This is a genomic window from Paenibacillus lacisediminis (genome assembly GCF_046567315.2).
In genome coordinates this window covers 1-57,671 of record NZ_JBKIAX020000008.1, presented here as the reverse complement: position 1 = coordinate 57,671, position 57,671 = coordinate 1, and the positions used below count along the sequence as shown (strand labels likewise).

Below are 57,671 nucleotides of genomic sequence, written 5' to 3'. Positions count from 1 at the left end.
CCCCGCTTCGCGCATCGCCCGCGGGCTCCGGCGGATTTGTCCCGGATTCCGGCTTGTCCATGTGATGCAAGTCACACTTTAAACACAATATATTGTGCTAATCTTGTTTCAGCGAAACAAAATATAGTGTAAACCGCTAAAACCTGCGAGGAACTGGCATGATGTCCGTATGCAGCTTTTACATATGCCTTATTGGATCGACAGCCGTTGTAGAAGAAGCTTCACTAGGCAGCGCATTCGGGCATGTTCAACCTGGGCAGGTTGGAGATGCCTTTTTACTTAGTGTTAAATTAGCTTTTGGGGAGGAGCATTTTAATATGGCATTGCTAAACCAAACCTTCACCGGCCGGGACACCATGCTGGATGAAGTCATTCAAATGGGCGAGGAAATCATTCAAAGCCGCAACCTGGAGGTGCTGCGCGAGAACGCGAATTTGAACGGCGAAAGCTTCTCGGGCAAAATGAGTAAATTCGGCAGCGAGTACGCCAGATGGTATGCGACTTATTTCATCCTGCCCAAACGGGTGGAACAGGCGATTAAAGACAACATCGTCTACGTGCATGATCTCGACCAATATGCGATCGGGACAACGAACTGCATTTTCATCCCGTTCGAAAAGCTGCTGCGCGAAGGGTTCAACACCGGCAACGGCAGCGTCAGACCGCCGAATTCGATCATGACCGCGATGGCGCTGGTGGCGATCATTTTCCAATCCCAGCAAAACTCCCAGTATGGCGGCGTATCGGCCAACAAGCTGGACTTCGACCTCGCCCCTTATGTGGCCAAATCATTCGAGAAATATTTCCGCAAAGGCCTGGAATATTTCGAAGAAGGTGCCCGCGACGCCGAATTGGCCGGGAACGGGGACATCTCGATGAGCCGCAGTGACCTGCAAGAGCGTTATCCGAAGTCGTTTAAATTTGCCCTGAAGGAAACCGAAGCCGAAACGCTGCAGGCGGCCGAAAGCCTGATCCATAATCTCAACACGATGTCGAGCCGGGCCGGCGGGCAAATCCCGTTCACCAGCATCAACTACGGCACCTGCACCTCGCCCGAAGGGCAGATGGTGATTAGCTCCCTGCTGACGGCCACGATGCGGGGGCTGGGCAGCGGGGAAACGCCGATTTTCCCGATCCAGATTTTCAAATGCAAACAAGGCGTCAACCAGAACCCGGACGAACCGAATTACGGGCTGTTCCTGAAAGCGGTGGAATGCTCGGCCAAACGGTTGTATCCGAACTTCGCCAACCTGGACGCCCCACTTAACCTTATGCATTACGACCCAAGCGATCCGGATACGGAATTCGCCACGATGGGCTGCCGCACCCGGGTGCTGGCCGACCGCTTCGGCCGGAACCATCTTTCCGGCAAAGGCAACCTGTCGTTCAACACGCTGAACCTGGTCAAGCTCGGCCTGGAGCACGGCATTGCGCTGGGACGGCGGGCAGAGGCGGACGAGCGCGGCTTCTACCGCGAGCTTACGCATTACATGGACATCGCCCTGGAAGGGCTGCTGCATCGGTTTAAAATTCAAGCGGCCCAAAAAGCCAAGGCATCCGACTTTATGATGCGCGAAGGCGTGTGGGAAGGCGGCGAACACCTCGGGCCGGAGGACGCAGTCGGCGAATTGCTCAAGCACGGCAGCTTGTCAATCGGGTTCATCGGGCTGGCGGAATGCATGAAGGCGATGTACGGCAAGCACCATGGCGAGGATGAAGCTGTCTATCAAAAAGCGTACGAACTCATCTCCTACATGCGCGATTATTGCGACCGCCAAAGCGATATTCATAATTTGAACATTACCCTGTTCGCCACGCCGGCGGAAGGCTTGTCCGGAAAGTTCACGAAACGTGACCACGCGGTTTATGGCCCGATTCCGGGCGTAGTGGACAGAGAGTACTACACCAATTCGTTCCACATCCCGGTGTATTACAACATCAGCGCGGCAAAAAAAATCGAGCTGGAAGCCAAGTTCCATGGGCTTTGCAACGCGGGGGCCATTTCATACATCGAGCTCAACGGCAATGCCCGGAACAACCAGGCCGCTTTTCTGAAAATCGTTCAATACGCCCTGCAGCAGCAGGTCAGCTATTTCAGCATCAACCATCCGATCGACCGCTGCTCGGCTTGCGGCTTCGAAGGCATTATCGGGGCAACCTGCCCTTCCTGCGGCAGCCATGAGAACGACGTGCACATCCGCCGCCTGCGCCGGGTCACCGGATACCTGACGGGAGATTACCAAACGCGGTTCAACGCTGCTAAACAAGCGGAAGTCCGCGACCGGGTCAAACACGACGCATGAATATTTGCGGCTATTACCCGGAATCCATCAATGAAGGCGAAGGCCTGCGGGCCGCGATCTTCATCAGCGGCTGCCGCCATTACTGCAAAGGCTGCTTCAGCCCGGAGACGTGGAATTTCAATTACGGCGAGCCATTCACAGCGGAACGGGAAGCCGGAATCATTCATGACATTAAAAACAACCCCCTGCTGAGCGGCTTGACGATCCTTGGCGGAGACCCCTTCTTCTCCGCCGCCGAGGTCAGCGGGTTTATCGACCGGCTTGTGGCGGAGACCGGGCCGATTTCGATTTGGATTTACAGCGGATATACGTATGAGGAGCTGACAGAGCATCCCGGGTCCCCCGAATACGAACTGCTGCGGCGCTGCGAGGTGCTGGTGGACGGGCGTTTCGTCGAAGCGCTTCGCGACCCTGCCCTGCTTTACTGCGGCAGTTCGAATCAACGGTTGATCGATATCCGGCAAAGCCTGGACAGCGGACAAGCGGTTCTTTGGGAGCCAAGCCTCCCGTTCATGCGATAAATTGAATCCTCGAAGAGCGCAGATGGCTGCGCTCTTTTTTTTCGGACGCTTCCCCCAACGCTTTGTTTATCTTCAGTTTAAAAAGTGGGATATAATAGAATAATGTCGACTTGCAAAGCAATCCGTTCGGGAAGGAAGATTGATACATGGATTTATTGATTACGGTTATTTTACTGCTTATCTGTCTGGTCGTTTCCAACATCATCAGCCACTACATCCCGTTTATCCCCACCGCGCTCACCCAAATTGTGTTTGGCATCGCCATCGCGCTGGCGTTTGACGGGATTCATCTGGAAATCGAAACGGAATGGTTTTTGCTGTTGTTCGTAGCCCCGCTGCTGTACAACGACGGAAGGCATTTCCCCCGCGAAGAGCTGTGGAAACTGCGGGGGCCGATCTTAGGCAACGCCATCGTCCTCGTTTTGCTGACGACGATCGGCGGCGGTTATTTCATCCACGCCATCATTCCGGAAATCCCGCTCGTCGCCGCCTTCGCGTTAGCGGCCATTCTCTCGCCAACCGACCCCGTCGCCGTGAACGGCATCGCCAAGCGGATTCACATTCCGGACAAAGTGCTGAATCTCGTCCGGGGCGAGTCGCTGATCAACGACGCTTCCGGCCTGGTTGCCTTCAACTATGCGGTCGCGGCGGTCGTGACCGGCTATTTTTCGCTGCGAGAAGCTGTTTACGACTTTACATACATGTTTATCATTGGCGCCGTTTTGGGCCTCGTGCTCAGCCTGGTCATGACCTGGCTGCGGTTTTCGCTCCGCAAACAGGGCATTCAGGACGCCACCCTGCATTCGCTTCTGCAGATCCTGACCCCGTTTATTATTTTTATCGTCACCGAAAACCTCCTGCACGCTTCCGGCGTCATTGCGGTCGTCGTGGGCGGCATCGTGCATTCCCTGCTGCGGGAACGAACGGAAACGATGCTCGCCGAGGAGCAGGTCTTGACGGAAAATATATGGCAAACCGTGCTGTTCATCCTGAACGGAGTCGTCTTCCTGCTGCTGGGGCTGATCATCCCGTCATCCATGCGCGCCACGGTGGAAAACCCCAACATCGGCAATACGCTGGCGATCGGCTACGTTTTGGCCATCGGGGTTGCCATTTTAGCGATCCGTTTCGTCTGGTCTTATTTCTTTTCCCTGTACGAATATAAAGCCGCCAAATCACCTGAGACCGCGGCAAAACCGAGCGTTAAAAACAGCCTTCTGGTCAGCCTGACGGGCGTCCGCGGCGCCGTTACGATGGCCGGGGTGTTGTCCATTCCCTATGTGGTCGCCAGCGGACAGGCTTTTCCCGAGCGTTCGCTCATCCTGTTTTTGGCCGCGGGCGTCATATTGTTCACCCTGATCGCCGCCACCCTTTTGCTGCCGCTGTTCAGCAAAGGAGCAGCCGAAGGCGAAGCGACGGACGAATACATCGACATGGCCGAGGCCCGAAGCAGGCTGCTGCGGGTTGCGGTGCAGAAGATTAAAGCTGAAATGAACGAGCACAACAAAGCCGCCGCCTATCAATTGATGGACGAATACAAAAGGCTGTTCCGCCCCGTGTATCTTCAGCAGAACGCCCACAGGCTGGAGCGGTCGGAAGCTTTGGGGAAAATGACCGAAATCCAGCTTGCCGCGCTAAAAGCCGAACGGAATTACATCCACGAAACGATGCAAAGCGGCGGAATGAGCAAGGAGATGTTCGAAACCTTCGAGAAGGCGCTGGACCTTCGCGAAGAAGGGCTCTGCCGAACCGCCCGCGCCCGCATTTCATTCCTGGTCGGCAGCGCCGTCCGCGACTGGCGGCGGGCCACCCGCAAGTACCGGCAATTTGCCGGGCTGCGCCACGGCCAGGAAATCCAGCTTCAAGCGCTGCAAGCGGCACTCGAGTACTTGAAGGGCCTACCCCGGGAAAAAGAGCAGGACCTCGCCCTGCAAAGGGTGATGCTCCAATACAAGCGGGTGATCGCCCACTTGACCAGTCCCGGGCCGCAATTCAGCGAACAGATGGAAGCGCAGAAAGAAGAGCTGCGCATCCAGGTGATGGATGCCGAACGCGCGGAAATCCACAACATGTACGAAGCCGGCAGCATCAATTGGGAACAGGCCCGGGAGCTCAGAAGAATGGTCAACCAGGTCGAAAGCGTCACGCTGATCGAGCACGCGGAATAAAACGAATTTCAAACAAGGGTTGTTCCGGTTGGTTTTCCAACCTTTGGAGCGGCCCTTTTTTTCGGCGCAAGGAACCTTTTCCCCCGCTCGTTCGTCAAGTAAACAAGATAAATTACGGGAGGAAGTGTACCTGCAAATGCCGCGATCAACTGTAAACATCATGCTGTCGCTGTCGCTAACCGCGATGTTGGCGGGGGCTTTATTAACGGGATGCGCCGATAAAGAGGGGGCTGCTGGCCCGGGACCCGGGCAAACCGGTATGGAACAAAACGCGCCGGGACAAGCAAACAACGTTGGCGGAAGTAAAAATAGCAGCGGAAATGGCGCTGCGGCGGAGTCCGGCTCCGAACGGAAGCAAATCCTTGAACAGTTTGAGCGTCTGCAAACCGGTGATCCCGAAGCCAAGGATTATTGGGTCTTTTTCGATGAACATTTGGCGGCCCTGCCTCAAGATGACGCCGGCCTGCTGATGCAAAAGCTGCTCGCTTTTTACGAGGAAGACCTGCTCAAAACGCAGGATAAATTTGCTGAAGAACCCGTTACCCAGGCGCTCTCCGAACTCGGCTGGCCCATTCCGGACGAACAGCTGAAGCAGATCAAAGACGATGCCGTCCGCCAAACCGTCCTGGGCGCCCTGGCCGGCGGCTACAAGCTGGAAACGGCCGAAGGCATGGTGTTTCCCGTGGTCAACTACGGAGCGCTAAAAAAATACAGTTCGGCGCTAAGCGAAAAAATGCAGGACTTCATTGCGCTGCTTGCCATGGATTCGGACGCCAAAATGGCCAGCGACGGCGGGCTCGTCATCACTTGGGATGAATTGGCCGAGCGAGCCGTCGCCGCTGAAAAATATTTTACGCAATATGCAGGAACGCCTGAGGCACAGCAAGCCAAAAAGCTGTTTTATACCCGCTACTTGACAACCTATCTGTACGGGCTGGACAATACGCCGATTTTCGATTTCGATACCTTCAAATTAACCGACGAGGTTAAGGCCAGTTACGAACACACGGTCAAAACGTACCCGGGCACAAAAACGGCCGCGGCCGTGCAAGGCTTTCTGGACGTGCTGAAAAATGCGGATTGGCAGGTGTTCACCAAAGAAAACGGCAAGCAAACCGATGTTCCCGCGGTAAAACAATACCGCGACCGCGTTCTCGCCGGAAATGCGGATTAAGCCTTAGATACCGCAGGCGCCGCGCTTGCCGTTCAAGGCGGAAACCCGCAGCTCCGCCCATGGCAGGGCCAGCCCATCCGGATGGCTTATGTGCGCCGTCCGGCTTTCGCCGGGAAGCAGATCAAAGTAGTTGTCGCTATAGCGGACGCGGCCCAGCGGCAGCTCCAGCTTCACGAAGCGCGCGGCCCCCGGACCCGCCGCGGTCACCGTCACCGCTTGCGCGGCCTCGTCGACCTGTACGTCCAGCCGGGTTTCCGGCAGGCGCAAATCCTTCGGGTCACGCAAATAGTAGCGGTTCGCCGGGGCGGCAAAACCGGAGGCGGACAGCCCGGCCATCACCTCCTCCGGCGCGGCCCCTTGCAAGGCTGCCGCTTCCTCCACCGCGCCGATCCGCACCGCGGACTGCGGCGGAATGTCCGCCGCAAAAGCGGCCCGGTACAAGACGGCACCGCCGTTTAAGGCGTGCACCGTCAGCTCCACCGTCCCCCGCAGCGGCTCCAGCGTATCATTGACCACCCACACTTGCAGCGGTTCGTCCGGCTCATGCTCGAGCGAAAGCAGCACGGGGTTATAGAACGTTTTGGCATAATAAAAAGAAGCCTTTGGCAGCAGCTCGTAGTCGATCATCGACCAGCTCGTGCCCGGCCAGCTGTCGTTAAGCTGCCAGACGAGCGCGCCGCTGTTGCGCTGCCGGTTCCGCCGGAAATGCTCGATCCCGTACTTCAATCCCTCCGCCTGCGTCAACATCGAAAAATCCATGTATTCCTCGATATCGCGCGGAATCCCTGTATAGCCCTCCATCAGCAAAATGCCCTTGCGGTGGTTCGTATCCTTGTTGCGGTAAGCCATCTCCGCGCTCCCCCAGACAAACTGGCCGGCGGGGATGTTTTTTTCCAGCGTGTAGCGGTTCGCCGCAGCGTGCATGCCAAATTCGCTGCTGAACAAGGCCAAATCCCGCTTGTAATTTTTGAACGTCACGCCTTCGATGCTGTAGTCGAGCTGCGGCTTCTCCCCCTGCATCCGCGGGTACACCGAACCGTGCCAAACCTGCCAGTTGTGGCGGTCTCCGGTGTGCGGGTCGTTGGCGTCGTAGCCGCCGTTTGCCCCGTAAGGCGAAGAAGGCCAATACGGGCGCGCCGGGTCCAGTTCCGCCAGCACTTCCGGAATCAGATCATGATAAATGCGCTCCCCGAAAAAAGGCCCGGTAATATCCCCGGCGGCGCTTTTCATATCGTACAGCCAGTCGATTTCGTTATTGCCGCACCAGAGCGCGAGGGACGCGCGGTTGCGTAATCTTTTGACGTTATCGATGACCTCGTGCCGCACGTTGTCCATAAAGTCCCGGTTGAAATCGGGGAACAAGGCGTTGGCGAAAGCAAAATCCTGCCACACCAGCACGCCCCGCCGGTCACATTCATCGTAAAAAACCTCTTTTTCGTAGATACCGCCCGCCCAGACGCGCAGCATGTTCATCCGGCCCTCCACGGTGAGGTCAATCAGCCCGCGGTAGGTCGGCTCCGGGATCGAGCCGATCAGGTTGTCGGCCGGGATCCAGTTGGCGCCTTTGGCATAAACCTTAACCCCATTAAGGATAAAAGCAAACGCATTGCTGCCATCGTCGTTACGTAGGGCAAGCTCCAACGTGCGGATGCCAAACGGCTGTATGCAGCGGTCGACTTCCTCCCCTTCGGCGCGCAGCACGACCTCCAACGTGTACAAATACGGCTCGCCCAAGTCGTGCGTCCACCACAGCCGGGGATCGCGGACCCGCAGCTCGGCTTCGACCCGGCCGAAAGCTTTGCCTGCGTGGGTGTAGCCGGTGCCGATGCTGGTGTCGGCTCTGTTAGCACCGGCGCTACTTACGCCACTACCGCCGTCTTCACCTCCACCAACGAAACTACCTACGCCCCCGGCAGCGCCGCCTTTTCCCGCCCCTTGCTCCCCAAGGATCGGAAGAACAATGCACGCCGCCTCCCTCCCTTCGGCATCAAGCAAGCGGACCGCGGCCTCGGCCAACGTCCCTTTCCGGAAAACCTCGGCTTCCGTGCTAAAATGAAGCACCGCTTCCCCCGCCTCCACGGACCGCGTGCAGGCGTACACGCCGGTCAGCTTGGCCAGCTTGCGGCGCGTGAGGTGCACCTTGCCCCAGATGCCCACGGTCACGATTCTCGGCCCCCAGTCCCAGCCGAAATTCATTGCCGCCTTGCGGATCCAGGGCCGTTCTTTTGTATAGGAGGACCATTCGAACTGTTCCTTGTCCTGGTGATGCAAATGCAGCGGATCGAACCTTATGGCCAACACATTCCAGCCCTCGCGCACAACCCGTGTCACGTCGAAAACATACTCCCGGAACATGTTGGCCGTCCTGCCGATTTCATGCCCGTTGACATAAACCGCCGCAAACGTATCCAGCCCCTCGAACTTAAGCTCGATTCTCTCCCCTTTCTCGGGCGCGGCGTCCAGCGTAAACGGCGTGCGGTACCACCATTCCTTGCCCTCGATCCAGCGGCATTTGGCGTCGTTATGCCCGAAATACGGAGGGTCGATGATGCTCCGTTCCAGCAGCGCCGAATGCACGTCCCCCGGCACGGCGGCGTCAATCCAAAAGCGGTCGTCCAAACCGGGCGCCGCCAGTTCATGGGCAGGTTTTTCCCCTACTTCAAAATGCTGCAGTTTCCAAGGACCCGACAATTCCATGCTGCTTCCCTACTTCCCGAAAAAATTTGGTTTATGCTTCCCCATACAGCAAACCGCCGTCCAGCGCCTCCTCGCGGAACTCGCTGGGCGTTTTTCCCGTGTGCTTTCTGAACAGGCGGCTGAAATATTTCACGTCCTCATACCCGGTCATCGCGGCGATTTCGCTCACCTTGGCCGGGGTCACCGCCAGCAGATTCATCGCCCGGCGCATCCGTATCCCGGTCACGAAGTCGCCGAACGTGCTCCCGGTTTCTTTTTTGAACAGCTCGCTGAGATGGCCGGGGTGTAGGTGTACGTACGCGGCCACCTGCTGCAAGCTAAGCGCCTCCGCCGGGCAGGATGCCATATACGCCTTGGCCCGCTGAACGTGGGAAATCTGGCTTGCCCCGGGTGACGTGTGATACATGTTCATAATGCCAAGCAGATGCCGGAACAGCTCATCCTTCAGCCTCCCGGCTTCCGGCTGCTCCTGCGGCCAAGGCTCGATGCGTACCTTCTCCTCGCGGCCGACGGCACGGAGCGTCCGTTCCAGCCAGCGGTGCCCGATGGCCGCTGCCGAATGAAGGCAGGCCCGGAACGATTCAGGCGTGCATTCCGGGTCCGCCGTCAGCGTATCGGCCAACTCCTGCGTCCACGCTTTTAAGGCCATCCGGTCATGATCCAGCAAAATCATCCCCAGGGCGTTTTCCTCCTCTTGGGTCAGCACCGTTTTTCCGCCTTTTCGCCCCGCCAAATCGGCATAATCGAACATCGTCCCCGCCAGCAAATCATGGTATTTGAACGCGGCAGCGGCCGTGGCGTAACTCCGGTGCACCTGCTCCGCGCCTACCACCGCCTCTCCGGCGGCTATCCGCAGCCGGCACTTGAGCAAGCCTTCGATCCGCTCGAAGGCGCCTTTAAACCGCTTGGCCCCGGCAGGTTCAGCGGCGGCGAGCGGGACGGCGCAGACGATGAATTCCCGGTGGATCAGCACTGCGGCGCTGGGGATCAAATCCTCCAGCATGTTCTGCACGGCAAACCGGAGCAGCCCGCCGGCCGCTCCATCCGCCCCCCAGCCGCCGGCGCACAGAAGCAGCGCCTGCCAGCGGTCCGCTTGCTTCACCGTCCCGCTTCCTCCGGCTTCCGCCAAGCCGGCGGCAAACGCGTCTCCGGCTAACGGCTCGCCCTCGACGATCCACTTGAGCAGCAGCCGCTGCCGCTCCTCGCGCGCCAGCCGCATTGCCCGCGAATCTTCGGCGCGGCGCTCCGCAATCCGCTGCTTGGCCTGCAGCACCGTCTTGATAATCTCTTCCGGCTTGCTCGTTTTGAGCAAATAGTCGCCTACCCCTTGGCGGATCGCTTGCTGGGTATAGGCAAAATCCCCGTAACCGGACAATATGATAACCTCCAGCGCGGGCAGCATCCGTTTCGCTTCTTCGGCCAGTTGGAGTCCGTTTTTGCCGCTCATGCGGATATCCGTCATTAAAATCTCCGGCTTCTCCTCACGAATGCGCCGCAGCGCTTCTTCGGCCGATGCCGCCGGAGCCAGCAGCGTCAGCCCCAGCTCGTTCCAGGCGATAACGCTCGCCAGTCCGGTCCGGATAATGACCTCGTCATCGACGATCAACAGTTTCATGGCGATACCTCCATGATCGGAATCGAGAAAGCAACCTCCGTCCCTTCACCTTCCCTGCTATCCACTTCCAGCCCCGAGTCCCGGCCGTAATGCAGCAGCAGCCTTTCGTGCACATTGCCAAGCCCGTATCCGGCATGGGGGACGGCCTCTCCTGGGGTCTCACGCACGGCAGCGGGACCAACCCCTCCATGGGTCTCCCGGACCCCATCGGCATCAACTCCTCGAACCCCATCGGCAGCAGTTCCTCCACAAGCCTCCCCAACCGCAGCAGGAACAGCTTCCCCCCGTGTCCGCCGCTCCAGCATCCGGCGCACCTCGGCCAGCCGCTCCGGGGTCATGCCGGGCCCGTCATCCAGGACCGCCACCTTCATCCGCCTTCCTTCCGGCTGGATCAGAATGGTGATCGTTCCGGGGCCTTCGCGTTTCTGAATGCCGTGGATCAGTGCGTTTTCCACCAAAGGCTGGAGCAGCAGCTTCAGCATCCATTTATCCAACAGCCCTTCGTCCACGATATAGTCGACGGTAAATTTGTCTGGAAAACGGATCGACTGCACCCGCGCGTAATTCCGGATATGCGCCAGCTCCTGCTCCACCGGGCAGTATTCCTTGCCTTGATTCAGGCTGATCCGCAAAAAATCGCTAAGCCCCTCGACCATGTTGGCTATCCGCTTCTCGTCCGCCATCAGGGCGATCCAATGGATCGAAGACAAGGTGTTGTACAGAAAATGCGGGTTGATCTGCGCCTGTAGCGCCCGCAGATCGGCCTCTTTTTTGCGCGCCTCGCCGCGGATGACCTCCTGCTTGAGCCGTTCGATGTGTGCGCCGAGCATGTTGTAGCTCCGCCCGAGCCGGCCGATCTCATCGTCCGTGGTGGCCGGAAAACGCGGCAGCGGCCGCTCCGGATCGATCCGCGACAGATGGCGGGTCAAAACACGCAGCGGCAGCGTGATCCGGCGCACCGTCAGCCAAATCAGCGCGGCGCAGACCACGACGGATACCCCCACAACGGCGGCTGTCAGCGTCAGGATGTAGCGGTTTTCGGCGCGGTATTGCTCATACGGCACCGTCCCGAGCAAAATCCAGCCGGTAAGCGGCTCCCGGCGGTAGAGGACGGTCGACTTCCCGCCGCCTTCGCCGTATATGACGCTGCCGCTCCCGGTCTGCTGCCGGCCGGCGTCTTCCGTCAGCAGCGCGAGCAGGCCGGGCGCATAGGCAGCCAACGGCCGGCTCAGCCGCGACTTGTCGGCGGAGGAGAGAATCGTTCCCTCCGCACTGATCAGTTCAATCCTGCCCGCCCCCTGGCCGAAATCCGGCGCATTCCAATTCCGCGATACTTCCCGCTCATCCAGGCTGATCGCCAGCCAGCCGAGATGGCGGAAATCGTAGATGCTGCGGATCGGCCGAAACAAGGTGATGACCTGCGTATCCCCAGCATAATCGCGAATCCGGTAAACGTCCGACCACCTTTTTCCCCCGGCGGCGATAGCTTCCTTGGCAGCCGCCGGAAGCTCGCTTTCGTACCACGTCGCCGTGGACAAACCAGCGTCAAACCGCTCCGGGTAAACGGCGATATTGGCGATATAATGCTTGGAAGCGGCCAGATTGGTCATACGCCCGACGAGCGCCGTCCGCTCGGCTTCCACATCCTCGTCTCTGCTGAGGTAAACCTGCAAATCGCGCTCCCCGATCAGGAAGATCGACAGCGTTTCGATGTCCTCCAGCATAAACCGCAGGTTGGCGTCCATTTGCTTTAGCATGTCGCTGCCCGTCAGCTTGGTTTTTTCCTCGGTGATGTTGGAGGAGATCAGAAAGGCAAACAGGCCCAGCGCCAGCATCGGCACGATCATGGACCCCGCGATCACCACCGACAGCCGCCGCTGCAGCGATGAAGTCAGCCAGCCGCGCATAATGCCCTCTCCTCTCTCTAAGGTGATATGAAAAACATTCTAACGGTTGCCACAATCGCTATTTGCTCCAGCAACGCCGATTTCAATTTCTAACGGATGCCATAGCGCTTATTTCGCTTAAATCCGGCTATTTGAGCCCAAATTAAGGAAAATAACGGCGCTGGCAACCGTTAGAATTTAGAACATGCCTTTTTTCGCCAAATAGCGGCTGTCACAACCGTTACATTTCCGGCGGGCGCATGATCCACTCGAAAACCAACGTTTTGCGGAAAATCTCAATAGTACCAGGACCACTAATCGTCTTGTGCAAGAGTTAATGCAACGCTGGTTCCCGCAACTTTCAGCATCAGCCACCCGTACACACCTTCCCGCACCAAGCCCCTCGCTCCCCCGCCTCCTATCCTTTCACCGCGCCGGCGGTCATCCCCTTCATCATCTGCTCCTGGAACAGCAAATAAAGCGCGATCGTCGGCAGGACGGAAAGCGTCATTGCCGCCAGCGTCAGGCCGTAATCGGTCTGGTAGCCGTCCGCGAAGTTGGCGATGGCGAGCGGCAGCGTTTTGAGCGCCGTTTTGTTGATAAACACGAGGGCGAACGAGAAATCGTTCCAGGCGTGCAAAAAGCTAATGATCGTAACCGTGGCCAGCGCCGGAGCCGACATCGGCAGCATGATGCGGAAAAACAAGCCCCACAGCCCGGTCCCGTCGATAAATGCCGCCTCCTCCAGCTCGCGCGGCACGCTTGTCAAATACGCCGTCAACACGAAAATCGCCGTCGGCAGCGCAAAAGCGGTATAGGGCAATATCAACGCCCAATACGTGTTCAGCAACGACATTTGCTTCATCAGGATAAACAGCGGCACCAGCGTGCTGTGAATCGGAATAAGCATGCCGACCACGAAAAAGGCGAACACCCCGCCCTTCCAGCGAAACTGAAAGCGGGCCAGCACAAAGGAAGTCAACGCCGCGATAAACAGCGTAAGCGCTAACGACCCGGCCGACACCACCAGCGAATTGCCGAAGGCCGCTCCCAGCCGCGAACTTTCCCACGCCCGGACGAAATTGTCCCCGCGCCACACCTCAGGCAGCCCGAAGGGACGGGCATAAAAATCCGCATTTGTTTTAAAGGCGCTGATCACCAGCCAAAAAAAAGGGTACAACGTTAAAATGCCATAGATCGTCAGCCCCGTCCATAAAATTCCATTGCTTATTTTTCGCAGAACGCTACTTCCCTCTCTTGGCGGCGTCACTACGGATATCGGCGTCGTCGTGTTCATTCTTGAATCCCCCCTCCTTTCACGCCGTGCTTTTCTTGCGGCTCGTCAGCCATTGGCTCGTTCCGATCAGCAGCAAACTGATCACCATAATCGTCGTCGAAATCGCGCTGCCGAAGCCGTAGCGGTAGGTCGAAAACGTCGAGTTGTACATATACGTCGCCAGCAGTTCGGTAGCGTGAGCCGGCCCGCCCTTGGTCATAATGTACACGAGGTCAAACGACTTGAGGCTCCCGGAAATGCACAGGACGACCGCGACCTGAACCGTGTTTTTGATCATCGGCAGCGAGATCGCCACCAACTTGCGCACCCCGGACACCCCGTCGATTTTGGCCGCGTCGTGGATTTCTCCGGGGATGTTTTGCAGCGCGGATATGAAAATGATCAAATACAGGCCCACATAACTCCAGACCAGCGGCGGCAGCAGCGAATAGATGGCGATATTTCCGTCCGACAGCCACTGCAGCTTCCATCTCTCCAGCCCAAGCGCATCCAGCAAAAAATTAAGAATCCCGATTTGCGGATGGTAAATGTACTGCCAGATCATCCCGATCACCACCGTCGAAAGCACCATCGGCAAAAAAACAGCCGAGCGCAGGAACCGCTGCCCCCCGCTCTCCTTATGCAGCAGCACCGCCAACGCCAGCGCTAACGGAATCTGCCCAAACACTGAAGCAAGCACGAAAATAATGTTGTTTTTCAGCGCCCGCCAAAACACGGGGTCCCGTAAAATTTCCGCATAATTACTCAGCCCGTTGTACTTCGCCTCACCGATGCCCGACCAGTTAAAAAAGCCGTAATACGCCGACCAGACGACCGGCACAAACACGAACAGCGCATAGAGAATCACGGCGGGCGCCAGGCCCGTGAAGATAAAACGCCTGCTGCGCAGCGCATTCATAAGCTCTCACTTCCCCTGATTAAAATAACCCCTCCCCCCTCAAGGGGAAGGGGCGTCATATTAGTTCGCCGCTACAGCAGCCTGCGTGTCCTGGATTTTACGCCCGATGTCCTCTGGTTTGCCACCCATCAGCAGCTCCTGCAGCCCGTTGTTGACCACTTCGACCGTGGCCGAGCCAAGCTTGGAATCATAGACCGGCACAATTTTGATGCCCTGCACCAAGTCGTACAGCTCCACGAACAGCGGATGTGCTTTGCTCTTGTCCAGCTCGATGTTGTAGCTGACCAGAGTGCTGCTGTCCAGCGTCGCCTTTTGCCCGTCCGGCCCGGCCAGCGCGTAAAACAGCTTCATCGCCGCTTCCTTTTTGCCGCCATCCAGCTTCTTGCTGACGCCAAGACCCGTTCCCACGACGCCGGAGGTCGTAGCCGGATCGCCTTTGCCGCCCGCAATCGCCGGAACGATCGTGATATGTGTGTTGTCCAGCACCTCCGGCGGCGCGTTGTTGACCAGATTGGCCAGCGCCCAGCCGCCGTTGACGACCATCGCCGCGTTGCCCTGGAAGTACAGCTGCATCATCTGCGTTTCGTCCAGGCTGTTGAAGCCTTCCTGGAACGCGTTGATTTCGCCGAGCTTCTGGAATGTTTTAAGCGCCTCAATAAATTCAGGGTCGGTGAACTTAGCCCCATCCTGCTCCACCGCTTTCAGGAACCAATCCGTCCCCGTAATCCGGTCCGCCACCGTGCTGAAAAACGTCGACTGCGCCACCCAGTTCGCTTTGTTGCCCAGCGCGATCGGGATCACGCCGTTGTCGTTGAACGTCTTGATCGCCGCCTCCAGTTCCTCCCACGTTTCCGGCACTTTGACGTTGTATTTTTTGAACAGTGCATCATTGTAAAAAATAAAGGAGCTCGGCGCCAGGTTCATCGGAACGGAGTAGGTCTTGCCGTCCACAGTGTAACCGTCCAAGGCGTTCGGGATGAAGCCGTTTTTCCAGTCAGGATTGGCGTTCAATTCGTCATCGATCGGTTGCAGCAGATCGCCTTTGACAAACTCCTTCGTCATCGCGTCCGGCCACATCACGAACAAGTCGGGCATTTCGTCGGCCGCCGCCACCGTGCGCAGCCGGGTTTTCAGCCCATCGGTCGGCAGCCCTTCGTCGACCACCTCGATATCCGGGTTTTGCGCCCGGAAATCTTCGATGATTTTCCGCATCGCCACCGCCTTGGCATCCTGCCCGGTCCAGTTATGCCAGATGGAGATGCTCACCTTCTCCCCGCCATTCCCGCCGCTGCTGCCGGCGGTTTCGCCCCCTCCGCCGCACCCGGCCAGCAGAAGCGCCAGCATGGCGGCGCCGCAAATCATAGCGATCCATTTCTGGGTCATTTTCTTTTTCATATCCGGTAATTCCCCCCTCGATTTATGGTCAATCCTATTGTAATGTTAGCGCTGTCAATTTAGTAAGGTGACGATTCGCGGCATGAGGGGTGAAAAATTTCGGATGTGGGACTCCCGCACCAACTAAGAGAAACGCCTGACGGCGTCCTTTAATGGCTCTGACTTCTACTTTGAAGCGATTGGAGGGATGAGTATGGGGGTTCCCCCATCCCCATTCCCTCTTCGGCTCTACTCCGGGAGCCTTCCCCTTCTTTCATGAACAGTATAGCGCCGGGTACCTCGACCCTTTCCAATCTGTAGTCTACATCCAGTGGACGTTGCTCTAACGGACACCAGCGACCTTATCCGCCCATTTCCCGGATATTTCCCAGCCTAACGGACACAGGCGACCCTATTTCGCTCTAAACCCGTTCATCCAGGCCGATTTGAGGTAAATAAGTGCATCTGTGTCCGTCTACATTTTGCAAACCTCTGTTTTTCCGAAGATAACGGCTCTGGTGTCCCTTAGCCCTCTACCTTGCCCGAAATTTTATTAATTCAATACGGTGAAAAAACGAGGCCGCCCAAACGCAGTTCAACACTGCGCCAGACTGCCCCGTACAGTGATCATTCCCGGGCTAGGCCACCCCCGAAATAGCGTACTTTTTGGGCGTTATTTCGGCATTGTTCCCCTTTGCGCGCAAAATAACGGTAAAAGATGTCTTTATTCCCCCCGCAGCCCCCGGTGATACCGCCTTTTTACCTCCCACGCCTAAAATAACGACATAAAACGGCCCTATTTGGCGAAAGGACCGACATATCGCGAAAATAACGCCCTTTTGTTCCGCTATTTCCGCCGCCCTGGTCTGCCAGGAAAACTAGTTTAACAAAAAAGGACCCGCCCTAAGGGCAGGTCCAGCAGTTCCAACTGAGTTCGCGTACCTGTATATCTATATATCACGTATCCATGCTAATGTCGTCCCACGCTTCATCCCGGTAGCCGATCATCCAGAACAGTGCCCGGCGCCGCTCCATCACGACGCTTTCGCTCAGGCCGCCCGCGGGCTCCCGGCCTTGAATCCGGTCGTTGACGCAGGCCCAGTGCAGCCGGTAGATTTTGTCGGCCTCGTCCAAAATCTCTTCCGGCCGGCGCAGCGACGTCCGCTCCAAAAACTCGGCAAAACCGCCGCAGCTTGAAACCGCCTGAATCGCAAAATCACAGTCACACGTATGGTCCGGAAAATCGAGCGAATCCACCACCCTAAGCGCCCACAAAAGCGCCCAATAGGCCTCGTATTGCCAGGTCAGGTTGATGGCGTCCTGACGGGCAGGCTCCGCTTGCTCCAGCAGGTCTCTCTCCGCTTCGGTCAATTCATCCGCCACCCCGAACTGGTCCAACAGGCCGGTCACAAAAGCTTTCGACTCCGCCTGATCGCTCTCCTGGGCAACGTCGCACGCATATTGGATTGCGATCAACAGGGCCGCCGCCCGCCGGGCAATCTCCTCCCTCGACTTGACCTTAAGCTCGCTTAACGGCGGGAGTTCGGGCAGATGCTCCAAATACGGGATTTGCTTTTCTTTGAGATAAGCCAAATTTCTTTGCTTTCTCTCCGCTCCCTCCGGGGTGGAGCGATCTTCACCCCGAATTTTTCGCGTGCAGGCCCGCGGACTGAAATCCGCGGCATCAGACCGGCCGTCCGGATACACGATCACCCGTCCATCCCGGTCCAGCAGCGTACCATCGGAAATAAACCCGATCCCGTCCACCTTTCCGGCAAGACGCACAAAGCGTTCGAGGTAGTCCTGGCCGTACTCTTTTTCCGTTTCGATCGCCAGCATCGTGTTGATCACGGAGATTTGGAGCAGCACGCGGCGTTTCAAATCCTCGTCTTCAAAGGGAATGCTGTCGTAAAATCCCATCATCCCCGGAATGTTGTTATCGAAATAATCCGGATCGGTATCCTCCGAAGCCACACGAATCGTAATTTTGTTGTTTTTAAACCAGCCTTTCGGCAAGACCGAAAACTCCGTTTCGCCCGAGCCTCCGCCAGTTACTTTAAAGCCATCCCCAAACGCCTCGTGAATCAGCCCGCCAATATCGCGGATATCGTTCCGGGACGCAAAAATCGTAAAATAAGCCAAAAAGCTTCCTCTCCTTTTATAAAAGCGACGGTATTGTTCATCCCATAAACGGTTTACGCGCTAAAATAAAAAAGCGATGTTCCCGGCTCGTTACATGCCCGTCCCGCTCAGCGGCTTCGTGCAGTTCAAGCAGCCGCTCAAAGCAGCGGTCCACGGAAAAGCCGGCAAATTCCCATTCGATGATTTTGGCGAAAAAGACAAGCGCGCCCACATCCTTAAAACGCAACTCCGGAAAACACTCCTGTCGGTCCAGCACCGTAAATCCCGCTTTCTCCAGCACTTCCGCCGTTTGAGCCAGTCCGAAATCCGCCGGCGTCGTCATCGCTCCCTCGCCCAGCAAAAGCCGCGACAGCTCCCGGTTGTTCATCCCGCCAACCTGCTGAGTGACGAACACGCCACCCGGCTTCAGGATGCGGCTGACCTCCCGGGGGGAAAACGATTCGTGCCGGTTGATCACCAGATCAAACAAGCCATCTTCAAACGGCAAAACGTCATCGTCCTCCACGAATTTGACTTCGATTCCGCAGGCGGGCAGCTTCGCCCGGCACAGCTCATAGTTGGGCGGATAGCTCTCCGTCGCGTACGTTCTGCCCGCCGGCGGCGAAAGCGACAGCAAAAACTCCCCACCGCCTGTGCCCATATCCAACATGACCGTATCTTCATTTATTCGCGTCCGAACGTTTGCTTTATAATCCCAAGGAAGCTCTTCTTCCGCCATCCGGCCGGCCAGATAAGAAAAATCCCAGCCCTGAAAGCCTTTCGCTTCTTCCGCTTGCCACCGTTTTCTTAATTCGTTTCGGTTTATCGCGTTCATCGCACAATTGCTCCTCTCGTTTATTGGTGTTCTAAAAAACGAGCTGCGCAGTTGCCTGATAACTCATTACTTAAGCCCAGTGAAGCCGGTTACCAGTTTATGCAACTGCACCGGGCAATTACCGCAGAGCTTACATCTCATCGCCAATTCACCATATGTATTGTTTTAATCATCATACCAGTGCCCACGATGGGGAGCAACAGCAAGGTCCGGGGCTGCTTGGATGGCTGTCGACTCAGATGTCTTCCCGCGGCTTTAACGCAGCGCTTTGGCGATGATCCATTCCAGCCACTTCCACGGCAGCAGCGCTTTGCCCCAGATCAGCAGACGGGAGCCCTGCCCCAGTGCGTACCGCAGGCGCGGAGCGCGCATGCCGGCGATTCGCGTGATCAGATCGGCCACCTCCTGCGGATCGGGCGCTGTCTCCGCCGCTTTGCGCGAATACCGGAGCACCGCCTCAAGCTGCGCCCGGTAAGGGGAAGCGGGATCGCTGCGGATCTCGCCAATTCCTTTGTTCCAGATCGGAGTGCGATAGGCTCCCGGCTCCACCAGCACGACTCGGACGCCAAACGGCCGCAGCTCATGCCGCAGGCTTTCCGAAAAGCCCTCGATAGCGAATTTGGAAGCGGCGTAAGGCGCATAACCGGGAAAACCGGCTAAGCCGCTGACGCTGGAGACGTTGATCACGAGTCCCCGCCGCTGCGCGCGCATCACCGGCAGCACCGCCTGCGTCACCGCAATGACTCCGAACAGATTGGTCTCCATCTGGCGCCGCCAGTCTTCCATCGGCACCTCTTCGACGAAGCCGCCGACGGCCAGACCCGCGTTGTTCACCAGCACGTCAAGCCGCCCGTACCTGCGGAAGATCTCGTCCACGGCCGATCCTATCGACGCATGCTCCGTCACATCAAGACGAACGCAGCGGATTCGATCCGCCACCCCTTCACGGACCGCCCGCTCCTCAAGCTCATGCCTGCGCTCCAGGTTTCGCATCGTGGCCACGACCTGGTATCCCCTGCTGGCGAGTGTCAGAGCCGTGAGCAGGCCAAATCCGCTGGACGTCCCCGTAATCAGGGCGACCGGCAGGCCGCCGCTTCCCAGAGCGGCACCGGCACCCCGCCCGGCTTGTTGCTCCGCCATAAATCTTTCCCCCTGTCTACCAGAAATCTAACGGTTGTCACAGCTGTTATTTTACGAAAAATGACCTTTTCTAATTTCTAACGGTTGTGAGCGCCGTTAATAGCCTCAATCTGGGTAAAACTAGCCGGGTTTCAGTGAAATAAGCGCGATGGCAACCGTTAGAGTTTGAAATCGGCGTTTTTGGAGCAAATAGTGGCAATGGCAACCGTTAGAAATAAACAATGTTGGTCAGAAAATTCGATGCAATGAAACGCTGTTGCTCTATTTCTCTCCAAATGGGCTATTCCGCCGCCGAAACAGCGCCATTTTTTTCACTAATGTTTTCGCTTATGCTGCTGTTTTCCTCCGTCCCAGCCCTCCGTTACTTCCCACGCTACTCCCTAACCGCCGCTTTACGCCGTTCGACCCGGCGCAGCTTGACCGCGCCCGGAACGAACATGTACGGGCTGAAGCGAACCTCGGGCAAGTCGCTCTCCAGCCTATGGCTCAGCTCCTGAAGCTGCCTGGTTACTTCGGCCTCCACGTCCGCGCGAGAACTGTCCGGGGGGAGTTGCAGCGAAATGTCCAGTTCCCCTCCGGCGAGCTGGACAACCCGGTAATGCTCGATCGCAGCCGAGGCGGCAATGACCGCCCGGGCCATAAAATCCGGAAACACCGCGACCGGTTCCCCCGTACGGCTATGAGGAAAATACAGGATATCGTCGCAACGCCCTTCGATCCGCTCAATGGCGGTAAAGGGGCAGCCGCAGGGGCAGGGCTCCGCCGCTTCGGTCAGCACATCGTCCAACCGATAACGCACAATCGGCTGAGTGGTGCGGGAGAAGTCGGTTATGATCGGCACGAAGCGCCGGGTGGCCGGGTCGAGGTATTCTTTTTCAATGTGGACGACATCCTCGTTCAAGTGCAGCGTCCCCAGCTCGCAGGTCGCCCCCAGAAAACCTTCGGTGCACTGGTAGGCCTGATGTACCGTTTGCCCGAACGTTTTTTCGATCACGTCCCGATCCAGCGGATCCAGCACCTCGGCAACCGAAATCAGCTTGGACGGCTGTGCCGTCAGCCTGCCCGCCGTGAATTCGCCCGCCAGCATTCTCAGCATGGAAGGCGGAGCGACCCACACCGTCGGCCGATAAGCCTCCATGCGTTCCACCAGTCTGTCGACCGGGTCCAGCAGGTCAAAATACCGGAATTCCAGCTTTCCGCGCCGCACCGATTCGTACAGATTGCTGTTCGCCCGCAGAAAAAAAGCGATCTTTGCCGGCTTCCACAGCCCTCCGGGCAGCAGCTTCGCCAGCACCGTTCCGGTCCAAGCATCCTGCTCCCGGCCGCTCACCAGAAACAGTCCGCGATTGCCCGAAGTTCCGGACGACAGGCCGACCGTTATCCCTTTGATCACAGGTCTGAAATTGCGGGTAACCTCCCCCTCGGCGGCTAACGCCAGCGCTTCCTCTTTCAGGATGCCAGCCGTGTTGAGCCGGTCGAAGTGCGCCATCATCAGCGTCTTGTCCATCAAGGGAAAACTCCTCCAAGCCGAATCCTCAAGACCGTTCCAATGCTCGCGAAAAAAAGAAGAGTTACCCCGAACCCAACGGATATGGCGAAGCACCCGGCGCTCCTGCCAACGCTCCAGACGGGCGCGGCTGCCCCATTTTCGTCTCCGCCGCGTCAGCCAGTAATGATATACGATCCGCAGCGTACCCAGAATGCTCAACGTTCCCTCGCCTCCGTTCCCCACAGCCTGAGCGCTTCGGTGCAGTGGCTGGGCACGATCCGGATGTCCGGATACTTCCGGTGCAGCTCCATCAGCCGGTCGAAGCTGCGTCCGTACTCTCGCCTGTCCGACATGATGATTCCCGCCGCCGGATGCGGCCTGCGCCCTTCGCGAAACGCCCGGCTGGACCACACCGTATCCGCGCAAAGAAAATAGTCGGCTTCCTCCGTACTCGCGAACAATCCGATCATGCCCTCCGCATGGCCGGATACTTCCACGGCGATCACGCTGCCGTCCCCAAAGACGTCGAATCCTTCCGCAAAAGGAAACTCCGGCCCGAAGCGGAATCGCTGCGCACCGGCGTCAATGGGCTCCGATCTTGCGGCGAACCGCTCGGGGGCCGGCAGCAGGCCGGGTAAGAACCCGGCTCTGACGGCGGCCAGGGGATGCAGCGAGCGTACGGCCTCGTAGGCTTTGGGCAAATAAATCAGCTTGGCCTGCGAAAAATCTTTGACGCCCGCGATATGGTCGGCATGAAAATGCGTCAAAATCACGTATTTGACCTGTTCCGGCTCCACGCCCAGCCTCTCCCGCAGCCAGCCCGCGGCGCTGTCGCGCTCCTCGTACACCACCGGCGTAATATACCTGTACAGCGCATTTGGGAGCTTGGCGGTCTCCGCAAAAAAGCGGGAGCTGTACCCCGTATCCACCATCACCGGCCCATGCCGGGGATGGACGATGCAGGCAAACCCCGCCGGGAACTGGACCGGGCGCAGCCGCCCGCCGCGCAGGGTCAAAAATTCCGGATGAGTGCAGTACCCGGCCGCGCCCAAATACAATTGCACCCTAACCTTAGTGGGGATGCTTGTTTGAGCCTTTGACACCCCAGGCGGGAGGTTCGTTTGAGCCTTTGACACCTCAGGCGGGATGCTTGTTTCACCCCCGGGCGCCCCAGACAGGAGGCTTGTTTGAGCTTTAGGCGCATCTGGTAGGATGCTTGTCAAGGCCCCGGCCGCCCTGGCCGGAACGCTCGTTTGGATGCTCTTCATCATGACCGTCCCCTCCACCATTCCGCGAAACGCCGCAGCCCTTCGTCCAGGCTGACGCGCGGAGCATAACCGAGCAGCGCGCGCGCATCCGTGATGTCAAGCGTTTGGCTCAAGGCGAGCGTCCCGGCGGTATAACGCGTAAGCAGCGGCTCGCCCAGCGCCGGGATCAGCCGGTGCAGCCCTTCCAGCACCGTGGCCGCTCCGTAGGCTTTCCGGTAGGAGATGACGCGGGCCTTTAATGGCAGGTCCAGCATACGGAACAGCGCTTCCACCAGCCCGGCGAATTCCCGCGGCTCGCCGTTCGTAATATTATAGGCCCGGCCCGCCGCATCTTCGGGGGCATTCCAGGCGTCCAGCAGCGCGTCCACCGCATTGTCCACGTAGGTCGCGTCGATCAGCGCCTTCCCGCCGCCGATCAGCGGTACACCGGACTTGCCGCTCGCAGCGACGATACGCGGGAACAGCGCCTGGTCATAGGGGCCGAATACCGCTCTTGGCCGGATAATGACCGATGGCAGCCCCTTGGCGTGATACCGCTCCACAACCTGCTCCGCCAGCCGTTTTGTGGCGGCATAATGATTCGCTCCTTTTACAGGCAGCGGCTCGGACTCACGGATACCCAGACGGGGGACGAAATCGAAATATACGCTAGGAGTCGATACATGAATGAAGCGGCGCACTCCCTCTCGCAGGCTGGCCTCCGCGAGTATCCGGGTCGCCTCCATATTGCAGCCGTAAAAATCGCGGTATCTGCCCCATGGCGAGGATAATGCCGCACAATGAAAGACCGCATCCTGCCCGGAGCAGGCTGCGGCGGTGCCGCTCTCGTCGCGTAAATCCTGACTGCGGAACCGGATGCCCTCCGCCTCGAGCCGCCTGCCCTGCTCGGGGCTGCGCCCGAGACCGGTTACGTCCCAGCCCTCCCGGACCAGCCGCCTCGCCAGGTGTCCTCCCAAAAACCCCGTCGCCCCAGTTACCAATGCTTTCATGATGGTTCACCGTTCCATTCTATGTCGTAAGTTAACGCTTCGGTCAGCGTAATCCCCAATCTGCGGGCGGTGCGGAAGGCATCGTATACGACCTGCGCCTGCTCCAGCCATGGCCTAAAGTCATCCGCCCGAAAAATGACGTCACGGGTCCCTCTGAGCGCCCCCAGCCAGGAGCCTAGCTCTCCGCGCAACAACTCCCGCCAACCGCAGCCGAGCATCGGCATGGCCAGCATCGCCTTGCTCCCCGGACGGGGGCGGACGATGACGCCTTCGGCCGCCAGCTCCTCTGGGCTTAGCAACGCCCGTTCCAGACCGATGCCGGGCTCGAACAGATGAACGCCGCTGGTCGTCCGGGGATTGCATTCGATCCCGTACAACTCCCCGCCGTTTTGCTCGATCAAATCAAAGCCGATCTGTCCGCAGAACCTCGTTCCGTCCAGGAAGCGGCGAACCCATTCCAAAGCCCCTTCATGCTCCATGTATTCAAAATGAACGCTCGCCCCCGTTTTTCCGGTCCGGTAACGGCTGCCGTAAGCAGCATGAGCCACGATGTGCCCATCGTGCACGACGCTGTAAGTACATACCGCCCGGCCGGCAATGTAACCCTGCGCCACCCAGGGCGATGTCTCCGACAGCTCGCTTCCTTCCGGAGGCGGCGGCTGTACGCTCCTTGGCGGTACAGCCCTATCGTTCCTCATCGGCATTGCCCTGTCGCTCCTTGGCGGCATTGCTCTGTCGCTCCTTAGCGGTATACTCCCGCCACTCCGTGATGGTATAGCCCCGCCGCTCGTGAGCGGCATTGCCCCGCCAGACCTGCCGAGGCGCTCCCCGGGCGGTTCCGCCGCTGCGCCTATCCTCAGCTCTGCCACCGCTGAGCCCCTACCTGGGCCCGCCCCCGCCGTCACCGGCATGATGACGCGGGAAGCAAAACGCGAATAGGCCGGCTTCAGCACCACCTGCCTACCTTCCGAAGCCGCAAGGCTCATCGTCTCCTGCCATGCCTCGCGGCCGTTCAGCAGCGTTGTAGGCGGGACGGGCAAGCCCAGCGAAACGGCGCGCTGAACGAAACGGTATTTATGATGCCATTCGTGAAGCAGCTCCAGCGGCGACACCAACACGCGGCAGCGGCGCTTCAGTCGCTCCGCTCCGCCAGCGATGACGAAGATCTCTTCGCACAGCGGAATCAACAGGTCGATGTCCCACTGCTCGATCACCGTCTCCAACGCGGCCAAATAATCCTGCGGCTGCTGCCGCGGAGGCGGAACACGGAAGCTTTGCTCCACCGCCGCGGACCGCCGGCACAGGTGATGCGGCGCGCTCTCGGCCGCGTATACCCGGTGCCCGGCGCGATGCAGCAGGCGAGCAAACTCCAGCGCAACCGGAGCCCGTCCTCCCGTGAGCAAAATGCGCAGCGGCTTAGTAGTCAAGCAGCAGCCCTCCCAGCGACAGGCCCGCCGCCGTCCCCAGCATCAGCACCCGGTCACCGCGCCGGATGCGCCGCTGCGCGATCGCTACATGCAGCCCCATCGGAATGGAGGCGGCGATCGTATTCCCGTGGTTCCGCGTATTATCGAAGAAGCGGTCCTCAGCGATGCCGAGCTTCTTGCGCAGCAGGCGCATCGCCACCGCGCTGCCCTGATGCGGAATCACGAGCCGGATATCCTCCAAGCGGGTCCCCGACGGGGCCAGCAAACCGTCGAGAAATTCCGGAAGCAGCTTGGAGGCCATGCGGAAGATCGCCTGTCCGTTCATCCTGAACAGGAACGGCTCGGGGCGCTCCGCCGAATATTGCGAGGCATGGCGGCGGGTTCCGCCACCGGCGATCTCCGAGTACCGGGCGCCGCGGCTGTATGTTTTCATGGAGGCGTAAACGATCCGCGAAGCCTCCTCGGGTTCAGCCTGGCCGATCACCACAGCGGCCGCCCCGTCGCCGAACAGCGCCGCGCTCTCTTTATCGGCCCAATTCAGCCCGGCCGAAGCGATCTCCGTCGCTACCAGCAGCACCCGCCGGTACCGGCCCGCCTCGACCAGGTATGACATCACGTCGAGCCCGTTCAGGAAGCTCAGGCAGGTGGCGTCCATATCAAAGGCCGGTACCCCCGAGTCTTCCTGGCCCATGGCTTGCTGAATGAAAACGGCCGTGCTGGGCAGCGGCTGTTCCTTCGTGCCGCTCGTGCACACCAGGCAGTCGATATCGGCAAAGCTAAGTCCGGCGCTTTCCAAGGCCATTTCCGCCGCCCTTGCTCCCATATAGGACGACGTCTCCCCTTCGGCCGCATAGCGGCGTTCGCCGACCCCCGTGATTTTGCCCGTCCATCCGGCCGGAACGCCAAGCAGGCGGTCCATCTCCTCGTCCGTGACGCGCCGTGAAGGCATGTATTTTCCCGTGCCGAGTATTTTTACTTTTCTAAGCTGCATTTCCCCATCTCCACTTCTTGGTTGTCGATAGTTGTGACAATTCATCCCCATAATGAAAATATAAAGTCCTCGCAGGCGTGAATTCTCAGGAATCCCTGAATCTAAGGCGTGGGTTTGGTAGTTGTGACTGGAAAAAATCCAATAGATTGCCGGAAAACAAATACCATTTTGAGCTCTCATTGGAAAATATCCAATAGATTTCGTTCGAATCGCCCAATTTGCGCCCTTCCGTGCCTAATCTATTGGAAATATCCAATCAAGTCGCCGTATTTGCCACTAAATTTCCAATTCTATTGGATATTTCCAATCAGCCCATTGAGTTTATCCCAACTTTTAACAACGGCAGGGACAGACACCGGTCTGCCCCTGCCAACGGCCATATCTTCCACAGTCTTAACCCCGCATGCCAAAATAGTTCGGCCCTAAAGCCGTTGTTAGTTCCGCCCAAGTGCGAGCGAATACGTTCAAGCACGTAACTAAAACCGCTATCGCGATACGATCTCCTTTAGTGCCCCATCCAGTGTTTCGTACCTAAACGTGAATCCTTCCCGCAGCAGCCGTTCCGGCAGAACCCAGCGGCTCTTCAGCACCAGCTCCGTCTCGGTGCGGATGAGCCGCGCCCCGAGCTCCAGCATCCAGCGCGGTGCGGGCAGCCCGATGGGAACGCCCATCGCCCGGCGCAAGCTGGCCATCAGTTCCCGATTGGTGACCGGATGGGGAGCAGAAGCGTTAAAGACGCCTTCCAGCTCAGGATGCTGCTGCAGGAACACCACGATCCGAAACAGGTCTTCCATATGAATCCAGCTGAACTGCTGCTGCCCGGAACCTTGCGGCCCGCCAAGCCCGAAGCGGACCAGATTGCGCATCGGGCCCATCACCCCGCCGTCATCCAGCACGATGGCGATGCGGAGCGCAATCCGCCGTGTGGCCGGAAGGTCAAACGCGAAAAAAGCCTGCTCCCACGCCTTGGCCACATCAACCGAAAATCCCGTGCCGATCTCGCCGCCTTCCTCGGTCATGGGGCGGTCTTCCGCATGCCGGTAAATCGTCGCCGTGCTTGAATTGATCCACAGCGCCGGAGGACGGCGGCATGCCAAAACACTCTCCCCGAGCAATCGCGTGGTCTCCGTTCTTGACTCCAGGATCAGCCGGCGGTTTTCCGGAGTATAACGGCAGTTCACCGATCTGCCGGCCAGATTGATCAGCAAATCAGCCTCTTCCAGCGCTTGCGTCATTCCCGGCCGGTCATCCCAGGAAATGTGGGAGGACTGCCTGGAAATCATGCTGATCTCATATCCCATATCCTTAAATCGGCGCTCAAAAGCCCGGCCGACAAACCCCGTACCTCCAGCAAGCACCACTTTGGGCATCATGAATCCACTCCTGTCGCAAATAAAATGGACAAAGTTCGTGATATATTGTCGTCATTATATCATGGTTTCGGAGTTGAATTTGCCCAAAGCCGCCAATCCCGCAAAATGGTCCGCCGGACCCATCGGTTCTGCTTTGGCAAACATTGCTAATCATTAAATTTTAAGCGATAATTTAGGCTATCCGAATTACAACCAAAACGATAACGGGGGGATTTACCGTGAGCAAATACGGAATGTACGCCAAATTCACCGCCAAACCCGGCGAGCGCGACAAACTGGTCGCTATCTTATTGGAAGCCGCCGCCGGAGCCGAGTCGGTTCAGGAATGCGAGTTGTACATCGTCAATGTCTCCGATACGGAACCGGATACCGTGTGGGTGACGGAGGTATGGAGCAGCAAGGAAGCTCATGGCGCCTCACTCGAACAAGAAGCGACGAAAGCATCCATCCAGCGGGCCATGCCGCTGATCGCCGGTGTGGAATCCATCCAAATCCGCCCTGTCGGCGGCAAGGGCATATAACTCCGAAATAAGGGGGCGATACGCGAATGAATATTCAACATGATCCGTATATTCGCAGCGATCAGGAGCGAGAACGCCTGCACAGGCTTGCAGCGCTCGCGGTGAAGTTTGCGGAGCGGGCCACGGAGCATGACCGGCTTGGCACGTTCCCGCATGAGAACATCGACGATTTGCGCGATTTTGGCTATATGAAACTGACCGTACCCGAGGTGTTTGGCGGCGACGGTATTTCTTTATATGAAATGGTGCAGCTGCAGGAACGGCTGGCGATGGGGGACGGCTCCACGGCGCTGGCGGTCGGCTGGCATGTCGGCAAGGTGCTGAACTTGCGGGAAAGCCGCAGTTGGCCTGAACCGGTATGGGCGAAGCTATGCCGGGACACTGTGGAAAAAGGCGTCATGATCAACGCGTTCGCCAGCGAGCCGGCGACCGGCAGCCCGAGCCGCGGCGGACGGCCCGCCACGACGGCTGTGGCCGCAGAGGGCGGCTGGGTGCTGAGCGGGCGGAAAAATTTCAGCACGTTATCGCCCGCACTCGACCGCTGCATCGTCACTGCTTTTTGCGAAACGACCGGTAAAACCGAAGAGTTCCTCGTCATGATGAAGGACGGCGTAACGATCGAGGAAACCTGGGACACCCTCGGTATGCGGGCTACGGGCAGCCATGACATTATTCTCGACCATGTTTTTGTACCGGAAAACCATTTGCTGAAGCCCAGCGGCGCTGCGATTGACGACGGCGGCGGATGGCTGCTGCACATTCCGGCCTGCTATATGGGCATTGCCCTGGCCGCGCGGGAATTTGCCCTGCGCTTTGCCGCCTCCTACCGCCCGAACAGCATCAAAAGCCCGATCGCCGAATTGCCGAATATCCGCCAGTTGATCGGACTGATGGAGCTGGAGCAGCGGACGGCCCGGCAGATGCTGTACGCTGCGGCGGACCGTTGGGACCGCCATCCCGAACTGCGGCCGAAGCTGCGATCCGACCTCGGGCTCGCAAAAATGATCGCCACCAACGGCGCGATCCGGATCGTCGATCTGGCGATGCGCATCGTCGGCGGAACAAGCTTATCGAAAAGCCATCCGCTCGAGCGTTACTACCGCGACGTCCGCGCCGGCCTTCACAACCCGCCGATGGACGATGCGGTCATGGCTTTGCTGGTGAGCGAGGCGCTGGAGGGGAAGCTGGAAGGGAAGGAGCGCTAGAAAATGATTCAACCATGCGTTGTTCGCGGAAAAAGCTGCATGTCGAGCAAATCCCATGAAATGCAAAAGTGCAGTTCATTTCCGGCCAAAAGTTACTTTTTTATCGGATAGCCCTAAATGAGATGTATTTTTGCATTTCAATCGCTCTAAAATGGTGATTCGCGAAAAATAGCATGCACTTTTGCAGTTGATCCCACCAGGCCGTCCTCCTCCCCATGAAAAACGAACAACTGCAAGAGCTAAATCATAGCTTCGCTGCGAAAGTCGGGTTAATTAGTCCTCAAGCAACCAATCCCGGGACGCGCTTAGCCCTTGGCCTTAAGTTCCGGCCCCTAATTCTTGAGCAGTTCCCGCAGCATCCCTTCCCTATTGTTCAAAAATTCCTTCATGATGAAGTAATGGTCGGTCTCCTCAAGCTTGACCGTACGGATGCCGTCCGCCGTCAGCTGGTAAATCACACTGTCGGGGTAAGCCATCAAAATTGGCGAGTGAATGGAAATAATGAACTGCGAATACGAACGGACCAGATCGTGAATGCGCGACAGCATCGCCATTTGCCGGTACGGCGACAGCGCTGCTTCCGGCTCGTCCATAATGTAGAGGCCACGGCCCCCGAAACGGTTCATAAACGCCGCGAAAAAAGACTCCCCATGCGACATCATGTGCAGCGACTTCCCGCCATAGGAGGCGATCAGAGGCGGCCCGCCCGGCTCACGGTCAAGGTTGTCGATTTCCGTGGCCAGGTTGTAATAGCTTTTCCAATGAACTTCGGCGTACGCCCAAATGCAACAGAAATCGCTAGTTGGATTTGGGATAGGTAATCCACAACTAAAAATGCCTGTCCGAAAAACGGCCGGAAGCCGCCGGACAGGCGTTGTTGCTATTAGTATGTTATGAGTTCCTTGGGATCTTCCAGGCTCTAGGCTCCGACGCCAACGCCCTGCAGGAATTGGAACAAAGTTTCGACCTTTTCCTCCGTCAGGTCGCCGCTGTTGTCGAAGACGAAAATCGATGAGGACGGGATATCCCAGTTGATCTCCGGGACGAATTGGACGCGGTGCTTGAAGTCGTCCCAGTGTTCCAGCTTCCACGTATCGCGCTCGGTTTGCCGCTCGATGATCCTTTCCCTTTGCGTCTCCATATCCTTCAATGTGACGACAATGACCTTGACGTCCACTTCGCGTTTGCTTAAACCCGCCGCCTGAAGCACCTCATCAACCCAAGCTTTATTTTTAAGCTCCGCCGTGAACGGGGAAATCATAAAGACATTTTGGCCCGCCGCCAAGTTTTCGATACAAATGTCCTTGGTCGTGTCATACTCCAGATCGCGAAGATGATGTTTGTAAAAATCGGAATCGCGGTCGTTGACGTCCAGCCCGTTCATCTCCAGGATTTTTTCGACGAATCGTCCGCCGACCGTATCGCGGTCCAAAAAAGCCGCCGGCATGCGAAACGCCAGCTTACGGGCCACCGTCGTTTTCCCCGTTCCGGCGACGCCCACAAAAAAAACCAACTTCTGCATGATGTAGCGATCCTCCTTAAGTATCTGCCTATAGCCTAATCCCATTGTACTATACAATTTGGAATCGGCACACCTGCAGCCGTATGGGGTCTGACGGACGACTTGCAGCCCTCTGCCCGCGAGTCATCCGCGGGAAACACCAGCGGACAGGGCCGGCGCAAAACAGCGCGGAACCTTACTTTTGTTGCCGGGGAAGCCCCGGTTGTTTCCGGAAATTTTACCGGGACGTTTTCCACGGCCATTCCCGGTTTTACCGAGGAGATCCCACGGCCCATTCCCGGATTCACCGGGGAAATTCACCGAGGAGATTCCACGACTTTTTCCGGATTTACCGGGGCAATCCTTGGCTTTTCCCGAAAAAAACTGCCGGGGTTTCCCTTACGCTTCAGCGTCGTTGCCGACGATCCGGAGCAGTTCTTCCCCTTCGCGAACCTCTCCCTGCCGGAGCGGAAGCACATCGGTGTAATCGAACGTATTGGTGACGATCACCGGAGTAACCGTAGGGTAGCCGGCCTCCCGGATCTTGTTCACGTCGAATTCCAGCAGCAGTTGGCCGGCCGCAACACGATCGCCTTCTTTGATATATGAAGTGAAGTGTTCGCCGTCCAGCTTGACCGTATCGATCCCGACATGGACCAGAATTTCCGCGCCGTTATCCGACACGACCGCCAAGGCGTGCTTTTTCTTGAACGCCACAGTGACGGTTCCGTCGAACGGAGCAACGACCCGGCCTGCGGCCGGCTCGATGGCCACGCCTTTGCCCATCGCCCCTGCGGCGAAGGCCGGATCAGGCACCTCCGACAGCGGAACCACCTTACCGCTTAACGGGCTGAGCGCCAAGTCGCTGGGTTTATCGGAAGCGGCGCCTTGTTCCTGATCCCGGGCCGGTTCGGCCGAAGCACCGGTTTTGGCTTCTTCTTCAACCGGGTCTTTGAAGCCCAGCACGTAAGCCAATACCGCGGACAGCAGGAACGAAGTGGTAATCCCGATGATCAACCCCGGGAAGCCTTGACCGCCAGGGCCGTAGAAAATCGGCAGCGTCAGCAGGCCGGGAGCGCCGGAAGCAAATGCCTGGGTACCGGCTTGGCCGATGATCGCACCGCCAACGGCGCCACCGATCACCCCCGCGATAAACGGACGTTTCAGCGGCAGGGTTACCCCGTACACCGCCGGTTCGGTAATGCCGAACAGGGCGGAGAGTGTAGCGGAACCGGCCAGTGCTTTCAGCTTTTTGTTTTTCGTTCGCAGCATAACTCCGAGCGCCGCGCCCGTCTGAGCGAAGACCGAAGCGGTAGCCGCCGGCTTGATGCCGTCTTTGCCGTAAACCGCGATGTTGTTGATGAATACCGGGATCAGGCCCCAGTGAACGCCGAAAATAACGAGCAACTGCCAGGACGCGCCCAGAATGGCGCCGGCGATCAGCGGGCTGAACGCGAAGGCGGCCAGCAGGCCGCTCGCGATGGCGTTGCCGACATACACGCCAAACGGTCCGAATACGATCAAAGTCAGCGGAACCATAACCGCAAGCGAAATCAGCGGTGTCACGAAGTTTTTGATGCTCTCATGAATCACGCGATTGCAGAACTTTTCCAGCTTGCTCATCACGATAACCGACAAAATAATCGGAATCACGGTCGACGAATAACTCATCATGATCACCGGGATGCCGAAGAAGTGTGTCTCCGTTCCCTCTGTTTTCAACTGGATGATCGTCGGATAGAGCAGCGCTCCGGCAATCGCCAAGGCCGTAAACATATTGCCGCCGAACTTTCGGGCAGTTGTCACCGCCAACATCGCCGGCAGGAAATAGAACAGGCTGTCCGCCGCCGCATACAAGATGATGTAGGTCGTATCCGTCGTATGCAGCCAGCCGAAATTGCTGGCAATCAGCAGCAGCCCTTTGAGAATACCGGCTCCCGCCATGACCCCAAGCAGTGGAGCGAAGATGCTGGAAATGACATCGATCACGGCTCCAAAGCCTTTTTTGCCGCCCTTCGTTGTCTCCTCGGGCTTGGCGTCGCTCAAAATGTTGGAAACCCGGCCGATGGCGTTATAAACCTCCGGCACCGTGTTTCCGATGACCACCTGGAACTGCCCGCCGCTTTCCTTGACCGTGATGATCCCGTCGGTCTTCTCCAGCTTGGCTTTGTCCGCCTTGGATGTGTCCTTCAGGGTAAACCGCAGTCTCGTCGCACAGTGGACGAGCGAAACGACATTTTTTTCGCCGCCTACGCCCTGAACAATTTCTTTAGCTAAATTCTCGTAACTCATGCTGTGCACCCCCACCATTTTGAATAAAAGCAATAATTTAGTGTTTTTTGGCAAATAAAAAACCTAAGCCTTGAAAAATAGTAGACCGCAATGTCTCGCTATTTTTCACGACTTAGGTTTTGCCTGCATCACCAGTAACAATCCCATTAAGATGCTGATTTGGTTTTGATGGCTCTATAATATACCGCTTTCTTCTCTTTGTCAACGCTTTATTAGCGGTTTACAACCCGTTCGATATGCACTGTCAAATAAAGCATTTCCTCGTTGGTTAATTTGTGATTGTACTCTTTTTCCACGAACATTTTGATTTTCTCGGCGCATAACGCGGCTTCCCTATGCTTCTCCTTGATCAAATCGAACAGGTTGTCATAGTTCTCCTTGTAGTGCGTCCCCTTGAGCACCCGCTGGGCAAAAAATTTCAGATGCGTTATGAACCGCAAATAGCTCAGCGAATCCTCTTCAAATTCCGTTCCAAAATGATATTTGACGATATTGATGATCTGCTGCATGAACTTGGTGATGTCCATGGTGGTGCCGACTTCCTCGTTCATCTCGGCATTGACGATATGGATGGCGATAAAGGCCGCTTCGTCCTCCGGAAGGTCGATGCCCAGCTTATGTTTGATCCGTTCCAGCGTCTTCAAGCCAATGCGGAATTCTTCCTTGTACAGCTGTTTGATCTCCCATAGCAGGGCATTTTTGATCTCCAGTCCCTGCTGTTGCCGCTCCACCGCAAAGTTGACGTGGTCGGTCAAAGAAACGTAGATATTTTCGTTCAGCTTCTTGGGGAGGTTCTTCTTGGCATAATCGATAATCTCCTCGACGATGACGATCAGCTCGATCGGCACCTCGCGCAGCAGCATCTTGAAATTATCGGAGGTCTGCTTGTTTTTGAGCGCGAACACCTTTTCGATCCGGCTTTCGTCCACCTTATCGCCGGGCTTCTTTTTAAAAGCGATCCCCCTGCCCATGACCACCAGCTCCGCGCCGTCCTCCTGAAGCACGCTGATGACATTGTTGTTAATGACCTTGGCTATGTTCATATGACCCCCCCGTCCTTTATAACCGGCCTGAGCCGGCTCCCTGCCTTCTCGTTATATCATTTTCTCCGGTACAAACAGAAAAAACCCGGCACGGCAAAATGAATCCCGGACCAAGAATTGTCAACGCTTACAGAACAAAGAGGGAAGCCCCGGTTATCCGGGACCTCCGATTTTCCATGTTCATCAAGCCGGTGCGATTACTCGCCGAGGTTTTCGCCGTTTGATTGGATGACATTTTTGTACCAGCCGAAGCTTTTCTTTTTGATCCGTTTCAGCGTGCCCTTGCCCTCATTGTCCCGGTCCACGTAGATGTAGCCGTAACGTTTTCTCATTTCGCCGGAGGAGGCGCTGACGATGTCGATCGGCCCCCAGCACGTATAGCCGAGGATTTCGCACCCGTCCTGGATCGCTTCGCCCAGCTCGGCCAGATGGCGCTTCAGGTAGTCGATCCGGTAGTCGTCGTTCACTTCTCCTTCCGGAGTGACCTCGTCATGCGCACCAAGCCCGTTTTCCACCACGAACAGCGGCTTCTGGTAACGGTCGTGCAATTGGTTGGCCGTAATGCGCAGGCCGAGCGGATCGATGGTCCAGCCCCACTCGGATTTGTCCAGATAAGGGTTGGCGACGGAGCCGAACACATTGCCGCTCGTCATTTTTTTGTTCACTTCGGGATCCGTGCTTGTCGTGCGGCTGGAGTAGTAGCTGAAGCCGATGTAATCGACCGTATGCTCCTTCAGAATCTCCGCATCGCCCGGCTCCATCTCGATGGTCAGCCCGTGATCGCGGAAAAAGCGCTTGGCGTACCCCGGGTACTCACCACGTGATTGCACGTCGATGAAGAAGTAGGACTCGCGGTCTTTTTCCATGCCCTGATACACATCATCCGGGTTGCAGGTATACGGATAGAAGCTGCCGGCCGCGAGCATGCAGCCGATTTTGGCGTCCGGAATCAATTCATGGCAGGCTTTAACCGCCAGCGCGCTGGCAACCAATTGGTGGTGCGCCGCCTGATATTGAATTTGCTTGACATTGTCGCCTTCCTTAAATACCAGGCCCGCGCCCAGAAACGGCAGATGCAGCAGCATATTGATCTCGTTAAAGGTCATCCAGTACTTCACTTTGTCCTTATAACGTTCCAGCACGGTCTTGGAATATCTTTCGAACAGCTCGATCATTTTACGGTTTCTCCAGCTGCCGTATTTCTCGATCAGGGCCACCGGCACATCGAAATGGGCCAGGGTGACGACAGGCTGAATGCCGTTTCTCAGCAGTTCGTCGAACAGGTCATCGTAAAATTTCAGACCGGCCTCGTTTGGAGCGGCGTCTTCCCCGGCGGGAAAAATACGCGCCCAGGAAATCGAGACGCGCAGCGCCTTAAAGCCCATCTCCGCGAACAGGGCAATGTCTTCTTTGTAACGATGGTAAAAATCGATCGCTTCGTGGGACGGATAAAATTCGCCGTCCAGCGGCTTAAACGACGGAACGTTGCCTTTCATGATGCTTCTTCTTTGCTCCCCCGTCGGCAGTAAATCCACCAGGGTGAGGCCCTTACCGCCCTCCAGATAAGCACCTTCGGCCTGGTTTGCGGCAATCGCCCCGCCCCATAAAAAGTTTTCCGGGAATCTAAAACCGGTCATGTTCATGCTCCTTTCTTGTTGCTGGCGTTGTAGGACGAACCCTTCGTAACAAAAAAACCCGAACAACCCCGGCCGCACGATCGGTGCGTACTGGAGCGTTCAGGTTATGCCCGAGCGGTAACATCCCCGTGTCATTTTTGATTGATTATGCTACAACTTTAACAATCATTTGGGGAGGATGTCAACCAAAGAAAGCCGGATACGCGGCCACGTGTCATGAACCGGAAGGTCAAGTTGACTGCTGGCGCAGCTTCGTTTCCCGCACCAGTTCTTTCACGTTCTCCTCCAGCCGGATCTTTAGCTCCTCGGCAATTTCGAAGCCGCCCTCTTCCTTGCGGACCACTTGCGAGTCGACCGTATACACGCCGCCCAGAATATAACGTGCGCCCAACACGGACAATACCGGCTTTAAAGCGTAATCGATCGTCAGCAGGTGAGCCAGGCTGCCTCCGATGAACAGCGGCAATACGACTTTGCCAGCCAGGCCCTTTTGCGGGATCAGGTCGAGAAAGGTTTTGAGCACACCCGTGTATGAGGCCTGGTATACCGGGCTGGCCACGATCACGGCATCCGCCTCGGCCACCATCGCATTGGCTTTGACGATCGCCGCGCTTTCAAATTTGGTATGGATCAAATCTTCCGGCGGCAGCTCGCCGACATTCAAATGCCGCACCTCAAACCCTTCCTTGCCCAGCAGCTCCTCTGTCAGAGAAAGGACGGCCACCAGCCGGGACCCCGGCGTCGGACTACCGTTAATAATCGTAACTTTTGCCATGTTGGATCTCTCCTTTATGTACCGCCGTCAGGCCATACAGCCTGTCGCACTATGTGTTCTGCCGCACCAAGTGTACTGTCGCAACAAGTGTACTGTCGCAACAAGTGTACTGTCGCAACAAGTGTACTGTCGCAACAAGTTCCCGTTGCACTATGTATACTGCCGCAACAGGCGGTCCGTCACACCAAGAATTCTGTCAAATTCCGATGAACCTGCTATGTTTTAAAAAGATGCTATCAATATTTTAAGTAAAAGTCAATGAAAGCTACTCCGGCGCTTCGGGCGGCGTCTGGGCACATCCCCATAGGCGGTTGCATACGATGAAGCAAAATTACCGTTTTCAGGAAGGGGCCTGTTCGTAATCATGAATCCCGTGTATCCGTATATCGGCAAAAAAACGGTCTGCGAGGAGCAGCCCATCGCTTTTCCGCCGCAGCATCAGGCAAAGCAGCCCGGTCTGGAAAGCTTAATGCATCCGCGGCCGATTTTCGACAATCCCGAATACCGCGGCAGCGGCAAATTGCGGGGAAAAGTGGCCGTCGTGACCGGCGGCGACAGCGGCATCGGACGCGCCGTGGCAGTGGCGTTTGCCAAGGAAGAGGCGGACCTGGTCATCCCTTACTTATGGGAAACCTCCGATGCGGAGGAAACGAAAAGAAGAATTGAAGCGCTGGGGCGGCGCTGCCTGCTCATCGAAATCGATCTGCGCCGCAAAGCGAACTGCGAGCGGGTCATCCACGAGACGATGCGCCACTTCGGGCGGCTCGATGTCCTGGTCAACAACCACGGTGTTCAGTACCCGCAGCGCAGTATCGCCGACATCTCTGAAGAGCAGCTGTATCAGACGTTTCAAACGAACATTTTCCCGTACTTTTTCCTCGTGCAAGCCGCCCTGCCCCACCTCCGGCGCGGCTGCTCGATCATCAATACCGCTTCCATCGTCGCTTACAAAGGGCACAAAACGCTGATCGATTACTCCGCCACCAAAGGAGCGGTCGTTTCGTTCACCCGTTCCCTGGCCCTTTCCCTGATCGATTGCGGCATCCGCGTCAACGCCGTCGCCCCCGGCCCCATTTGGACGCCGCTTATCGTCTCCAGCTTCTCCGCCGAGGAGGTCGCGACGTTCGGAACGGACACCCCGATCCGCCGTGCCGGCCAGCCGTACGAACTGGCTCCCGCCTACGTGTACCTGGCCAGCGACGACTCCTCTTACGTCACCGGTGAAACCGTACACGTCAACGGCGGCGACATGGTAACGGCCTAGAAAAAGGGACGTTGGGGGCGCCCTCCGGGGGCGTCCTTAACCTTAAAGTTGGCATTCTCACGGTTCTGCCAGAAATAGCGGCATTTTATGGCGCTAATTTCCGGAATTTAACTATCCGCTCAAAATAGCGGTATTTTATGTGCTTATCTATCTCCGCTCCCGGAGAAAATTAACTTTTCCCGCCTTCACCGGGTAAATAACGCCATAAAAGTCCCTTATCTTGCGCCAGTCCAGTAAAAAGTCAGAAATAGCGACGTTTTTTACCGCTATATATTCGGGGTGGGCTACCTGCCGTGACTTCCTTTCGCTGTGTCCGGGTAGGCGCTGCCATGGACTTTCTTTCGCTGTGTCCGGGGTAGGAGATGCCGCGGCAATTCTACTTCCTCTATCCCGGTTGGGCGATGCCGTGACTTTGCATCGCCATGGCCGGGCTGTGCAATTACCGTGGTATTTATCGCCATATCCGGGTGAATTCCCGAAGGGACCAGGGCCAAGAGCCGGGCGGCCAAGCCGCTTACAGCGCTTCGATGATGTCCCCGGCCAGCAAAGAAGCGGGAGACCCGGGCCTGGCGGCCGCGGCGCGTTCGCCGGCGAGGCCGTGCAGGTACACGCCAAGCGCCGCTGCCTGAACGGCGTCCAGGCCTTGGGCCAGCAGCCCGGCGATAATGCCCGTCAACACGTCCCCCGATCCCCCGGTTGCCATGCCGGGGTGCCCGGTGAGGTTGACGAAAACGCGGCCGTCCGGGGCCGCCACGACGGTGCGCGCGCCCTTCAGCACGAGCGTGACGCCGTGCTGCTCGGCGAAGCGGCGCGCCAGGCCGATGCGGTCCCGCTGCACCTCGGCCGTCGGCAGCCCGGCCAGCCGGGCCATTTCGCCGGGATGCGGCGTCAGGATCGTCGCCGCGTCCCGGCGCTTCCACGCCGCGAGGCCGCCGGCTGCGGCGAGGATGTTGAGGGCGTCCGCGTCCACCACCAGGGGACGCGGAGCGCCCTCCCATAAGGCGCGCAGGAAGGCGTCCTCGCCCGGGAAGCGCCCCAGCCCCGGGCCGACGGCGAGCACGTCGCGCGCCGCCAGCAGCCGCAGCACTTCGTCTGCTGCGGCTTCGTTCCAGGCGCCGGCGTCGCCGCTGGCGGCCGGCGCCAGCATCAGCTCGGGCACGGCCCCGAGCACATGCGGCAGCAGCGCCGCCGGCAGCGCCCACGTGGCCAGCCCGCAGCCGGCGCGGAGCGCGGCTTTGGCGGCGAGCAGGCCGGCGCCGCTCAGCGGCAGGCTGCCCGCAGCGAGCAGCACGTGCCCGTACGTGCCCTTATGGCCGTAGGCTTCGCGCCGCAGGCCCGGATCCACACCGAGCTCGCCGCGCAGCGTCTCCCCGGTGAGGACAACCCCTGCTGCCGCCATGCCCTGCGGCAGCTCCCGGGGGATGCCGATATAGCGGACGATCACATCCCCCGCTGCCTTCGCCCCCGGATACTGGGTCAACCCCGCCTTCAAAAAGGCGAGGCACACCGTAATCCGGGCCCGGATGCACGGGTCGTACGTTTCGCCCGTATCGGCGTCCAACCCGCTGGGGATGTCGGCTGCAACGATCGGCAGCCCGCTTTCGTTCGCCTCCCGGATCAGGGAGGCGTAAACGCCGCGCGGCGCGCCTTTGGCGCCCGTGCCGAGCAGCGCATCAACGATCCCGGTTACGCCCCGGGATCGGGCCGCCGCCACGGCACCGGGAGCGTACGCCGCGCCCGCAAGCCCCAGCGCTTCCGCAATGCGCTGCTGCAGCGCCGCTTCGCCGCCGAGCTTTTCCGGCGCCTCGGCGTACAGCAGGCTTACCGTTACGCCCGCTTCGGCCAAATGCCGGGCGCACACCAGGCCGTCGCCGCCGTTGTTCCCTTTGCCGACCAGGATCAGCCAATGCTCCGGATACCCGCCCGTCGCGCCCAGTTCGCCGAACCCCCCGGCGTTAGGGGAAACCAGCCCAAAAGACGGCTCACGGCCCTCAAACACGCTTCGTCCATGCCGTCCGTCTGCCTGTAAGGACCCGCACATGTGGACATCCGATCCCCCAGCCCGTCCAAGCCGATGAACGCGAGCGTAATCTCCGTCTCCCTGTCTGGCCCCACTCTCGTGGACGTCCGTACCAAATGCCTGCAAGGGCTTGTTCTCGCAAACATCCCAGCCGTCATCGCAAATTCGTTCAGCAGCCTTTTCCCCTCTCCGTGCGGGCCATTCACCGAGCTGTTGCCGGCGCTTCCGGCAAAAGGCCAGCACCTCTTCGGCGATCGCCCGTCCGGCGTTTTCCATTAATGCGACCGCTGGAATCCCCATCTGTACAATCGCATGCCGGTCAATCTCCCGCATTTGCTCCGATGTCACAAATCTCATTCCTGCTCCTCCCTTCCTATCCAACGTCATTTCGTTAACACCGGAACCGGCTACCTTCTCCGATATTACTACAAATCGCTGACATGCCTTACCGACTTTGCCGTTATGTACAAACTTCTCCCAATTCGTCTTCTCTTCACCAATCCACGCTTACACCTAACCATACAGTCCGATCTCCATACCGCGCTAAAAAGCTTTAACTAGTTCCTCTCTTAATAAGCAACGGTAAACCGTGCGCCCGGGAATTGCGGATCTTCGACCTCGTCCAGCAGCGCCACCGCATAATCTTCGACGGTGATCCGGCTTTGGTCCCGTTCATCCGTGATCAAACGATCCAAACCTATCCGGAACTGCCCCGTCCGTATGCCGGGTTCAATGACTGCAGGCGGACAAATTACCGTCCAGTCCAGGTCAGAGGCTTGATACAACGCCAGCGCCTCGTTGTGCGCCCGGGCCAGCGGACGAATCTCCTCCGGAAACTCCGGCGTATCCATCAGCCGGACGCCCGGCGTTACCTCAAGGCTTCCCGCGCCTCCCACGGCGATCAGCCTGCGGGCGCCGCCGCGTCTTGTCCCTTCGATCAGGCAGCGCGTCGCCTCCTGCATCTCGTCCTCATCCCCAAAGCGCGGCCCATAAGCGCTGATGACAACATCCTGCCCCTCCGCCGCCTTGGCAATGGAATCAGGCATCAAAATATCCCCTTCGATCACGCGCAGCGTTCCATGTTTGCCTTTCGCCGCTCCCGCCCCCGTTTCCTGCAGGTCCGCTTCGGCAAGCCGCGACGGATCGCGCACCACCGCCGTCACGTCATGGCCGCGCCGCAGCGCTTCGGCCAAAATACTTTTTCCAATCGTTCCACTGGCTCCAAACAATGCGATGTTCATTGGTATCTATTCCGTCCTCTCTACGCTTGTCGTCAACCCTAATCGGCTGCTCTTATTATAATCATCCCAAAAAGGCAGTTCAAAACACCGCCTGCCCCGATACCGCCAAGATTTGTGGTTCCCCGACCGCTTCCTGCTGTATAGTGTCCAATAAAGTGGATTTGCTTTTAGAGAGTCTATTATGGAGCCACACTGGATATTTCCAATACAATTTGTTGAAACTCCCTTTTCCACGGATCGCTCATTGGAAAAATCCAATAGATTTCGCTCGAATTGCTCGTTTTGCGCCTTGCTAAGCCTCATCTATTGGAATTATCCAATCAAGCCACTGTATTGGTCATCAAGTTTCCATTCTAGTCTACATCCAGTGGACGTTGTTCTAACGGACACCAGCGACCTTATCCGCCCATTTCCCGGGTATTTCCCAGCCTAACGGACTCACATGACCCTATTCTGCTCTAAACTAGTTCTTCCAGGCCGGTTTGAGGTAAATAAGGTCGTTTGTGTCCGTTTACATTTTGCAAACCTCCAATTTTCCTCAAATAACGGCTCTGGTGTACCTTAGCCCCAGATTCCGCTTCTCCCCCCTCTCTACCTGCGCCTCGCCCTCTACCATGACCGAAATTTTATAGATCCTATAATCTTTAAAAAAAGCTCCCGGCGCTTCTGCCAGGAGCTTAGCCAGTTTATATGTTCGCGGTGCCGTTCAACTGGCCGCTCTTGCCCATTTCCTTTAGCCTGCTTTGCCGAGTAAAAAACTGATGATCAAAATGACGAAAACGATCGCCGTGATCAGCACGAAGAGGTAATCTTTTTCCGCCAAAAACACAAACAGCGAAACAAACACGCGGAGCACCGGGGTCAGGATCAGCAGCAGCAGCCCTGTCTGAATGATAGCGGCCGATTTCAAGGCGACCAGCCCGCTAGCGATGTCCCCAAAACTGGTCGGGAACGTGTCTCCCGGATAGCCAGTGTTTCCCGTCACCAAAAATAGCAGCAAGCCGGCGATGATCACGGCGGCGGCCAGGATGACGCCGATCCGCAGCATTTTGCTGACGACAATTTCCGCTTCGATGGCGCGGTTTTTTTCCGCAGGATGGCCTTCGTTCATATTAACCCCTCCATCCTTGGTAAATCATTTGGCAGGCGATATAAATCATAACCGGAATAAACAGCTTGCGGATCGTTTTGCTTTTCAGCCGCTGCATGATCCGCGACCCTACGGTGGCCCCGACGAGAACGCCCAGCGCCACCGGGGCGGAAATGGTCGGAATGATGTCTCCGCGCAGCAAATAAATGCCCGCGCTGGCCGCCGCCGTGACCCCCATCATAAAATTACTGGTGGCCGTGGACACCTTCAGCGGCATTTTCATAAACACGTCCATCGCCATCACCTTAAAGCTGCCGCTGCCGATCCCAAGCAATCCGGAAACGACGCCCGCCCCGTACATGACTCCGAAGCCTTCATAGACCCGGTCGATGTTATAAGCTACGCTTTTGCCGATCGCTTTGTCGTAATACTCTCCCTGCAGCCCCAGCTTCCTCGCGACGGGATGGAGCCGGACGCCCTCCGGCACTTCCTGCTTGCCTTTTTTGATCATGGAATAAGCCGAATACAGCAACAGCAGGGCAAAAATGAAAAATAAAATCCGCGGTGCGATCAACGCTCCGATAAAAGCCCCCGTGATTGCCCCGACGGTCGTGGCGATTTCCAGAAACATGCCGACCCGCAAGTTGGTGATCCGGTCGCGCAGGTAAGCCACCGCCGAACCGCTGGACGTGGCGATGACGGATATAATGCTCGCCCCGATCGCATGGTTGATGTCGACGCCAAACAGCAGGGTGAGCGCCGGCGTAACGATAATGCCCCCGCCAAGGCCCAGAATCGAGCCCACGATCCCCGCCAATATGGCGATTAGAAAAATTTCGATAACGATCGTTGTCAAAACTGCATCTCCTTTGCTGATCATTTTTCCTTGACGACTTGCAGAAATGCTGACCACGATGCGCAACGTTGGTGCTAAACCGGCGTATGATGCGCGCGAGAATGGCCGATAAGCAAATTCTGTGCTGAGCAGGCCTTTCTTAATATTTTACGCCCGGTTGCCGATCCGCATAAACATGCCGTGCGACTGAGGCGCCGTATATTCAAAACCAAACTTCCGGTATAAGCGGTCCGCCGGCGGATCGGCGATCAGGCTCACATAGGTCAGCGGCGGCGCGCTTGTCTCCAAGAAACCGACGATTTCCCGCATGATCCTGTTTCCCAGACCTTGTCCTTGGGCATCCGGGCGAACGGCGATATCAACGATCTGCATAAAACAGCCCCCATCACCGATCACCCGTCCCATCCCGGCCAATCCTTCCGGATCGTACAGCGATAAGGCGAACAGCGAATTTCTTAATCCGACCTCCGCTCCTTCCGCGCTGCGAGGGCTTAATCCCGCTTGCTCCCTGAGCCTGACGTAATCTTGTACGCTCGGTACGTCCCTGATGACCCGGATCTCCCGGTTCACTTTCATATGTACACTCCTTCCGATAACCGCAAAAAAACACCGCCTGCTCCTATCGTCAGCTACCAAGTATAACATTTTGCTTTTCAGACTTCACCCTCAATTTCCGGGAATTGCCGTTTTTTTGACGAAGCGCCTTGAAATTCGCCATGCTCCTGTGCAATAGTGGAAAGAGGAAAATGGAAAGGGGGATCACGGTGTCCTTTTCGGAATGGTTGACTTGGTTTCGGCTGCACCAGGGGGCCGCTGTAACCGCCTTCCTGGCGCTCGTGATTTTTCTCTGGTTGTACGGGACCGCCCGCCGCAGAGCGGCGTTTGAAGAACATAAACGGCTGGAGCATTTGAAAAACAGCCTGGAATTGTACTCGGCCGCGATCGCGGCGTTGATGCGTGCTTTGGACAAACCCGTTCTCTCGGGGGCGGGAAAACGCTTGTTGTTGAACAAATTGCTGGCATTGCGCGCCGCTCCTTACGCTACGGAAAACGCGCTGGCACAAGTTTCGGCCTACGCTGCCGACGGCGACGCCGCCCGGCTTGAACTGCTGCTGAAGACGCTGGAAAGGGAAAGCGAGCAGTTGATCGCCGAACGGGACAAGCTGCTGCGCCAGATGGAGCAGCCGGGATGGGGGCAATGGCTGTGGCGTTATTTTCGCCCCTCGCTGCCGTTTCTTTTTGCGGCCGGGTTGTTTTTCACGTTCTTATGGCTGCTGCGGCTGGTGGACGAGTTCACCGCGGCAACGGGCGAAGGGCCTGACCGCTGGCGCTATTGGGCGTCATGGATCCAACTCGTTTCAACCTGGTTAGCGCTGGGGGTATTTTATCCGGCAGCGATGAGCCTCCGCCGCAAAAACGCAAGCTCGACGCTCGCCCGGATTCTTGCCGCGCTGATCGCCGTATTGGCCTTGTTCCATCTCGCCGGGTACATGTTTGCTCCTTATATTCTGGGCCTGCAGCTGCTGCTTTTCGGCTGGGGTTACCGCCTGAACGGCCGCAAACCGCGGAAATCGCGCCCATATGTCGGCCATCCATCGGCAGCTTCAGGCGACGGCAGCGACGGCGGCCACCCGGACGCCAAAAAGAACGACGAACCGCGGGACTGATAGTCGCTTGACGTCCGGGCTCCCGAGCGCTAAGCGTGTTGTTCCCGGGAGAAATGCGCACTAACGTCGCGTAGTTCTTGGCGCAACGCTCACATTCCCGGCGCTTGTCGCATCGGGAACCGTCGGAGGACGCCGTTGGAGCCGGGCCGCAAGCGAAAATTCCGCGAAATGCCCCGAAACGCCGCGAAATGCAAAAGTGCAGGCGATTTTTGTCAAAACGCCCCGAAATGGTCACTCGAACTGCAAAAGTGCATTTCACCACCGCCTTTATGACCATATTTTTCCATATCAACTCCAAATAGATGCACTTTTGCATTTCATTCGCCTCCGAGAGGGAAATCACGCCATATGAACTGCACTTTTGCAGTTGGCTGCAGCATAAACAGGCGACGAGCAAAAGATACGTATAGGACGTGTATAAGAAGCTTAGAGGTAACTTTTCTTGCGATATCAGGCACCCGCTCCCATGAAGTTTATACTTTCTGGCATCTAAAAAAACAACAAAACCCCGCTCCAAAAACAGCACGGCGCAGAGCCTTCGCTGCCTGGAGCGGGGTTGTTTAATAATATTCAGTTCGGCACGGAACCCGATTCGCGTAAAGACTTGACTGCCTGGCGGGACGACTTGGCAGTTCTGGCCGAGCCGGCCGAGCTGCCCGAGCTGCCCGAGCTTAGTTCATACCGCTTTCGTTCCGTGCGTTCGACTTGAACGATCTGCCCCTCATGAACGACGATGTTCAGAGAGCCGAATTCCATTCCACCCAACAGACCGGCAATTCGTTCCAACCAGACATCGTCTACCTTTAGTGGTCTTGCCATTTGTATCGCCCTCCTGTTCTTTAGCGAATCTTGAGACTCACGCCTTGTTTTAGTGGCTGCTTTTGCGCGTAAACCAGCCTTTGAGCAGCAGCGTGACGAGCGCCAGCAGCAGCAGCAGGGAGGCCACCGCAAACGATGCGGAAAACTGGTATTCGTTATACAAAATTTCCACGTGCAGCGGCAGCGTGTTGGTTTCTCCCCGGATATGGCCGGATACGACGGACACGGCGCCAAATTCCCCCATCGCTCTCGCATTGCACAAAATAATGCCGTACAGCAGCCCCCATTTGATGTTCGGCAGCGTCACTTTCCAGAAAATCCGAAAACCTCGCGCCCCCAGCGTAACCGCAGCTTCTTCCTCCTGCTGCCCCTGATCCTCCATGAGCGGAATCAATTCCCTGGCAACAAATGGGAAAGTCACGAACAAGGTCGCCAAAATGATGCCCGGCAGTGCAAAAATAATCGTAATATCATGCTCCTGCAGCCATGGCCCAAACCAGCCGTGAACCCCGTAGACGAGCACGTAAATGAGGCCGCCGATGACGGGGGAAACGGCAAAAGGCAAGTCGATCAGCGTCACAAGCACCTGCTTGCCGCGAAAATTGAACTTGGTAATCGCCCATGCGGCCGCCACGCCAAAAATCGTGTTCAGCGGAACGGTGATCAAGGCAACGAGCAGCGTCAACCGCAGCGCCGACAAGGCGTCGGGATCGCGGATGGCTTCCACGTAAACACCCCAGCCCTTTTTGAGGGCTTCCGTGATTACAACGGCCAGCGGCAGCACGATCAACCAGATCAGCACCAGCGCCGCAAGGGTGATCAGCACCCATTTTACGGCGCCCGATCCTTTTCGGGACTGGCGGCCGGGCGCAGTAGGCTTATGGGCAGCTAATGGTACAGAACCCGCCATATGATTTCCTCCTCCATGCTTAAATCATCCTGTTTGGTCCTTTTATCTCGCGGTTTTGCGCATCCGGCGCTGCAGCGAGTTAATCAGCAGCAGCAGCACGAACGAGATGAGCAGAAGGATCAGCGCCACCGCCGTTGCGCCGGCGTAGTCGAACTGCTCCAGCTTCGACATGATGAGCAGCGGGGCGATTTCCGTCTTCATCGGCATGTTGCCGGAAATGAAAACGACGGAGCCATACTCCCCGATACCGCGGGAAAAAGCCAGCGCAAACCCGGTGAGCAGCGGCGGCAACAGTTCCGGCAGCACAACCGACCGAAACGTGCGGAACCGGCTGGCGCCTAGGGTGGCCGCGGCCTCCTCCACCTCCGCGTCGAGGTCCTGAAGCACCGGCTGCACCGTCCGGACGACAAACGGGATGCCGATAAACATCAGCGCCAGCGTAATCCCTATCGGCGTAAACGCGATGCGGATGCCCAGCGGCTCAAGCAAGGAGCCGATCCAGCCGTTCGACGAGTAGATCGCCGTCAGCGATACTCCGGCCACCGCGGTGGGCAGCGCAAATGGCAGATCGATCATGGAGTCAAACAGTCTTTTTCCGGGAAAATCATATCTGACAAGCACCCAAGCCAGCAGCAGCCCCAGCACGGCATCGATCAGGCCGGCGGCCGCTGCGGTCAGAAAGCTGACCCGATAAGAGGCCAATACCCGCGGATCCGTAGCGACATCCCAAAACTTTTCCCAGGTAAGTCCCGTAGAATTCAGCAGCAAGGCGGAGAGCGGGATCAGCACGATCAAGCTCAAATAAAGCACACTGTATCCCATGGTCAACCCGAATCCGGGCAGTACTCCGCGCTTCGTGGCGCTACTGTGCATGTTACTTCATCCTTTCTCCTATTCAGGCCAAAGAGAGGCTAACGCAACGTGCGGCGTCTCTCCCGGAACCTGATCCTCCGCTTGGAACGGCCGGTTATTGAGGTACGTAAATCTGGCTGAAAATGCCTCCATCGCTAAAATGTTTCTGCTGCGCTTCCGCCCATCCGCCAAACTCCTCGTCAATCGTAAACAGCTTGATATCGGGGAACTGGTCGGCAAACTTGGCTTTTACGCTGTCCAGCGTCGGACGGTAATAATTTTCCGCCGCGATCGTCTGTCCTTCCTCCGTGTACAAATATTTCAGGTATGCTTCGGCGACTTCCCGGGTTCCGTGTTTGTCGGCGTTTTTGTCCACCACCGCTACGGGAGGTTCGGCCAAGATGCTTTCCGATGGATAAACGATATCGAATTTGTCCGGTCCGAGTTCTTTTACGGAAAGCCAGGCTTCATTTTCCCAGGCGAGCAGCACATCGCCCAGTCCGCGTTCAACGAAGGTCGTCGTCGCTCCGCGGGCGCCGCTGTCCAGAACAGGGACGTGCTGGAACAGTTTCTTGACGAATTCCTGCGCTTTGGCTTCATCGTTATTATTATGGTGCAGGGCGTATCCCCATGCCGCCAGGTAGTTCCAACGGGCGCCCCCCGAGGTTTGCGGGTTCGGCGTAATGACTTCCACCCCGTCTTTGATCAGATCGTCCCAGTCCTTAATCCCTTTCGGATTGCCTTTGCGTACCAAAAACACAATCGTCGAGGTATAAGGAGAACTGTTATGTTCATATTTCTGCTGCCAGCCCTCATTGATCTGGCCGCTTTGCTGAATGGCGTCAATATCGTAACCTAACGCCAGCGTTACCACGTCCGCCCCCAGACCGTCGATCACCGCCCGGCTCTGTTTGCCCGAGCCGCCGTGCGACTGCTTGATCGTGACTTTTTGACCCTTCTCTTTCTCCCAATAAGCGGCAAATGCTGCGTTGTATTTTTCATATAGCTCCCGGGTCGGGTCGTAGGATACGTTCAGCAGCTCCACTTCCTTAAGCTTCTCCCCGCTGCCTGAAGAACCGGCTTGCGCGCTGGCCTCCTCGCCCCGCTTGTTATCCGCCGAGCAGGCCGTCACCACCGTCAGCATCGCCAGCACCAAACTCATTAGAACCCCTTGCTTCCACAGTTTGATCATCGTATCACTCCCCTTGCTCTCTTGATATTTTTCCTTACACTGCCGGCAGGCTTCATACCGCAGGTCCCCCTAAAAGGAGGAAGCGGAGAAACGCTCCCATCCCTACGGTCAAACCGAGCCGCTACCCGTGTCTGCCAAGGCAATAGAGCGTTCCTCCGCCCGTACGGTTAGAACATTTTAAATTATTCCTACCTGTTTAGTATGCTATGGTGTTATTTTATTATCGGGGGCCTAAAATTGTCAAACATTTTATTCAAAAAAACCAAATTATTTATAAGGTCCCCTTATATTGCGTAAGACGAATGAACGAGCCGCAAAATGGGGGCTGGATATTCGGTGAAATGTGGAGTTTGGCATGGGAGGATCTTCAGCGTTGCGCATGTATGCGTACCAGGAAAAGCGTGGCTAGAAATAGTATATGTGGTTAGCAGGTGTGGTCGGATTTGATGTGGTCGGATTTGGTCAGGTTCGCTTAGGGGACAGCCGGGTTGGAGAGAGCGGCCGGATCAAAACATAGTGGCAACCACAATAGCGGTATAAAATGTCGCTATATCTCGCTTTTCACGGTCAGCGGGAAAATAGAGGAATTTTTTACCGCTATTCTTCGTCCGACACGTATATTTGCTTGATTTCAGCCCGTTTCCGAGCACATAGCGACATTTTTTTCCGCTATTCAACAATACAGCTCAAATCGGGAAAAATAACGCCATAAATTACCGCTATGTCAAACGGGGGCGCGTAAGGAGAGGGCGTGAAGAGGGACGCGAAAAGGCGCGCAAACGAAATACGCGCCCCGCATTCTTCCCGGTCGGGCCCTGCCTCTACAGCGGCCCCAGCTTCAGCGGCTCGATGCAAGAGACCTTGGCGATGGCCAGCTCCTGGCCGGCAGGCGACAGCGTGCCCGTTTCGGCATCCCGCCGGAATGCCACGATATTGCCGCTGTATTGGTTCGCCACGAGTACGTAGCCGTCCAGCACGGCGAAGTTCCGCGGCCAGTTCCCGCCGGTCCCGATCCACTCCGGGTCGCCAAGCTTGCCGCTGGCCGGATCGACGCGGAAGCGGACGAGGCTGTTGTGTCCACGGTTGGAGCCATACAGGAAGCGGCCGTCCGGCGACAGGTGAATGTCGGCCGGATAGTTCTCGCCCCGGAAATCCCCGGGCAAGGTGCTGACATGCTCCAATGGATCCAGGCGTCCTTTATCCAGATCGTAAGCGTATACAGTCAGCGTATTGTTTAATTCGTTCATCCCGTAGGCGTACCGCCCGGAAGGATGAATGACAAAATGGCGCGGGCCGGAGCCGTCCGGCAGCCGTGCCTCCCCGTGCTTCACAAGCTCTCCGTCCTCCAGCCGGTAAATCACGATCCGGTCGATCCCCAGATCGGAGGCGCAAATATACTTCCCGTCCCGGCTGGGAACGGCGCTGTGCGCATGGGGGCCATCCTGGCGTTCCGGATGAACGCCGCCGCCTTCGTGCTGAACGTTCGATCGCATCCCCGCCAGCGCTCCGTCTTCGCCCAGCGCAAAGCTGATCACATTGCCGCTGGAATAGTTGGAGGCGAGCAGCCAGCCCTCACCGGCTTTAGCCAGCGCAAGATGGCAGGGATCCGCCCCCAGCGTCGGAAGCTCGTTCAGCTTCGTTAATCCGCCGTCCCCCGGATCGATCGCGAAACTGACCACTTTCCCTTCGCTCTGCTCGCTGACCGCATAAAGCCGCCGTGCATCCGTATCCGCGACTAAGAAAGAAGGGTTCACAATCCCGTCAGTTTGCCTGAGAATACGCATGGCGCCGCTCCGCAGGTCCAGTTCGCATAAATATATCCCCGGGTCGCCCAGCTCCGCATAAGATCCTGCGTAAAACAACCGGGAATCCGTTCGATCGAAAATACTCACCTCAGCACTCCTCCCTTGGCTTTCCGCGCTTCCAACAGATCCTTCATATCCTTATACTTACCCGTACAATGCTCTCTTCCGGCCTGGCTGTCGGCTTCATCCAGCATCCGTTTGACCTCCGCCAGGGAAAGATCATCGAAATACGACTCCAGCCGCTGCTCCCCGCCGGTAAAGATCCGATCCATGACGTTGTGCATATTGGAAGCTACTTGACAGGAGGACTCCTCGCTGCCGGAGCACCAGCCCGGATGCAGCGAACCGCGTGCAAACATTCGGTACAAGTCGCCCAAAGTCACCCGTGCAAGTTCCGTATTGAGCTGGTATCCTCCGCCGACGCCCTCCTTCGTTGTCACCAAACCGTGCTTCCGCAGCGCACTAAGCACTTTACGCACACGGGCCGGATGGGTTGCGACGCTGCAGGCGATCTGCTCGCTGTTGGCCATTTGCTCCTCTTTGTTGTCCAGAAACAACAGGCAATGGACCGCAACCGTGAATTCGCTATTCATTTTTCTTCCCCCTCTGCGTTGGCAGGTTTGAAACATGAGTGGCCGATTATGTTATAATGTTCTCGCGAAATACTATTAACAAATATTTAGTTTTGTCCACCAATCACTTCTTTATATAGAAAGGGATCTCCCATGAATGCGATAAACCCTTCTTACCTGCAAATCGCCTTTACTTTCGGCGCCTTGTTCATGGCGGTAGCCGTGCTGTTTATCCGCCTTAAGGCGAGCCGCCGGCCCGTGACGATCCAGAAAATCATCATTCCCCCGCTCGGCATGACGACCGGGTTTATGATGTTCGTCGTTCCCGAGACGCATATTCCCGTCACTTGGGGGATCATCGCCTTTGCGCTCGGCTGGCTGCTGTTCTCCTATCCGCTCATCCGGACCACGAAATTCGAGAAGGTGGACGGCCAGGTCTATGCCCAGCGCTCGCGCAGCTTTATTTTTATTCTGATCGGCCTGCTCGCTGTGCGCATGCTGCTTCACGAAGCGGTGGAGCAATATATCTCCGTGCTTCAGACCGGCGCCGTTTTCTTTCTGCTGGCCTACGGGATGATTATCCGCTGGCGGCTGTTTATGCTGAAGCAATACCGCGCCATGACGGCAGGCCCTGACAGCCCTTCCAATTCCAATTAAAGCTCCGCGGGCTGCGAGTCCGTCCAGTCTTCAACCACAGACCGGTTGCGGCCCGCCTCCTTCGCTTTGTACAAGCAGCGGTCGGCGCAGCCGATCAATTCCTGCCCGCTCACCGGATCAAGCGGCGATATGCAGCAGCCCCCGATGCTGATCGTGACGCACCCGGAAATCGCGGAAACTTCATGGGGGATGGCCAACCCGGACACCGCCCTGCGAAGCTTCTCCGCTATATTCCGGGTTTCGCGGGCACCGCAATCCGTCAAGATCACGACAAACTCCTCCCCGCCGTAACGCGCCGCAAACCCGCCCAGCGCTTGCACCCGTTTGTGGATCGTTTGGGCGATGGAACGCAGCACCTCGTCTCCACCCTGATGCCCATAGTGATCATTGTAGGCTTTAAAGCAATCCACATCGATGATAAGCAACGACAAGGGCGCCGATCTATCCCCCGGCGAGACCATTTTCCGAGACAAAATCTCATCAAAACGGCGGCGGTTCGGAATTTCGGTCAATCCGTCCAACTGGGTCAGCCGGGTTAATTTCTCGTTGGCTTTCTCCAGCTCGAAGCCGGACTCAATCAATTGCCGGTGCTGTTCCGAAAGCCGGATAAACAGCCGGTTCACCTCGTTCACCACCGAGCAGATTACGACCATTGCCGCAATGACCGAGTTGATTTTGGCCATGTACCAGCCGAGCGAAAACCGGGTGCCGGCCAGCAAGGTCAGCGTCACGTCCATCATAAGCGCAACGATCGCCACCGTCAGCCACAAGTGCAGCACCGTGTGGCCTTTGTTTTTCCAGGCCATCACTAGCAGTGCCGCCAGGTTCAGCAGCCATACGGCAGGGCCAAGCCCGGACGAATTTAACTGCCGGTAATCGCCATGGCCTATAATTTCGGGCAGCGTCCCCTCTCCAAGGACCGACAATTCAATAAAGCCAAGCGCAAGCAGCAAAGTAAACGAAATGCCCGCCACGCCCCAATTGAAAATATGCTCTTTTTTCTCGATTGGCTTCGGCCATATCGATTGCGTGAAAACGTACAGCAAAATCCCCAAAGAAAATCCGCTGTGCCAAAACACCCACAACCATCCCGCAGCCTGACTGCGTTCGCCGAAATACCAGGCATCGGAAAACAGCCCCGGAAACGTAATAATATGCGCGGTGGTAATGATTCCGGTAAACAGGTAGGTGCAGGATAATACCAGCAGCGACGGAATCCCGGACGCCCGGTATTGGCTGTAGGCGATAAAAGCGGTCAGCAGATCCCCGAATATAAGCCAAGCGATGGCAGCGGCAAAAAAAAGCTCCAACCCGGGCGAATTTCTTATGCCGAGCGAAATCGCCGCTATCGATACGGCCACGATCAAAATGGCCAGAAAAACCGCGAATTTTCTTTGCTTGCTTCCGGAGGGAATGTCGAAAACCTGTGATGCCACCTTGTAATTTCCATGCATAGGCGGGCAATTCCCCCCTTCTGGTTGTTTTTCGTGTAGTACCTCCAACATATTAGATTTTAAATAGAGATGCAATCTTTTTCTCCCGGTTGCCGCAAAACGGCAAACAGCCGCATTCGCTTTGGGGCGAATGCGGCTGTTTGGGGCAAGCAAGGTATTTATCGGATTACGCTTAAGAAGACGTTCTCGGATCGAATGTGGGGTTCTTCAGTTGAGGCAGCATCTTCATCCCCTTCTCCATTTCAGAAGAGCATAACGGACACACCGGCGTATAGTCAAACGTAAAATTATCCCGCATCCAGCCATTGCAATCCTCACTGATGCAAGACCAGACCGGCGTGTTCTCCTCGGGAATTTCCTCCAGCGGTTTTTTACGGTAGCTCATCTTTTTCCTCCTCAAAATGGATGTTGGTCAACCAATTCGGCATGCGGCCAAGGCCGCTTATATGAGCTGAATAAAAACGGCTCCTGGCGCAAAATGGGCGCACCAAGAGCGTGATGCCTATCTTAAAAAAATTCACACATTGAAAAAAGTTCCATTTATATAGTGACACTCTTTCCAATGTGTGAATATTGCGTTCTCAAATCATAAGCTGATTTAATTATAACGGTTTACCAAATAAAACGCAAATCTCCTGATATTTCAAGCCAATTCCCTTTGCCAAGCTGGACAGACGGGCCGCGGGAAATTATAATGACTAGTGAAATCCGCAGTTGAATAGTTCAGGGGTGCTGGAATCGGCCGGCTGAGATTGTATCCCATCAAGATACTGACCCTTAACCTGATCTGGATAATGCCAGCGTAGGGAGCGTTATGGATGAAACATGTTAATGAATTTCATTCCGCCAGCCTATCAGCGTCCCGACCGGGACGTTTTTTTGTTGTCCGGACCTGACGTCCGGAAGCTTTCGGACGTATCCAGGTTATAAATGAACAAACTGCGGAAATTTAACGATAAAAAGGGAGAGAATTTGCTGTGAAGAAAAACATGCGGGCTTCCCTCGTGGCGGTCCTATCCTGCCTCCTGCTGGTTCTGGCCGGCTGCGGCGGCCAAGCTGGCGGCGGCAGCGAAGGCAATCCAGCCGCGGGTGCCGCCGCGGACAATGGAGGGGCCAAGGCGCCGCGCGGCGTTAAGCTCGTGCTCGATTGGAGCCCCAATACGAACCACACCGGCTTATACGTCGCCAAAGAACTGGGGTATTTTAAGGAGGAAGGCCTGAACGTGGATATCGTGCTCCCGGGCGCCGGCGGCGCAGAAGCTATGGTCGCTTCCGGTGAGGTGCCGTTTGGCGTCAGCGTGCAGGAGAACGTCACGCAAAGCCGGATGCAAGGCGTTCCGCTCGTATCGATCGCGGCCGTCATTCAGCACAACACCTCCGGTTTCGCCGCTCCGGCCGGCAAAAACATCAAATCGCCGAAAGATTTTGAAGGCAAAACGTACGGCGGATGGGGCTCTCCGGTAGAAGAAGCCGTCATGAAATCCATCATGGACCAGGAAGGCGCCGACGTCAGCAAAGTCAAATTCCTCAACATCGGGGATGCCGACTACTTCACCGCCGTGAAGCGCGACATCGACTTCGCCTGGATCTTTTACGCCTGGACCGGCATTGAAGCGGAGCTTCGGGGTGAACCGCTTGATATGCTGTACGTCAAAGACTACTCGGATAAGCTCGACTATTACACACCCGTGATCGTGACGAACGAGAAGACGATCGCAAACGATCCCGAGCTGGTCAAATCGTTTATGCGCGCCGTGTCCAAAGGATACAATTACGCCATCGATCATCCCGAGGAAGCGGCGCAAATTTTGCTGAAGGCCGTGCCTGAACTCGACCATGACCTGGTCGTCGCCAGCCAGAAATGGCTTAGCCCGAAATACCAGGATGACGCGGCCCGCTGGGGCGAACAGAAGAAGGAAGTATGGCAGAACTACTCCGACTGGATGCACGAGCGCGGGCTGCTGGAGAAGCCGCTTGAAGTCGACGCCGCGTTTACAAACGAATTTTTGCCTGCCGCCGAGTAAATAAAGAGAAATAAAACCGAGAAAGGATGTTAAATTTATGCCAAATGCACTGCTCAGTATTCAGATCATTCCGAAAACGCCCCACGGCGAAGACGTTATTCCGTATGTCGACCGCGCGATCGAGGTCATTCAGGCCTCCGGGGTCAAATATCAGGTGAATCCGCTGGAGACCACGATGGAGGGCGATTTGGACGAGCTGCTGGCCATCGTCAAAAAGATGAACGAAGCGGTCATCGAGTTCGGCAGTACGGGGATCATTTCGCAGATTAAAATTTCTTACAACCCGCAGGGCGTCAGCATGGATAAGCTGACCGAGAAATACCGTCCATGAATTTCCGCAGCCTGTGGAACAGCGTATGGCCGCCGCTTACGGCGGTCATCCTGTTTTTGCTCATTTGGCAAGGGGCCACGGTCTGGTTCAATATTGATCAATGGATTTTGCCCAGCCCGCTTGACATCGGCCGCGAAGCGGCTGCCGAATCAGCCGGTCTAAAGGAGCACACCTTCGCCACGCTGCGCCTGATGCTGGCCGGATTCGCCATCGGCACGCTGGTTGGTCTGCTGGTTGCTTTTGTGCTGCATTATGTACCGTTTCTGAAAGCATCGCTTTATCCGCTGATCATCTTGAGCCAAAACGTGCCCAGCATCGCGCTGGCCCCGCTGCTTATGATCTGGTTTGGCTTCGGCATGCTGCCCAAAATCATCGTCATTACGCTGGTCTGTTTTTTCCCCGTAGCCGTTGCCGCCATGGACGGACTGAACCGGACGGACCGGGTGATGCTGAACTATATGCGGATGATCGGGGCATCCAAAGGCCAGATTTTTCGCAAACTGGAAGTCCCCTATGCCCTTCCCGCCATCCTTTCCGGCGTAAAAATCGCCGCGACCTACAGCGTGATGGGAGCCGTCATCGCCGAATGGATCGGCGCGGACAAGGGGATCGGCTACTATATGCTGCTGCAAAAGTCATCGTTTCGCACAGATAAAATTTTCGTCGCCATCGCCATTATCGTTGTGATCAGCCTGGCCATGTTCGTCTGCGTCGCCCTGCTCGAAAAATGGCTGGTCCGCTACAAGCAGAAAGGGGATTAGCTCGCATGAATATTCATACCCGAGAAAAAACGGCGGCCCCCTTAGCGCTTGAGGTGCGCCATATCCACAAAACATTTCGTGAACGGCGCAAGGAGGTCCCCGTGCTGCGCGATATTTCGCTGGAGGTACATGCCGGCGAGTTCGTCTCGATCATCGGCCCGTCCGGCTGCGGCAAAAGCACCTTGTTCCACATTATCGGCGGTTTAACCGCCCCCGATCAGGGAGAGGTCTATCTACAGGGCGGCAAGGTGACTGGACAACGCGGCCACATTAGCTATGTGCCGCAGCAGCCGGCGCTTTTCCCGTGGCGAAGCATCGAGGATAACGTCGTGCTCGCGCGGGAGATCGCCGGAATGAAGCGCGCGGGCGCGCGAGGAGAGATACGGGAATGGCTGCGCAAAGCGGGACTGGGCGGCTTTGAAAAAGCATATCCCCATACGCTGTCCGGCGGTATGCAGCAGCGCGCTTCCTTCCTGCGGGGACTGCTTGCTCCCCAGGAGGTCATGTGCCTGGACGAGCCTTTCAGCGCGCTGGATGCCTTGACGCGCAGCGACATGCAGCGCTGGCTGCTGGAAATGTGGGAGGAAAATAAACGCTCCGTCCTGCTGATCACACACAGCATAGACGAAGCGCTGATGTTGTCGGATACGATTTATTTGTTCTCGGGCCGTCCGGCTAGGGTGCTGCATACCGTTAAGGTCCCATTTTCCCGCCCGCGCCGCGAGGATGTGGCCGAAGACCCGCTGTTCCTCGAACTGAAGCGCGACATCGCCCAGCGCATGGCGGCCGAGCAGCAGCACCAAAATTAAAGCAACGAAAAAATGTTCAACATGTCGTCGGAAAGCTTCATCAATGCGTGGACGATGTCGGGGTCAAATTGCGTTTCGCTGTGCCGCAGCAGCTCCAGTTTGGCCTCGCTCATCGTCAGCCTTTTCAGGCGGTAATGCCTGTCCGATGTCATGGAATCAAACGCGTCGACAACGGAACAGACCCGCGCGTTATAGGGGATCTCCTCCCCCTTTAAACCGTCGGGATACCCGCCTCCGTCCCAGCGCTCGTGATGCCAGCGAACGATTGCGACAACATCCGGTCCAAAGGCCGGATTCACCTCCACCAATTCGGCGCCGACCACCGGATGAAGTTTGATAATATTCCACTGTTGCTGCGTCAATGGCCCGCGATGCTCGATAATTTCGCGCGGTATCATCGTTTTCCCGATGTCGTGCATGAAGCAGCCTCGTATTAAACTGTCCTTCTCCGCCCCAACGATGCCCAGCGGCTCCGCAATCTTCTCCGCAAGCATGGCTACCCGGACGCAATGATGATAGGTTTCTGGATGTTTTCGCATAAGCATTTCAAACCACTTCACCGCGTCGGGGTTATTATCCGTATACAAGTCATCCACGAATTCACTCGGACCAATCAACAAGTTTTGCCCCCTAAACCCTGTGTCGTCACTTGCCCGTCATATTCCCAGGTGGTTTTTTTAACATCAACGCTACAGGTCAATAAGAAAAAATCACTATTTTCCGTCAACTTTCACCGCGCATCCCCCGATAATTGCAGAGCCCACGGTCAAAAAACGGTAAATGTCGTACAATAACAATTATGCGACA

The 57,671-nt window shown here is 57.0% G+C and carries 47 protein-coding genes, 1 pseudogene and 1 riboswitch; of the genes and pseudogenes, 13 read left to right on the top strand and 35 right to left on the bottom strand.

Annotated features, from left to right (window positions below; all coding sequences use genetic code 11):
* Positions 1-317: 317 nt before the first annotated feature.
* From ACLD72_RS16760 to ACLD72_RS16745, 4 genes are all read left to right on the top strand, one after another.
* The gene (locus tag ACLD72_RS16760; RefSeq protein ID WP_411002564.1) at positions 318-2,303 is read left to right on the top strand and encodes an anaerobic ribonucleoside triphosphate reductase; all 1,986 of its coding nucleotides are present in this window, start codon (positions 318-320) and stop codon (positions 2,301-2,303) included.
* On the top strand, positions 2,300-2,824 hold the full coding sequence (nrdG, locus tag ACLD72_RS16755; protein ID WP_411002563.1) for an anaerobic ribonucleoside-triphosphate reductase activating protein: 525 nt from the start codon (positions 2,300-2,302) through the stop codon (positions 2,822-2,824). The genes ACLD72_RS16760 and nrdG overlap by 4 nt, the downstream gene beginning before the upstream one ends.
* 146 nt (positions 2,825-2,970) lie before the next feature.
* Positions 2,971-4,992 (top strand): Na+/H+ antiporter, encoded by a 2,022-nt coding sequence (locus tag ACLD72_RS16750; protein ID WP_411002562.1) that lies wholly within the window; start codon positions 2,971-2,973, stop codon positions 4,990-4,992.
* A gap of 136 nt (positions 4,993-5,128) precedes the next feature.
* Positions 5,129-6,166 (top strand): hypothetical protein, encoded by a 1,038-nt coding sequence (locus tag ACLD72_RS16745; protein WP_411002561.1) that lies wholly within the window; start codon positions 5,129-5,131, stop codon positions 6,164-6,166.
* Positions 6,167-6,169: 3 nt separating this feature from the next.
* Here the strand turns inward: ACLD72_RS16745 and ACLD72_RS16740 are convergent, their stop codons facing one another.
* From ACLD72_RS16740 to ACLD72_RS16670, 15 genes are all read right to left on the bottom strand, one after another.
* Entirely contained in the window at positions 6,170-8,863 is a 2,694-nt protein-coding gene (locus tag ACLD72_RS16740; protein WP_411002560.1) for a beta-mannosidase, read from the bottom strand.
* Positions 8,864-8,894: 31 nt separating this feature from the next.
* The gene (locus ACLD72_RS16735; protein WP_411002559.1) at positions 8,895-10,478 is read right to left on the bottom strand and encodes a helix-turn-helix domain-containing protein; all 1,584 of its coding nucleotides are present in this window, start codon (positions 10,476-10,478) and stop codon (positions 8,895-8,897) included.
* Complete coding sequence (locus ACLD72_RS16730; protein WP_411002558.1) at positions 10,475-12,385, bottom strand: histidine kinase; 1,911 nt, start codon at positions 12,383-12,385, stop codon at positions 10,475-10,477. The genes ACLD72_RS16735 and ACLD72_RS16730 overlap by 4 nt, the downstream gene beginning before the upstream one ends.
* A 397-nt stretch (positions 12,386-12,782) precedes the next feature.
* Positions 12,783-13,661 (bottom strand): carbohydrate ABC transporter permease, encoded by an 879-nt coding sequence (locus tag ACLD72_RS16725; protein WP_411002557.1) that lies wholly within the window; start codon positions 13,659-13,661, stop codon positions 12,783-12,785.
* Between the two features lie 19 nt (positions 13,662-13,680).
* Positions 13,681-14,559 (bottom strand): carbohydrate ABC transporter permease, encoded by an 879-nt coding sequence (locus ACLD72_RS16720; RefSeq protein ID WP_411002556.1) that lies wholly within the window; start codon positions 14,557-14,559, stop codon positions 13,681-13,683.
* Positions 14,560-14,619: 60 nt separating this feature from the next.
* Complete coding sequence (locus tag ACLD72_RS16715; RefSeq protein WP_411002555.1) at positions 14,620-15,954, bottom strand: extracellular solute-binding protein; 1,335 nt, start codon at positions 15,952-15,954, stop codon at positions 14,620-14,622.
* Positions 15,955-16,890: 936 nt separating this feature from the next.
* A complete protein-coding gene (locus ACLD72_RS16710; protein ID WP_411002554.1) occupies positions 16,891-18,075 on the bottom strand; it encodes a DUF4272 domain-containing protein in 1,185 nt (394 codons plus the stop codon).
* A gap of 37 nt (positions 18,076-18,112) precedes the next feature.
* Positions 18,113-18,889, bottom strand: coding sequence for a class I SAM-dependent methyltransferase (locus ACLD72_RS16705; RefSeq protein WP_411002553.1), 777 nt, complete (start codon positions 18,887-18,889; stop codon positions 18,113-18,115).
* Positions 18,890-19,144: 255 nt separating this feature from the next.
* On the bottom strand, positions 19,145-20,029 hold the full coding sequence (locus ACLD72_RS16700) for an SDR family oxidoreductase (RefSeq protein WP_411002552.1): 885 nt from the start codon (positions 20,027-20,029) through the stop codon (positions 19,145-19,147).
* 373 nt (positions 20,030-20,402) lie between these two features.
* Complete coding sequence (locus ACLD72_RS16695) at positions 20,403-21,731, bottom strand: F390 synthetase-related protein (protein ID WP_411002594.1); 1,329 nt, start codon at positions 21,729-21,731, stop codon at positions 20,403-20,405.
* A gap of 2 nt (positions 21,732-21,733) precedes the next feature.
* Positions 21,734-22,621 (bottom strand): MBL fold metallo-hydrolase, encoded by an 888-nt coding sequence (locus tag ACLD72_RS16690; protein WP_458476019.1) that lies wholly within the window; start codon positions 22,619-22,621, stop codon positions 21,734-21,736.
* Positions 22,622-22,785: 164 nt separating this feature from the next.
* Positions 22,786-23,775, bottom strand: a complete 990-nt coding sequence (locus tag ACLD72_RS16685; RefSeq protein ID WP_411002550.1) for an NAD-dependent epimerase/dehydratase family protein — start codon at positions 23,773-23,775, stop codon at positions 22,786-22,788.
* Positions 23,772-25,202 carry an ATP-grasp domain-containing protein gene (locus ACLD72_RS16680; protein ID WP_458476017.1) on the bottom strand — a complete coding sequence of 477 codons (1,431 nt, stop codon included), beginning with the start codon at positions 25,200-25,202 and terminating at the stop codon, positions 23,772-23,774. Before ACLD72_RS16680 ends, ACLD72_RS16685 begins: the two co-directional genes overlap by 4 nt.
* Positions 25,192-26,193, bottom strand: a complete 1,002-nt coding sequence (locus ACLD72_RS16675) for a beta-ketoacyl-ACP synthase III (protein WP_411002547.1) — start codon at positions 26,191-26,193, stop codon at positions 25,192-25,194. The genes ACLD72_RS16680 and ACLD72_RS16675 overlap by 11 nt, the downstream gene beginning before the upstream one ends.
* 485 nt (positions 26,194-26,678) lie before the next feature.
* Complete coding sequence (locus ACLD72_RS16670) at positions 26,679-27,566, bottom strand: TIGR01777 family oxidoreductase (RefSeq protein WP_411002546.1); 888 nt, start codon at positions 27,564-27,566, stop codon at positions 26,679-26,681.
* Between the two features lie 218 nt (positions 27,567-27,784).
* Between ACLD72_RS16670 and ACLD72_RS16665 the strand changes: the two genes are divergently transcribed.
* Complete coding sequence (locus ACLD72_RS16665; RefSeq protein ID WP_251593209.1) at positions 27,785-28,087, top strand: putative quinol monooxygenase; 303 nt, start codon at positions 27,785-27,787, stop codon at positions 28,085-28,087.
* Positions 28,088-28,113: 26 nt separating this feature from the next.
* A complete protein-coding gene (locus ACLD72_RS16660; protein WP_411002545.1) occupies positions 28,114-29,292 on the top strand; it encodes an acyl-CoA dehydrogenase family protein in 1,179 nt (392 codons plus the stop codon).
* A gap of 332 nt (positions 29,293-29,624) precedes the next feature.
* Here ACLD72_RS16660 and ACLD72_RS16655 read toward each other — a convergent pair.
* From ACLD72_RS16655 to ssuE, 6 genes and pseudogenes are all read right to left on the bottom strand, one after another.
* Positions 29,625-30,050, bottom strand: a pseudogene (locus ACLD72_RS16655) (AAA family ATPase); the annotation flags it as partial.
* A gap of 161 nt (positions 30,051-30,211) precedes the next feature.
* On the bottom strand, positions 30,212-30,814 hold the full coding sequence (locus tag ACLD72_RS16650; RefSeq protein ID WP_411002544.1) for an AAA family ATPase: 603 nt from the start codon (positions 30,812-30,814) through the stop codon (positions 30,212-30,214).
* Between the two features lie 378 nt (positions 30,815-31,192).
* A complete protein-coding gene (locus ACLD72_RS16645; RefSeq protein ID WP_411002542.1) occupies positions 31,193-33,085 on the bottom strand; it encodes a beta-glucoside-specific PTS transporter subunit IIABC in 1,893 nt (630 codons plus the stop codon).
* Between the two features lie 212 nt (positions 33,086-33,297).
* Positions 33,298-34,128 (bottom strand): BglG family transcription antiterminator LicT, encoded by an 831-nt coding sequence (gene licT / locus ACLD72_RS16640; protein ID WP_411002541.1) that lies wholly within the window; start codon positions 34,126-34,128, stop codon positions 33,298-33,300.
* Between the two features lie 197 nt (positions 34,129-34,325).
* Entirely contained in the window at positions 34,326-35,765 is a 1,440-nt protein-coding gene (locus tag ACLD72_RS16635; protein ID WP_411002540.1) for a 6-phospho-beta-glucosidase, read from the bottom strand.
* Positions 35,766-35,994: 229 nt separating this feature from the next.
* The gene (gene ssuE, locus ACLD72_RS16630; protein WP_411002539.1) at positions 35,995-36,540 is read right to left on the bottom strand and encodes an NADPH-dependent FMN reductase; all 546 of its coding nucleotides are present in this window, start codon (positions 36,538-36,540) and stop codon (positions 35,995-35,997) included.
* A gap of 364 nt (positions 36,541-36,904) precedes the next feature.
* Here ssuE and ACLD72_RS16625 point away from each other — a divergent pair, with 364 nt between their 5' ends.
* Positions 36,905-37,804, top strand: a complete 900-nt coding sequence (locus tag ACLD72_RS16625) for an SDR family oxidoreductase (protein ID WP_411002538.1) — start codon at positions 36,905-36,907, stop codon at positions 37,802-37,804.
* A 514-nt stretch (positions 37,805-38,318) separates the two neighbouring features.
* Here the strand turns inward: ACLD72_RS16625 and ACLD72_RS16620 are convergent.
* From ACLD72_RS16620 to ACLD72_RS16600, 5 genes are all read right to left on the bottom strand, one after another.
* Positions 38,319-40,181 carry an NAD(P)H-hydrate dehydratase gene (locus ACLD72_RS16620; protein WP_458476011.1) on the bottom strand — a complete coding sequence of 621 codons (1,863 nt, stop codon included), beginning with the start codon at positions 40,179-40,181 and terminating at the stop codon, positions 38,319-38,321.
* 212 nt (positions 40,182-40,393) lie between these two features.
* Complete coding sequence (locus ACLD72_RS16615; RefSeq protein WP_411002535.1) at positions 40,394-41,065, bottom strand: NAD(P)-dependent oxidoreductase; 672 nt, start codon at positions 41,063-41,065, stop codon at positions 40,394-40,396.
* Between the two features lie 733 nt (positions 41,066-41,798).
* Complete coding sequence (locus tag ACLD72_RS16610; protein ID WP_411002534.1) at positions 41,799-42,176, bottom strand: DUF1634 domain-containing protein; 378 nt, start codon at positions 42,174-42,176, stop codon at positions 41,799-41,801.
* A gap of 1 nt (position 42,177) precedes the next feature.
* Positions 42,178-43,011, bottom strand: coding sequence for a sulfite exporter TauE/SafE family protein (locus tag ACLD72_RS16605; RefSeq protein WP_251593187.1), 834 nt, complete (start codon positions 43,009-43,011; stop codon positions 42,178-42,180).
* A 147-nt stretch (positions 43,012-43,158) separates the two neighbouring features.
* Positions 43,159-43,587: a GNAT family N-acetyltransferase gene (locus ACLD72_RS16600; RefSeq protein ID WP_411002533.1), complete on the bottom strand. Its 429-nt coding sequence runs from the start codon at positions 43,585-43,587 to the stop codon at positions 43,159-43,161.
* 188 nt (positions 43,588-43,775) lie between these two features.
* Between ACLD72_RS16600 and ACLD72_RS16595 the strand changes: the two genes are divergently transcribed.
* Positions 43,776-44,678 (top strand): hypothetical protein, encoded by a 903-nt coding sequence (locus ACLD72_RS16595; protein WP_411002532.1) that lies wholly within the window; start codon positions 43,776-43,778, stop codon positions 44,676-44,678.
* A gap of 570 nt (positions 44,679-45,248) precedes the next feature.
* Here the strand turns inward: ACLD72_RS16595 and ACLD72_RS16590 are convergent.
* The 6 genes from ACLD72_RS16590 to ACLD72_RS16565 form a co-directional block, all read right to left on the bottom strand.
* Positions 45,249-45,497 carry a YezD family protein gene (locus tag ACLD72_RS16590; protein ID WP_411002531.1) on the bottom strand — a complete coding sequence of 83 codons (249 nt, stop codon included), beginning with the start codon at positions 45,495-45,497 and terminating at the stop codon, positions 45,249-45,251.
* 49 nt (positions 45,498-45,546) lie between these two features.
* Positions 45,547-46,407 (bottom strand): sulfate ABC transporter permease subunit CysW, encoded by an 861-nt coding sequence (cysW, locus tag ACLD72_RS16585; RefSeq protein WP_411002530.1) that lies wholly within the window; start codon positions 46,405-46,407, stop codon positions 45,547-45,549.
* Positions 46,408-46,449: 42 nt separating this feature from the next.
* Positions 46,450-47,280: a sulfate ABC transporter permease subunit CysT gene (gene cysT, locus ACLD72_RS16580; RefSeq protein WP_411002529.1), complete on the bottom strand. Its 831-nt coding sequence runs from the start codon at positions 47,278-47,280 to the stop codon at positions 46,450-46,452.
* A 94-nt stretch (positions 47,281-47,374) separates the two neighbouring features.
* Positions 47,375-48,451, bottom strand: a complete 1,077-nt coding sequence (locus ACLD72_RS16575) for a sulfate ABC transporter substrate-binding protein (protein ID WP_411002528.1) — start codon at positions 48,449-48,451, stop codon at positions 47,375-47,377.
* A gap of 821 nt (positions 48,452-49,272) precedes the next feature.
* Positions 49,273-50,343, bottom strand: a complete 1,071-nt coding sequence (locus ACLD72_RS16570; protein WP_411002527.1) for a lactonase family protein — start codon at positions 50,341-50,343, stop codon at positions 49,273-49,275.
* Entirely contained in the window at positions 50,340-50,849 is a 510-nt protein-coding gene (locus ACLD72_RS16565; protein WP_411002526.1) for an RrF2 family transcriptional regulator, read from the bottom strand. The genes ACLD72_RS16570 and ACLD72_RS16565 overlap by 4 nt, the downstream gene beginning before the upstream one ends.
* Positions 50,850-50,981: 132 nt before the next feature.
* Here ACLD72_RS16565 and ACLD72_RS16560 point away from each other — a divergent pair, with 132 nt between their 5' ends.
* The gene (locus tag ACLD72_RS16560) at positions 50,982-51,485 is read left to right on the top strand and encodes a CcdC family protein (protein ID WP_411002525.1); all 504 of its coding nucleotides are present in this window, start codon (positions 50,982-50,984) and stop codon (positions 51,483-51,485) included.
* Here ACLD72_RS16560 and ACLD72_RS16555 read toward each other — a convergent pair.
* Complete coding sequence (locus tag ACLD72_RS16555; RefSeq protein ID WP_458476005.1) at positions 51,482-52,921, bottom strand: sensor domain-containing diguanylate cyclase; 1,440 nt, start codon at positions 52,919-52,921, stop codon at positions 51,482-51,484. The genes ACLD72_RS16560 and ACLD72_RS16555 overlap by 4 nt on opposite strands.
* A gap of 190 nt (positions 52,922-53,111) precedes the next feature.
* Entirely contained in the window at positions 53,112-53,324 is a 213-nt protein-coding gene (locus ACLD72_RS16550; protein ID WP_251593163.1) for a cold-shock protein, read from the bottom strand.
* A 330-nt stretch (positions 53,325-53,654) separates the two neighbouring features.
* Positions 53,655-53,765, top strand: a riboswitch (TPP riboswitch).
* Between the two features lie 163 nt (positions 53,766-53,928).
* Here ACLD72_RS16550 and ACLD72_RS16545 point away from each other — a divergent pair.
* The 4 genes from ACLD72_RS16545 to ACLD72_RS16530 are packed head-to-tail and all read left to right on the top strand — an operon-like array spanning position 53,929 to position 56,864.
* Entirely contained in the window at positions 53,929-54,963 is a 1,035-nt protein-coding gene (locus tag ACLD72_RS16545) for an ABC transporter substrate-binding protein (RefSeq protein ID WP_411002593.1), read from the top strand.
* A 37-nt stretch (positions 54,964-55,000) separates the two neighbouring features.
* Positions 55,001-55,294, top strand: coding sequence for an MTH1187 family thiamine-binding protein (locus ACLD72_RS16540; protein WP_411002523.1), 294 nt, complete (start codon positions 55,001-55,003; stop codon positions 55,292-55,294).
* Entirely contained in the window at positions 55,291-56,055 is a 765-nt protein-coding gene (locus tag ACLD72_RS16535; protein ID WP_411002522.1) for an ABC transporter permease, read from the top strand. Before ACLD72_RS16540 ends, ACLD72_RS16535 begins: the two co-directional genes overlap by 4 nt.
* Before the next feature lie 5 nt (positions 56,056-56,060).
* Entirely contained in the window at positions 56,061-56,864 is an 804-nt protein-coding gene (locus ACLD72_RS16530) for an ABC transporter ATP-binding protein (RefSeq protein WP_411002521.1), read from the top strand.
* Here ACLD72_RS16530 and ACLD72_RS16525 read toward each other — a convergent pair.
* A complete protein-coding gene (locus ACLD72_RS16525) occupies positions 56,861-57,481 on the bottom strand; it encodes an HD-GYP domain-containing protein (protein ID WP_458476002.1) in 621 nt (206 codons plus the stop codon). The two genes, ACLD72_RS16530 and ACLD72_RS16525, sit on opposite strands and share 4 nt — an antisense overlap.
* Positions 57,482-57,671: the final 190 nt, after the last annotated feature.

What these genes read in the sequence shown, in the direction of transcription:
- ACLD72_RS16760 (WP_411002564.1), top strand. Translation starts at nt 318, where the DNA reads ATGGCATTGCTAAACCAAACCTTCACCGGCCGGGACACCATGCTGGAT.
- nrdG (WP_411002563.1), top strand. Translation starts at nt 2,300, where the DNA reads ATGAATATTTGCGGCTATTACCCGGAATCCATCAATGAAGGCGAAGGC.
- ACLD72_RS16750 (WP_411002562.1), top strand. Translation starts at nt 2,971, where the DNA reads ATGGATTTATTGATTACGGTTATTTTACTGCTTATCTGTCTGGTCGTT.
- ACLD72_RS16745 (WP_411002561.1), top strand. Translation starts at nt 5,129, where the DNA reads ATGCCGCGATCAACTGTAAACATCATGCTGTCGCTGTCGCTAACCGCG.
- ACLD72_RS16740 (WP_411002560.1), bottom strand. Translation starts at nt 8,863, where the DNA reads ATGGAATTGTCGGGTCCTTGGAAACTGCAGCATTTTGAAGTAGGGGAA.
- ACLD72_RS16735 (WP_411002559.1), bottom strand. Translation starts at nt 10,478, where the DNA reads ATGAAACTGTTGATCGTCGATGACGAGGTCATTATCCGGACCGGACTG.
- ACLD72_RS16730 (WP_411002558.1), bottom strand. Translation starts at nt 12,385, where the DNA reads ATGCGCGGCTGGCTGACTTCATCGCTGCAGCGGCGGCTGTCGGTGGTG.
- ACLD72_RS16725 (WP_411002557.1), bottom strand. Translation starts at nt 13,661, where the DNA reads ATGAACACGACGACGCCGATATCCGTAGTGACGCCGCCAAGAGAGGGA.
- ACLD72_RS16720 (WP_411002556.1), bottom strand. Translation starts at nt 14,559, where the DNA reads ATGAATGCGCTGCGCAGCAGGCGTTTTATCTTCACGGGCCTGGCGCCC.
- ACLD72_RS16715 (WP_411002555.1), bottom strand. Translation starts at nt 15,954, where the DNA reads ATGAAAAAGAAAATGACCCAGAAATGGATCGCTATGATTTGCGGCGCC.
- ACLD72_RS16705 (WP_411002553.1), bottom strand. Translation starts at nt 18,889, where the DNA reads ATGAACGCGATAAACCGAAACGAATTAAGAAAACGGTGGCAAGCGGAA.
- ACLD72_RS16700 (WP_411002552.1), bottom strand. Translation starts at nt 20,029, where the DNA reads ATGGCGGAGCAACAAGCCGGGCGGGGTGCCGGTGCCGCTCTGGGAAGC.
- ACLD72_RS16685 (WP_411002550.1), bottom strand. Translation starts at nt 23,775, where the DNA reads ATGAAAGCATTGGTAACTGGGGCGACGGGGTTTTTGGGAGGACACCTG.
- ACLD72_RS16675 (WP_411002547.1), bottom strand. Translation starts at nt 26,193, where the DNA reads ATGCAGCTTAGAAAAGTAAAAATACTCGGCACGGGAAAATACATGCCT.
- ACLD72_RS16670 (WP_411002546.1), bottom strand. Translation starts at nt 27,566, where the DNA reads ATGATGCCCAAAGTGGTGCTTGCTGGAGGTACGGGGTTTGTCGGCCGG.
- ACLD72_RS16660 (WP_411002545.1), top strand. Translation starts at nt 28,114, where the DNA reads ATGAATATTCAACATGATCCGTATATTCGCAGCGATCAGGAGCGAGAA.
- ACLD72_RS16650 (WP_411002544.1), bottom strand. Translation starts at nt 30,814, where the DNA reads ATGCAGAAGTTGGTTTTTTTTGTGGGCGTCGCCGGAACGGGGAAAACG.
- ACLD72_RS16645 (WP_411002542.1), bottom strand. Translation starts at nt 33,085, where the DNA reads ATGAGTTACGAGAATTTAGCTAAAGAAATTGTTCAGGGCGTAGGCGGC.
- licT (WP_411002541.1), bottom strand. Translation starts at nt 34,128, where the DNA reads ATGAACATAGCCAAGGTCATTAACAACAATGTCATCAGCGTGCTTCAG.
- ACLD72_RS16635 (WP_411002540.1), bottom strand. Translation starts at nt 35,765, where the DNA reads ATGACCGGTTTTAGATTCCCGGAAAACTTTTTATGGGGCGGGGCGATT.
- ssuE (WP_411002539.1), bottom strand. Translation starts at nt 36,540, where the DNA reads ATGGCAAAAGTTACGATTATTAACGGTAGTCCGACGCCGGGGTCCCGG.
- ACLD72_RS16625 (WP_411002538.1), top strand. Translation starts at nt 36,905, where the DNA reads ATGAATCCCGTGTATCCGTATATCGGCAAAAAAACGGTCTGCGAGGAG.
- ACLD72_RS16620 (WP_458476011.1), bottom strand. Translation starts at nt 40,181, where the DNA reads ATGAGATTTGTGACATCGGAGCAAATGCGGGAGATTGACCGGCATGCG.
- ACLD72_RS16615 (WP_411002535.1), bottom strand. Translation starts at nt 41,065, where the DNA reads ATGAACATCGCATTGTTTGGAGCCAGTGGAACGATTGGAAAAAGTATT.
- ACLD72_RS16610 (WP_411002534.1), bottom strand. Translation starts at nt 42,176, where the DNA reads ATGAACGAAGGCCATCCTGCGGAAAAAAACCGCGCCATCGAAGCGGAA.
- ACLD72_RS16600 (WP_411002533.1), bottom strand. Translation starts at nt 43,587, where the DNA reads ATGAAAGTGAACCGGGAGATCCGGGTCATCAGGGACGTACCGAGCGTA.
- ACLD72_RS16590 (WP_411002531.1), bottom strand. Translation starts at nt 45,497, where the DNA reads ATGGCAAGACCACTAAAGGTAGACGATGTCTGGTTGGAACGAATTGCC.
- cysW (WP_411002530.1), bottom strand. Translation starts at nt 46,407, where the DNA reads ATGGCGGGTTCTGTACCATTAGCTGCCCATAAGCCTACTGCGCCCGGC.
- cysT (WP_411002529.1), bottom strand. Translation starts at nt 47,280, where the DNA reads ATGCACAGTAGCGCCACGAAGCGCGGAGTACTGCCCGGATTCGGGTTG.
- ACLD72_RS16575 (WP_411002528.1), bottom strand. Translation starts at nt 48,451, where the DNA reads ATGATCAAACTGTGGAAGCAAGGGGTTCTAATGAGTTTGGTGCTGGCG.
- ACLD72_RS16565 (WP_411002526.1), bottom strand. Translation starts at nt 50,849, where the DNA reads ATGAATAGCGAATTCACGGTTGCGGTCCATTGCCTGTTGTTTCTGGAC.
- ACLD72_RS16560 (WP_411002525.1), top strand. Translation starts at nt 50,982, where the DNA reads ATGAATGCGATAAACCCTTCTTACCTGCAAATCGCCTTTACTTTCGGC.
- ACLD72_RS16550 (WP_251593163.1), bottom strand. Translation starts at nt 53,324, where the DNA reads ATGAGCTACCGTAAAAAACCGCTGGAGGAAATTCCCGAGGAGAACACG.
- ACLD72_RS16545 (WP_411002593.1), top strand. Translation starts at nt 53,929, where the DNA reads ATGCGGGCTTCCCTCGTGGCGGTCCTATCCTGCCTCCTGCTGGTTCTG.
- ACLD72_RS16540 (WP_411002523.1), top strand. Translation starts at nt 55,001, where the DNA reads ATGCCAAATGCACTGCTCAGTATTCAGATCATTCCGAAAACGCCCCAC.
- ACLD72_RS16535 (WP_411002522.1), top strand. Translation starts at nt 55,291, where the DNA reads ATGAATTTCCGCAGCCTGTGGAACAGCGTATGGCCGCCGCTTACGGCG.
- ACLD72_RS16530 (WP_411002521.1), top strand. Translation starts at nt 56,061, where the DNA reads ATGAATATTCATACCCGAGAAAAAACGGCGGCCCCCTTAGCGCTTGAG.